This window comes from Pseudaquabacterium terrae (assembly GCF_013266755.1).
Classification (GTDB): Bacteria; Pseudomonadota; Gammaproteobacteria; order Burkholderiales; family Burkholderiaceae_C; genus Pseudaquabacterium; species Pseudaquabacterium terrae.
In genome coordinates, this window is the sequence record NZ_JABRWJ010000010.1 from 222,498 (window position 1) to 271,396 (window position 48,899).

The window sequence follows — 48,899 nt, forward strand, 5'->3', positions numbered from 1 at the left end:
TCCTCGATGCGGCGCGTGCCGCGCGCGGCCATCACCTCGGCGTCGTCGTTGCGGTAGCTGCGCGCCAGCCCGGGCGGGTGAACATCGAGGTCGGTCTTGCCGAACATCTCGGCCGGGTCGGCGAAGCCCTTGGCGGCCGCGAAGGCCCGGTTCACGGCGGTGAACCGACCCTCGGTGTCCTTCATCCACGCCAGGTCCGGCAGGTTGTCGAGGATGGCGGCCATGCGGGCATCGGCGTTGCGCAACTCCAGCGCCTGCCTGGCCAGCCGCTCGCGCATCGCGTTCAGCGCATCGACCAGCTGGTCCAGCTCGTCGCCCTCGCTGCGCGCGCGCCGCAGCCGCAGCGGCACCGTGTCGCCTTCCAGGCTGACGCTGCGCGCCGAGGCGGCCATGTCGCGCAGGTGGCTCGTCGCCAGCTTGTGGACGATGAAGAGGATGAAGAACGCGACCAGAAAGGTCTTGGCGCCGTTGCTGAGCAGGATGACGAGGGCCTGCGCGGCCAGGTCCCGATAGATCTCGTCCAGCGTGGCCTCGATGCGCAGCACGCCGATCGGCTGGGGCTTGGCGCCGCAGCAGGCGAGCGGAATCTCCTTGACCACCCCGTTGGCCTGGCGCTGGCCGCGGAAGAGGGTGAACGGGCGGCCGGAGGCGCCCGTGTCGCGCACCTCGGCCCCGCTGATCGAGGGCAGGCGCACGATGCCGTCCAGTTGTTCCTCGATCTGCCGCGTGTCCACCGCCCACAGGCTCTCGGCCAGGCTGCGCGCGCTGGCCTGCTCGATCTCGGCGAAGCGCCCGTCCAGTCGCGCACGCTCGTTGCGGTAGCTCAGACTGAGCTGAAACACGGTGAGCAGCAGCGTCACCACGGTGCTGAACAACACCACGCGCAGCAGCAGCGCGACGGCGATGCCGCCGCGTGGGGTGCGCGACACCGCCGCCCACCAGCCGGTGGAGGGCGGCCGCGGACGGTCGGCCGGTGCCGCGTCCATCGCCGCAGCCGTGTTCTTGGACGGCTTCATGCACCGGAATGTAGCTCGGAAGCGCTGCCGCCGACACGACGGCGCGAGCGGCGCATCAAATGCGCCGGCCGGTCCGCAGTCATGCCTGGCGGTCCAGCCAGCACCGACCTGCACATCGTCACCGGCAACCAGCCCTACCTCAGCTACCCGCGGGTGATGGGGCACGAGTTGTCCGGCGTGGTCGAGCAGGCCGATGCCGGCAGCGGCCGGGTGGCCGGCGATGCGGTGTATGTCATGCCCTACCTGTCCTTCGCGCAGCGCGAGGTCGGCGTCAGCGCGACCGTGGGCTTAAGCGAGTGCGACGACGCCCAGCTGGCGCGCCTGACCGACGGCGAGTTCTTCGATGCGGTGTTCGACGCCACCGGCAATGCGCAGGCCATGGAGCGCGGGTTCCGCTTCGTCGCTCACGCCGGGTGTTATGTGCTGATCTCGATCGTGCAAGGCGACATCCGCTTCTCCGACCCCGAGTTCCACAAGCGCGAGGCCACGCTGCTGTCCAGCCGCAACGCCACCGCGGAAGTTTCGAGGCCGTGGCCGCGGCGATGCGCGCCGGCCAGGTGCCCGACCGCGCGCTGCCCACGCACCGCCTGGCGCTGAACGAATTGCCCGCACAATTCGAGCGCCTGCTCGACCCGGCCGAGGGCGTGATCAAGGCCCTGGTGGAGTGCTGACGTGCTGGTGGAGGTTGCCATGAGTCCCGAGCCCCCGATCCTCCAGTTCGGCACCGGCCGCTTCCTGCAGGCCCATGTCGACTTGTTCGTGTCGCAGGCCAGCGAGCGGGGCGAGGCGCTGGGGGGCATCACCGTCGTGCAGTCCAGCGGCCAGCCGGCCGCCGTGGCGCGCATGCAGGCGCTGGCGCGTGCCGAGGGCTACCCGGTGATCGTGCGCGGGCTCGCGGGCGGCGCGCCGCTGGAACGCCACGAGACCGGCCACGCCGTGCGCGAGGCGCTGGATGCGCGCGTGCACTGGCACGCAGTGCGTGAGCGGATGCGCGGCCCGGTGCGGGTGCTCGTCTCCAACACGGCCGACCAGGGCTGGCAGCTCGAGGCCGCCGACGGCCCGCATCTGCTGCCGGATGCCGCGCCGGCGCCGGCTGCCTTTCCGGCCAAGCTGCTGGTGCTGCTGCACGACCGCTGGCACGCCCGGCCCGACGCCGAGCTGACGCTGCTGCCCTGCGAGCTGGTGTCGCGCAACGGCAATCAACTTCGCGCGATCGTCGTCACGCTGGCGCGCGAATGGGGCTGCGCGCCCGCCTTCATCGACTGGCTGCAGCGGCAGCCGGTGTGGGCCAACTCGCTGGTGGACCGCATCGTCTCGCAGGCGCTGGAGCCGGTGGGTGCGGTGGCCGAGCCCTACGCGCTGTGGGCCATCGAGCAGCAGCCGCGGCTGGTGCTGCCGTGCCGCCACCCCGCCATCGTGCTCACCGACGATCTGGACCGCTTCGAGCGGCGCAAGCTCTTCCTGCTGAACCTGGGCCACACCTTGCTGGCCGATGCGTGGATGAAGCAGGCCCACCCGGCCGACATGACGGTGCTGCAGGCGATGCAGACGCCGGCGCTGCGCGACGCGTTGGAGGCCGCCTGGCGCGAGGAGGTGCTGCCGGTGTTGGATGCGCTGGGCGACGGGCCCGGCGCGCGCGCCTACCTCGTCGAACTGCGCGACCGCCTGCTGAATCCTTTCCTCGCCCACCGCCTGGCCGACATCGCGCAGAACCACGCGCAGAAGAAGGCGCGCCGCATCGAGCCCTGCATCGCGCTGGCGCGCACGCGGGTGCCCGCGCTGGCCCAGCCCCGGCTGCGCGCGGCGATGGCCGCCACTTGAATACGGGAGTCCCCCACGATGCAACGCATGGGCATGGTCATCGGCATCGAGCCGGACCGCATCGCCGAGTACAAGCGGCTGCATGCCGACGTCTGGCCAGCGGTGATGGCGCGACTGGCCGCGTCCCCGCGAGTTCCACCTGACGCTGGCCGAGGTCACCGGCAACGCGGTGCTGGTGCGGCTCGTCGCCGAGTTGTTCGACGAGCGGCACAGCCCGATCTCGGCCAAGATCAGCTCGCGCTTCGAAAGCACGCGGACCTGGAAGGCCGCGCTCGCCGAACACGAGGCGGTGCTGGCGGCCATCGAGGCCCGCGACCCGATCGCCGCGCAGGCGGCGATGCGCGCGCATCTGCGCGCTTCCACGCTGCGCTGGGTGGGCGCGTGAGGCTCGGGCGGCGGGCCGCCAGCGCGGGCTGGCAATCGCGGTTCGGCAGCAGCTCGCACGCGGGCCACGAAGTCGCCGTGCGTGGGCATTTCATCCACCGTGCCGGCGATGGCCGCGTGAGGAACGATCAGGCGGCCGACCGCATCCATGAGAGTGCGACTTGCTGGTTGATCCAGCGCCATCCGATTGATGCCCTTGAGCAACTGCTGGTGTCCCGCCGCTTCCGATCCCCTGGCCGAAGTGCAGCGGCGCCTGGGCGCCGATGACGCCGAGACGCAGCGCGCGGCGAAGAAGGCGGGCACCTACCTGGGCGTGCTGCTGCAGAACCTGGCCGCGGCCTATGACCCGGGCTGCATCGTGCTGGGCGGCGCGGCAATCGAGCTGGGCGAGGCCTTCGTGCAGCCGGCGTTGCGCACGCTGAACGACTACGCCGCGTCGGACGGCCTCACGCCGCCGCCGGTGCGCATCTCGCGAGCGACGCCAGCGCGCAACCCAAAGTGTCAGATGTCGAGCACGAGCTGCGCGGACTTCGCGCGCGAAACGCAGATCATGATCTTGTCCCCGGCCTTGCGCTCCTTGTCGCTGAGGAACGCGTCACGATGGTCGGGCGTGCCGGCAATGACGCCGGTCAGGCAGGTGCCGCAGACGCCCTCGCGGCACGAGGTGACGACGTCGATGCCGTGCGCGCACAGCGCGTCGGCGATGCTGTCGTCGGCGGCCACCGCAATCGTGCGCTTCGAGCGCTCCAGCTTGACCTCGAACGCGCGGTTCGGCGCCGCCTCGGCGGCCGGGTCAGCGCCGAAGTATTCGACGTGAATCGCCTCGGACGGCCAGATGCCGGCGATGACGTCGTCGATGACCGCCGTAAAGCGGCGCGGGCCGCACATGTAGAGGTGGTGGCCCGGAGGGTGTTGCCACAGCAGCCGCCGCAGCAGCTCGCGCAGCCGCCCGCCGACGGCGTGGTGGAAGCTCACGCCGCCGGCGTACGGCGGCGCAGAAAGCACTTGGTGGAACGCGGTCTCGGCGATCGAGCGCGTGAAGTAATGCAGCTCGTACGAGGCGCCGCGAGCCTGCAGCTCCTGCACCATCGCGAACAGCGGCGTGATCCCGATTCCGGCGGCGATCAGCACGTGGTGGCGCGCGCCGTCGACGAGCGCGAAGTGGTTGCGCGGGCCGCCGATGACGAGCGTGTCGCCGACCCTCACGCGCTGGTGCATCGCGCGCGAGCCGCCGCGCGAGTCGGGCTCGTTCTTGACCGCAATGTGGTACGCGTCGCGTGCGCCGGGCGCGCCGCACAGCGAGTAGGGGCGCACGGTCTCGTCGTCGAGCCGCATGTCGATGTGCGCGCCGGCGCTCCAGGCGGGCAGCGCAGAGCCGTCGGCGCTCACGAGCTCGAACGACTTGATGTCGACAGTCTCGTCGACGATGCGCCGCACGCGCACCTTCAGCGCCGGGGCGAGCGTATGCACCGGGCGGCGGCTGCGCAGCCAACTGCGGATGCCGTTCCAGGCGAGCACGATCACTCGGGCAGGTGCGGCAGCACGAACGACAGCGTCGCGAGGTGTTCGTCGCGATTCGTCTTCGCAGGATTCGCGGGCGGCGTGGCGAACGTTGCAACGACGACGTTGAGGCCCTGGTTGCGCACCTTGATCGTGGCGGTGCCGTCGGCGCCGGTCTTCACCGGTTCGGAGTCGGGGTCGGTGACGTAGTCGGGCTGCACGCTGGCGCCCTGCACGGGCTTGCCTTCATACAGCACCCGGACCGTGAGTGCCTGGCCCATCTGCTCAGGCAGTTGCTTCACGAGCGGCACGATCTGCAGCTTGTGGGCGTGCAGCACGGGCGGCGCCACATTCAGCCGGCGCAGGTGGACCGTGTACTTGACGGTGTGCTCGCTGATCGTCGCATCGGGCACCTCGTCCTTGCCCTTGTTGTGCCACTTGCCGTCGGGCGTCTTGCACCACAGGCCGTTGTCGAGGATGGCGGCGACGATTGCCGGCTGGTTGTCGGTGTTCAGCACGAGCAGCGGCCCGTTGGGAGCGAGCTGCGTCGGCACCTCCTTGCCGTTCTCGTCGTAAGCCGCGACGGTCTTCACCTTGGGCAGGCGCTTCACTGCGTCGAGGTCCTCCGCGCCGACACCGTAGATCAGTGCGAGCTGGTTCGAGCGCTGTGCGAACCAGATGCCATGGGCCTGTGCCACGGTCGCGGCGCCCAGGCCCGCAATCACGCTCGCCACGAGGGCAAGCTTGCCGAGAGTCTTCATTGCTTCTCCTATCGTCTGGTGGTTGGAACAAGAAAAACGATCAATCCGGCGCAATTGCAGAGGAAGGATCTTGTGCGTCTTCGCGAGGCGACTCTAGATGCCGTGTCGCGGAGCTTCTTGGATGGAATTGCTGGGCTTTGCGCGCTACTCGCATTCGAGATTTCGTGCCGATCCACGCCATCACAACGCAATGCTGTGCGTTTGCCGGGACGGCAATCGATTTGAAGTTGCTGCTCTCGACTCCTACTCTTGTCCCGTCAGGAAACTGAAAGCAACGCCGCTAAAGGAATCGAAAGTGACCAACCATCCGTGCATCGCCTGGGCCATCACGTACATCGACGAGCATCTCGACGAACGCCTGTCGCTCAATGAGCTGGCCGCCAAGGCCGGACTCAGCGTCTGGCGCTTCTGCGCGGTGTTCCGGCAACATGCGGGCGACTCGCCGCGCCGCTACATCTGGGGGCTGCGTCTGCAGAAGGTGAAGTCGCTGCTCGCCAGCGGCGAGTCGCCGGCGTCTGCAGCGCTGCTGGCCGGCTTCTACGACCAGAGTCATCTGTGCAGGTATTTCAAGAACACCTGCGGCATGACGCCGGGCCAGTACATCAGCCGCCAGCGCAGTGCACAGGCCGCCGCGGACTGCAGCCGTGAACGGGAGGTCGCATGAAGCTCGCCTACCAATGGCACGGCCGCTTCGGCTGGGTGCTCGCGCCGCTGCTCGCGATTCAGGCCTTGGGCGGCGCCGCCCTGTTGTGGATGCAGCCGCTGCCGGCGCCGCAGGAGAGCCCGCCCGCGGTTCAGGCCTGGGCCCAGGCGGTGGACCAGGGCCTGGCCGAATTGGCGCGCCGGTATCCGACGGCCAAGTTCGAGTACGTGAATCTGCCGGGCAAAGCGGATGCGCCTGTGAGCGTGCGCCTGCTCGCCTCGGAATCCAACGAGAGTGGCTGGGCCGAAGTCGATGCATTGCATGGCACGGCCGGCGCACTGCAGCCGGACAGCAGCCAGGCGAGGACGCTTCTGTACGGCCTGCATGAACGCCTGCTGCTCGCTGACGTCGGACCGTGGCTGCTGCGCGCGATCGCGCTGACCGCATTGGTGCTTGTCGCGATGGGGCTGCGGGTCTGGTGGCGGGTGCGGCACCTGCCGGCGCGCACGCCGTGGCGGCGCCTGCATCGCCTGGTCGGACCGGTGGTCGTCTTGCCGCTGGCGATGATGCTGGTCACCGGCTTCGTGCTGCGCTCACCGGACTGGGCGCGCGCGGCATTGTCGGCCTGGCCGGGCCAGGCGGCCGCCGCACCCAGCGTCGCTGCGCCGGCTGCCAGCGGGCCGCAGGCGGCGACGCTGGGCCAGGCCCTTGCCGCTGCCGCGACAGCGCTGCCGCAGGCGCGCCCCATTCGCATCTACCCGCCCCGCAACGGTGTGGTGCGCGTTCGGATGCGCGGCGACGAGTGGCATCCCATCGGTCTGAACAACGTGTTCGTGAGCGCAGCCGACGCCTCGGTGCTGCGCATCGTGCGCGCCGCCGAGCAGCCGCTGAGCGTGCGCTATCTCAACGTCGTCTACCCGCTGCACATCGGCTCGCTGCCCGGCAGCCCGGGCTTGGGGGCCACGCTCGCGGCGCGCGTGCTGTGGACGCTGCTCGCGCTGGCACTCGCGGGGCTGGCCTTGACGGGCGCGGTGCAGCGCTTGCGGACGAAATGAAAACCCCGACAACCTTTTGGAGACAAATCGAATGCCATCGAAATTGACCGCATTGAAAGCGATCGTGCCTGCCGTCCTCGCGACTTCGTTCGCCGGAACCGCTTTCGCTCAGTCCAACGTGACCCTGTTCGGTGCCGTGGACCTGGCCGTGGCACATGGTTCCGGCAGCGTTTCGAACCAGACTCAACTGGCCAATGGCTACCTTGCCGCCTCCCGGCTCGCCTTCAAGGGCTTCGAGGACCTTGGTGACGGCCTCAAGGCCGGATTCTGGCTGGAAAGCGGCTTCAACGCCGACACCGGCAGCGGCCAGATCACCAACTCCAATAACCAGTCCTCCGGTATTGGAGGCAATGGGGGTCTGACGTTCAACCGCCGTTCGCATGTCAGCCTGGGAGGCAACTGGGGTGAGATTCGCCTCGGCCGCGACTTCGTGCCGCAGTACCTGAATATCGCCGACTTCGATCCATTCGACCTCAGCGGCAGCGGAGGCAGCCAGGTGTTGAATTCCGCGATCACCGGCCCGACCCTGGTCCGCGCCTCCAACAGCGTGTCGTATCTCTACGGTCATGGATTCAATGCCGCCGCGATCGGATATGGGCCCGGGGGATTCAATGGCTCCGGCATCCAATTCCACGCCATGGTTTACCTGGGTGAAAATCCCAGTGGTACCGCCACCGCCAAGGATGGCACCGGCCATGGCATCCGCGCCGTCTACTCGACCGGCAAGTTCACGGTCTCCGGCGCAACCAGCCGGACTCGCTACGCAGCGGGCGAGGTCCGGCAGAGCAATGCGGGCGCGAGCTACAACTTCGGTGGGGCCCACGTCATGGGCATGGTCGAATGGGACCGGAAAGGCGCGATCAGCGCCAAGGGCTGGCTGGCGGGCGCGCTGGTCCCCGCCGGCGTCGGCACCATCCGGGTTGCGTACTCGCGTTACGGCACTGATGCGGCAGGCAGCCCGACGGCCAGGAAGTGGAGTGTTGGTTATGTCCATCCGTTGTCGAAGCGCACGGCCTTGTATACGGCCGCCGCTCACGTGAGCAACGAGGGCGCGTCTGCCTCAGCCCTGAACGGCGCCGTGACGGCCCCGGGCCAGTCATCCAACGGATTCGACTTCGGGGTCAAGCACAGCTTCTAGCGCTGCGCGCGCGGTGCTCAGTCCGCGCCGAAGGCGAGGCTCAAGCCGATCGTCCAGTTCGAGGGCGCCGGTCCCGCCAGACGGTGGGACCGGCTCATGTCCACGCTCCAGTGTTCCGCCGCCAGCCAGCGTACGCCGGCGCGCGTGAAGTGCGTCGCCTGCTCTCGGTAGCGCTCCGCGGTCAGCCACCAGTCCTGCGTCGGCATCCATTCGGCCGCAATGCCGCCGCGCTTCTCGCCTTCGCCGCCGTTAAAAAAATCGCGCCCCGCATTGGCATGAAAGGCAAGCTTGTCGCGTGGCCGCCAGGTGGCGAGCGCCAGCGCGCTCACGCCCTGGTACCGCGGCCGCAGGTGCGCCTGCCAGACCGGTTGTGCCACCACGCCGACGCTCAGGCTCTGCGTTACTGCATGAGCCCACTTCACCTCCAGGCCCCACGCCGTCGCCGAAGCGCCCTGGTCGCGCGTGTATTCCGCCGCGGCACCGAGCTGCACGGGACCGAGCCGGCACGCGCCGCCGACGTGCAGCAGGCGGACACCGCCCTGGGCGCGGCTCGCCCAGTTCTCCTGTTCGCAGGCGCCCGCCGGCAGAATGTCAGCGTCGTCGACCGAATGGTGGCCGCCCGCGCCATGCGCCAGCAGCGGGGCGGCCAGCAGGCCGGCCAGGAGTGTTGTGAGATTCATGGGCTCCTCAAGAATTGAAATTCAGCGATCGCAGGAGGCCATCACCGGGAACGCGTAGTCGCGTCCCATCAGCGCGCGGGCAAACAGGTAGTCGTTGCGGCTGCGCTCATCGAGTGCATCCAGGTCGACACGACCTGCTGAATCGCAAGGAAACGCCAGCGACTTGCGGTCGTTGCGCCGGTGAACAAAACGCAGTTCGACTCTCGCCGGCCGGTGGGCTGAAGGGGGGAAGATGCGGTCCGTCATTGCATTTCTCCGACTGCCTGTGTTGCAAGAAGGATAGGTGAGCAGCCGCAGCGCTTCTTGCCGTTGTGTGCTGTCCGGCGGCATATCCTGCGAAATCCCACGGCCCTCGCGGCACGCCGTGACTGCGGCGGGATCGTCCGCACGATGTGCCGCTGGCGGGCCGAACAACGGCACGGAGGGCCTGCCGCAGGCCATCGTTGCGGCACATCGTGCAGGCATCCGAGGCCGAGAATCTGCTGGATGAACATTGCCTCGACCCGACACCGCATCGTGATCGTCGGCGGCGGCGCCGGCGGTCTGGAGCTCGCCACGCGCCTGGGCGATCGTATCGGCCACGCAGTCGACATCACGCTGATCGACCGCAATCGCACGCATGTGTGGAAGCCCAAACTGCACGAGATCGCTGCCGGCAGCATGGACTTCGCGGTCCATGAGGTGGACTACCTGGCGCACGCGCACGGGCACCGGTTCCGATACCGCATCGGCGAGATGACGGGGCTGGACCGTGAGGGTCGGCGCGTTCTCGTCGCTCCATCACACGACGCGGAGGGCCGCGAGATCACGCCGCAGCGCGAGTTCGGCTATGACACGCTCGTCATTGCGGTCGGCAGCCGCAGCAACGATTTCGGCACGCCCGGCGTGACGGAGCATGCGATGAAGCTGGAGTCGCAGGTCGACGCGCGACGTTTCCATGCCCGCATGGTCGATGCCTGCATCCGTGCCCATGCGCAAGCAGCGCCGCTGCGCCCCGAGCAGCTGAAGATGGTCATCATCGGTGCCGGCGCCACCGGCGTGGAGCTGGGCGCCGAATTGCACAGAACGATGCGGGAGGTTCTGGCCTATGGCCTCGATCGCGTCGATCCGGACAAGGACCTGCGGGTGTCGTTGATCGAAGCGTCGGACCGCGTGCTGCCGGCGTTGCCGCCGCGACTGTCCTGCGTCACGCAGGCGCTGTTGACCCAATTGGGCGTCAAGGTGAATACCAGCGTGCGCGTGGCCGAGGTGCTGCGTGACGGCGTGCGGCTGGTGGATGGTCGAGTGCTGCCGGCCGAGCTCGTTGTATGGGCCGCCGGCGTCAAGGCGCCGGATTTCCTCCAGCACCTGGGGCTGGAAACGAACGGCGTCCATCAGCTGGTCGTGCGCCCGACGCTGCAGACCACGCGCGACGACAACATCTTTGCGTTCGGTGACTGCGCGGCATGCCCGTGGCGCGACGGCACGGTCCCGCCTCGAGCGCAGGCCGCGCATCAGCAGGCGCTGCATCTGTACAAGCAGATTCGCAGGCGACTTGTCGGCAAGCCGCTGCAGGAGTACCGCTACCGCGACTTTGGATCGTTGGTGTCGCTGGGCAAGTTCGGGACGGTCGGCAACATGATCGGCGGCCTCGTTGGCCGCAACTTCATGGTGGAAGGCGCATTCGCCCGCCTGATGTACCTGTCGCCCTACAAGAAGCACGAGCTGACACTGCACGGCACCGCCAAGGTGGCGCTGGAAACGCTGTCCCGCGGCATCGCGCGGCGCACCCGTCCGCTCGTCAAGCTGCATTGACGCCAGGTGACTCGTTGGCGCGGGGTCGGCCGCCACAAGAAGCGCAAATGAGCTCGCGCCGTTCGCGGTCGGCAGCACTGACATCGCGCTCGCCTGCCGGCTTTTGGCTGATCAAGCCGATCATGGACGGCATCGACAGGGCCGATCCCGTCAGGAACAGGGCCAGGATGGCCCCTGGCACCGACAGCACCAGGGCGCTCAGGATCGTGCCGGGCTGCGCGAAGTCCTTGAGCAGCAGCACCAGGACCATGTAGATGCACAGCACGCCGGTCAGCATCGCGACGCCGAAGCCGACGGCCAGTTCACCGAACTCCTCGGCGTCACGCGCCGCGTTCGGTCCCGGCGCGCGATGACGATGTAGTCGACCAGCAGGCCATGGGCTGGACCGCGCAGTGGCCATTCTCGACGCCTGCCGCAAGCGAGCCCGGCCGATCCTCATGACCACGATCGCCATGGGCGCCGGCATGACGCCCGTCGCGCTGGGCTGGTCCGGCGATCCTGCCTTCCGCGCGCCGATGGCCATCGTCGTGATCGGCGGCCTGGTCACTTCGACGGTGCTGAGCCTGCTGGTCGTTCCGGTGGTGTACAGCTATGTGGACGATGGCGTTCAGTGGCTCAGACGGCTCGTTGCGCGCCGTCAAACGGCGGCCGGCCAGTCGTCCTCGGGCTTGCCTTGGGAGTACTGACATGCCCTGCGTCGCCCTTCCGCTCTTCCTGCCTCGCGTTCCCAATTGCTGGAGGATGTGCTGTGGCGTCGTGTCGACTCGCGCTGCGTGCAATGCCCGTTAGCGACCTTCACTGGCGCATCACGGTCCGTATCGGGCCGTGCGACGCACAGGCAGACCACGGCCGTGCCCTTGACGGGGTCGGGAACGCCGATGGTGGCCGCGTCCTCCAGCAGCCCCGTGCCCATCAGCAGCGCCTCGATTTCGGCGGGCCCGGTGCGCCGAGCTCCACGGCGACGACCGCGACCTGAACCGCGTGCGCTGCCAGAGGCCATCGTAAGGCGCGTCGAGCAACTCTTCGAGCCTTCAGGCCTTGCGCGGCAGCACGGTCAGCACACGCACGATGAAGGCATGCAGCTCTGTCATGTAGGTCTGCAAGAATTTCTTCGTGCCTTCGTCGGTGACCTCGCCGTCGGGGGTGATGAGCTCGGGCTTGAACTGGATGTACGCCTCGACCTGGTTCATCAGCGGTGAATTGCAGAAGCACAGCACGCCGCGCAGGCTCTGCTGCGCCACGGCGGTGCCGATGGCACCCGGCGAAGTACCGATCACGGCCGAAGGCTTCTGCGCGAAGGAGTTCTTGCCCCAGGGCCGGCTCGCCCAGTCGATGGCATTCTTCAATCCACCGGGGATCGAGCGGTTGAATTCGGGCGTCACGAAGAGGACCGCGTCGACGTCGGCAATGGCCTGCTTGAACGCGCGGGCCACCGGGGGGTAGTCGGAGTCGTAGTCCTGGCTGTACAGCGGCAGGTCCTTGATCGCGATCTCGCTCAAATCCAGTTCGGGCGGCGCCAGCTTCACGAGCGCCTTGGCAAGCAGACGGTTGATTGACGTCGAGGACAGGCTCCCGACGAAATATCCGACCTTGTAAGTGGCCATGCGCGGCTCCTGGGCAGTGTGAAGGGGCACCGGTTGTACGCCCGCGCCGGCCAGTCCACAAGGCTCGCCGCGGTCAACGAAGACGATGGATGCGCAGTTGGCTCGGCTTCGCCGGCCGCTGGACGATCAGGTCCTGGGTGTGCAAGGCCCGGATCGGCAGGCCGACCAGGGCTTCGAGCGCCGCAAGGTCCAGGCCATCGACCTTGTCGATCAGCTGCAGGCCCTGCGGCGTGCAGGCCAGCGTGGCGAGGTCGGTGTAGATGCGCTTCACGCAGGCAACGCCGGTGAGCGGGTAAGTGCAGGCCTGCACGATCTTGCTGGCGCCCTGTTTCGTGAGCAGGTCCATCATGACCCACGTCTGCTTGGCGCCGATCGCCAGGTCCATCGCGCCGCCCACGGCCGGGATGGCGCCGGGCTCGCCGGTGCTCCAGTTGGCCAGGTCGCCGGTGGCCGAGACCTGGAAGGCGCCCAGCACGCAGATGTCGAGGTGCCCGCCGCGCATCATCGCGAAGCTGTCGGCATGGTGGAAGTAGGCGCCGCCGGGCAGCAGGGTCACCGGCTGCTTGCCGGCGTTGATGAGGTCGTAGTCCTCGTCGCCATCGGCCGGCGCCGGCCCCATGCCGAGGATGCCGTTCTCGCTGTGCAGCACGACCTCCATGCCCGCCGGCAGGTGGTTCGCCACGGTGGTGGGCATGCCGATGCCCAGGTTGACGACTGCGCCGTCGAAGATGTCCTGCGCAACGCGGCGCGCCAGCTCATCCTTGCTGCGACGTTGATAGCTTGTCATGGTGTCTCCTCAGGCCGCGTTCTTGAAGCCGCCGGCCGCCGTGGCCACGCGTTCGACCCGCACGATGCGGCTGACGTGGAGGCCCGGCGTGACGATGCTCTCGGGATCGAGCGCACCCAGTTCGACGACCTCGTGCACCGTGGCCACGGTGCGCTTCGCGGCGGTGGCCATCACGGGTCCGAAGTTGCGCGCGGCCTTGCGGTAGACCAGGTTGCCCCAGCGGTCGCCGCGCTCGGCCTTCACCAGCGCGAGGTCGCCGTGGATCGGGTACTCGAGCACGTAGCCTTTGCCGTTGATGACGCGTGTTTCCTTGGCGCTGCCGTCGGGGTTCTTCGCGAGATCGGTGCCGTAGCCGGTGGGCGTGAAGAAGGCACCGACACCCGCACCGGCCGCACGCAGGCGCTCGGCCAGGTTGCCTTGCGGCACCAGTTCCAGCTCGATGCGCCCACTGCGGTAGAGCGCATCGAAGACATGCGAGTCGGCCTGGCGCGGAAAGCTGCAGACGATCTTGCGCACGCGCCCGGCCTTCAGCAGCGCGGCCAGCCCGCTGTCGCCGTTGCCGGCGTTGTTGTTGACCACCGTGAGCTCGCGCGCGCCCTGTTCGATGAGACCGTCGATCAGTTCATTCGGGATGCCGGCGGTGCCGAAGCCGCCGATGAGCACGGTGGCGCCGTCGGGCGTGCCGGCCAGGGCTTCGGCCACCGAGTTTGCGAGCTTGTTGATCATGTCAGCCCCGCCCGGCCGTCGCCTGAACCCGAGCCAGGCGCGCGGCAGGCGAAGCCTCGCCGGCGGTCGCCGCAGGCTGCGTCACGAAGTCGAAGCGCGAACGCACGAAAGGCGCGCTGATGCCCAGCGATTCGTAGCCCGCCGGCGCCACACCGCGCTCCAGTTCGACGATGAGGCCGTCGCGCGTGGCGAAGGCGAAGTCGTCGTCGATGTAGGTGTCGCCCGGGATGTTCACCTGCGTCGTCAGCGTGCGCTGGCCCGGTGCCGCGACCAGGAAGTGCACGTGCGCCGGGCGGTGGCCGTGGCGGCCCAGGGCCTCGAACAGCTCGGACGTGGGGCTGTTCGGCGGAATGGAATAGCCCGGCGGCAGCGCGGTGCGGAAGCGGTAGTGGCCCTTGGCGTCGGTCTCGATGCGGCGGCGCAACTCATAAGGCTTCAGGCCGGGGAAGAAGTGCGAATAGCCGCCCTGCGAATTGGCGTGCCATACGTCGATCAGCGCGTGCGCCACGGGCTGGCCGGCCAGCGTGCGCACCTGGCCCTCCATCACGAAGACTTCGCCGGCGGAGTTGCCCTCGTCCAACCGGGCTTCCACCTTCGACAGCGGCGCACCGGCCACGTACAGCGGCCCCTCGATGGCGCGCGGCGTGCCGCCGCTGCGGCCCGCGCGTTCATCGGCTTCGTCAGCGCGGATGTCGAGCAGGCGGTCGAAGCCGAGGCCTGCGGTGATGAGCCCCACCTGGCCGCTCGTGCCCAGGCGCGACAGCCAGTCGGCGGCTTTCCAGAACTCGTCGGCGCTGACGTCCAGTTCGTCGATGGTCTTGAAGAGGTCGCCGACGACACGTGCCACCAGGGCACGAACACGGGCGTTGCCCGGTGCAACGTTCACGCTCGTGACGAGCTCGAGCAATTGCTTCTGATTCAGTTCGGACATGGCAGGGCTCCGGCAAGGGGCAGGGTGGGTTGACGACACGCAGGCAGGTCAGTCGAGCTTGATGTCGCGCGCGGCGATCAGCTGGCTCCAGCGCGTGGTCTCGCTTGCCAGGTGCTGGGCCAGGCCTTGCGGGGTGGAGCCGATGGCTTCCGCACCGATCTGCTCGAAGCGCGCCACCACCTCGGGCTGCTTCATCGCCGCCAACAGCGCGGCATTCATCTTCGCGATGACCGCCGGGGGCGTGCCGGTCGGCACGAACACCGCGAACCAGGGCGACACGTCGTAGCCCGCCACGCCGGCCTCGGCGACCGTGGGCACGCCAGGCAGCGTGCTCGAGCGCTTGGGCGTAGTCACCGCGATGGCGCGCAGCTTGCCGGAGGCGATGTGCGGTCGTGCCGAGGTGATGCTGTCGAACATGAAGTCCACCTGTCCGCCCAGCAGGTCGGCCACGGCCGGGCCGCTGCCTTTGTAGGGAACGTGCAGCAGGTCGGTCTTGGTGAGCGCCGTGAACATCTCGCCGGCCAGGTGGATGGAGGTGCCGTTGCCGGCCGAGGCGTACGTGTACTTGCCCGGCGACTGGCGCGCCGCGGCCACTATTTCGGCCACTGTCTTTGCCTGTTGGCGACTGGTGTTGACCACCAGCACGTTCGGCACCACGGCGAGCAGGCTGACAGGGGCGAAGTCCTTGACCGGGTCGTAGCCCAGCTTGCCGTACAGGGCCTTGTTGGTGGCCATGCCGATGGACGTGATCATCATCGTGTAGCCATCGGCCGGGGCGCGGGCCACCATCTCGGCGCCGATGTTGCCGCCGGCACCGGCCTTGTTCTCGATGACGAAGGTCTGGCCCAGGGCCTTGCCGGCCTTGTCGCCGAGGATGCGCGCGATGACGTCCATCGCGCCGCCCGGCGGGAAGGGCACGACCCAGCGCACGGGCCTGTTGGGCCAGTCGGTGGCCTGGGCGTGAGTGGGGAGCGCGCTGCCCATGAGCAGCGCGCCGGTCAGCGCGGCGGCCAGTGTGGCCGATGTGGTGTGCTTCATCGTGTCTTTCGTGATGGTGGGGGTCAGGCGATGGCCGAAGGGTGCTGCGCGAGCGGCGTGACCTGCAGCGTCATGCAGGGGAACAGCGGCAGCTGCGACAGCAACTCGTGCAGTTCGTCATTGCCGGCGACATCGAAGACGCTGTAGTTGGCGTACTCGCCCACCACGCGCCACAGGTGACGCCAGCGGCCGTCGTGCTGCAGCGCCTGCGCGTAGGCCTTCTCGCGCGCCTTGATCTCGGCGGCCCGTTCGGCCGGCATCTCGTGCGGGATGTGGACGTCCATGCGAACTAGGAACAGCATGTGATGGCTCCTCAGGCCAGGGTGGCGCGCTGGCCGAGATCGACGTGCACGGCCTTCAGGCCGCTGCGCGCACGGTCGAAGCGATTCAGTTGCGCGAGCTCGACGGTGAGGCCGAAGCCCGGGCCGTCGGGCAATTGCAGTTCGAAGTCGCGGATGGCCATGCGCTCGGTGACCAGGTCGTCCACCAGCAGCTGCGGGCCGAACAGCTCGCAGCCGTGGTGCAACGGGCCCAGGGTGGAGAACACGTGCGCCGAGGCGGCACTGCCGATCGACGTCTCCAGCATGGTGCCGCCATACCACGCAATGTCAGCGGCCTCGGCAACGGCTGCCACGTCGCGGGTGCGCAGCAGGCCGCCGTGCTTGGCCACCTTCAGCGAGAAGACCTGCGCAGCCTGGACGCGGGCCAGCGACATGGCGTCCTGGGGCGTGCAGACGGACTCGTCGGCCATCAGGCTGGCGCGGCCACCCAGCTCGGCGGTCAGCGTCTTCAGGGCCTCGACGTTCCACCTGGCCACCGGTTGCTCGATCAACGTGACGCCAGCGTCGATCAGCGCGGGCAGGTGCCGGCGTGCAGTGCTGCCGTCCCAGGCCTGGTTGACGTCGACGGTGAGCGTGGCGCGGCCGGCGAGGCCGCGCGCGATCCGGGCCACGTGGGCCACGTCCTGCTCAGGGGTGCGGGCGCCGATCTTGATCTTGAAGATGCGGTGGCGCTTCTGTTCCAGGCGCAACTGCGCCTCTTCCAGGTCGCGCGACACGTCGCCGCTGGCCAGGGTCCAGGCCAGGGGCAGGCTCGCGTGGCGCTTGCCGCCCAGCAACTGCCACGCTGGCAGGTGCAGGCTGCGCGCGACGGCATCGATGACCGCCATCTCGACCGCGCTCTTGGCGAAAGCGTTGCCGCGGCAGGCCAGGTCCATGCGCGCCAGCGCGGCGCCGAAGTGCGCGCCGTCCTGGCCGAGCAGTGCGGGCGCGAGGTGGGCCGTGATGGCGTGGTGGATGCTCTCGGGCGATTCCTCGTTCCAGGACGGGCCGCCGATGGTGGCCGCTTCGCCGAACCCGGTGGCGCCGTTGCGCAGCCACAGCTGCACGATCACCGGGCTCTGCCGGCTGATGGCACCGAAGGCGAGCTTGTGCGGCCGGATCGTCGGGATGTCGAGGATGCGGGCTTCGATGCGTTCGATGAGGAGACGGTCCGTCATGGGGGCTGCCGATGGGTACAAGATGACCTCAGGTTAAGCCGCACGCTCCCAACAATCCAATGATTTGGATTCCATGGAATGTTCGACATCGTCGAACGATCGACTTAGCATGCAGGCATGGAGATCCGGCAGCTTCGCTACTTCCTCGACATCGCCCGCACCGAGCACCTGACGCAATCGGCGCAGAACCTCTTCGTCACGCAAAGCACGCTGTCGCACGGGCTGCGGCAGCTGGAAGACGATCTCGGCCTGGCGCTCTTCGAGCGCCTCGGCCGCGGGCTCAAGCTGTCGCAGGCGGGTGCGGAGTTCCGCATCTACGCCACGCGGGCGCTGAAGGAGATCGAGGCCGGGCGCATGGCGCTGGCGGACTTGAGCGGCCTGCAGGCGGGCTCGGTGACGGTGGGCGCGATCCCGACCTTCCTGAACACGGTGGTGCCGGTCGCGACGGCGGCCTTCAGCCAGGCCCATCCGAAGATCACGGTGGAGGTGCGTGAACTGCGCGCTGCGCCGCTGGAGGATCAGCTGCTGGGCGGTGAGCTCGACCTGGGCATCGCATTCCATCCCACGGCCCATGCCGAGCTCGAGACCGAGCCGCTGTTCGACGAACGTTTGCTGCTGGTGGTCGGGCCGGCGCACCCGTGGGCCGCGCGCCGGCAGGTGGCGATGAAGGCCCTGGCCGGGCTGCCGCTGGCGCTGCTGCCGCGCAGCTTCACGACGCGCAAGCTCATCGAAGAAGGCTTGCGCCTGGCGGGCGTGCAGCCGGCGGTGCGGGTCGAGGTGGCGTCGGTGGAGGCACTGATCGCCGTTTGCCGCCACGGCGACCTGGCCAGCATCGTGCCGGAGCGCGCAGCGCGGCTGGCACCCGACGTGACGGCGATGACGCTCACCGCGCCCATGATCGTGCGACACGCCGGCCTGCTGTGGCGGCGCGGCGCGTCGCGCAGCACGGCGGCGCGCGAGTTTGCCGATCGCCTGCGCCGCGCGGCGGGGCGTTGAGCAGCGGGTGCCGGCGGCCTGGCCGCCGCGTCAGCGCACGGCGGGCAGGCTGTCCCAGAACCTGCTGAGCAGCTGCGCGAAGGCCTCGGGCTGCTCCACCGCGCTGAGGTGCGCGGCGTCGAGGCTCTGCAGTCGGGCGCGCGGAATACTGTCGGCGATCGCCCGCGACAGCGCCGGCGGCGTGGCGTCGTCGCGATCGCCCGCGATCACCAGCGTCGGGCAGCCGATGGTGGCGTTGCCCGCTTCCAGATCGATGCCGGCCACTGCCGCGCATGCCGCCGCATAAGGCGCCGGGGCCGTGGCCACCAGCACCGCCCGCAATGCCGCCACGCGTGCCTGTCCGCCCCTGCTGTCGGCGCGGAACTCGGGCGTGAACCAGCGCTGCAGGGCGCCGTCGGCAATGGCTTCCATGCCCTGCGCCTGCACCGTGGCGATTCGCATCCGCCACAACGCGAGCGCGGCCTCGTCGTAGTGGCTGGCCGAGTTGGCGATGACCAGGCTGCGCACCAGCGCCGGATGGCGAGCGCCGAGGGCCTGGGCCGTCATGCCGCCCATCGACAGGCCCACGAAGTGCGCCGCCCCGCCGCCGTGCGCGCGGATCAGCTCGGCGGCATCGTCGGCCAGGTCGGCCACCGTGAACGCGTCTGACCCGGCGGGCGACCGTCCGTGGCCTCGGTGGTCGTAGCGCAGCACCGTGAAGTGCGGCTGCAGCTGCGCGGCCACGCCGTCCCACATCGTCAGGTCACAGCCCAGCGCATGGCTCAACACCACCAGCGGGCCCTGGCCCTGCGTCACGAAATGCAGTTGCGGCATGGCGGGTCGTCCAGGTCGAGATGGGGAAGGGGCGGCATTGTGCGCGCCCCGGGGCTGGCGCGGCCCGGAGGTTCAACGGGCGCCTGCGCGCGCAGCCAGGGCGGCATCCACCGACAGCCGACCCGCACCGCTGATCAGCAGCGACACCGAAGCGGCGAGCAGCGCCAGGCCGAATTCGTAGCCGTTGTTGGCCATGAACAGGCCCTTGTCGATGTGCACCGAGAAGATCGCCACGAGCATCGCGAAGGCCAGCGCTGCGGCAGCGGGCCGCACCAGCACGCCGAGCAGCAGTGCCAGGCCGCCGAAGAACTCGGCACTGCCGGCCAGCAAGGCCATCACGTAGCCCGGCGTCAAGCCCAGCGACGCCATGAACTGGCCCGTGCCTTCCAGGCCGTAGCCGCCGAAGGCGCCGAAGAGCTTCTGCGCACCGTGCGCCACGAAGATGATGCCGATCGGCAGGCGCACGGCCAGCGGGCCCCAGCCGGCGTCACTGGCCAGCAGTCGTTGGAAGGTGCGGGAAAGGGGGGTGGTGCTCATGGTGTGTTCGTCCAAGGTGGTGAATCGATGCCAGAACTTTAGATGTTGCGGCGATCGAGATAAACATGCTTGAATGAGATCAACCATCCCGGAATTCAAGACAATGGACCGGTTTGAAGAAATGCGGGTCTTCGCGGCCGTGGTCGACGCAGGCAGCTTCGTCGGCGCGTCGGCTGCGCTCGAGATGTCCAAGGCGGCGGTGTCCCGCCACGTCGCCGAGCTGGAGTCGCGTTTGCGTGTGCGGCTGCTTCATCGCACCACGCGCAAGCTCTCGCTGACCCCGGAGGGCGAGGTCTTTCATGCGCGTTGCCGCGAACTGCTGGGCGGCGTCGAGGAAGCCGAGGCGGAGATCACCTCGCGCAGCGACGAGGCCAACGGGCTGCTGCGCATCAACGTGCCTTTCTCCTTCGGCCTGCTGCACCTGGCGCCGCTGTGGGTGGAGTTCATGGCTCGGCACCCGAGGGTTGCGCTCGACGTGACGCTCGCCGACCGCGTGGTCGATATCGTCGAGGAAGGGTTCGACCTGGCGGTGCGCATCGCGCGCCTGCCCAACTCGTCGCTGGTCAGCCGGCAGCTCACGTCGACACGGCTGGTGCTGTGTGCATCACCGGGCTACCTGCGCGCGCACGGCCAGCCCGACCACCCGTCCGATCTGGCCCGCCACGACGTGTTGGCCTACAGCCTGTTCTCGATGGGAGACCAGTGGGAGTTCACGGGGCCCGGGGGCGTCGCCTCGGTGAAAGTGACCCCGCGCCTGCGCACGAACAGCGGCGACACCTGCCGCGTCGCCGCGCTGCACGACCAGGGCATCGTGCTGCAACCCAGCTTCCTGGTCGGGCCGGACCTGTTGGCCGGCACGCTGGTGGAGCTGATGCCGGCCTGGCGTTCGATCGACCTGGGCGTCTACGCGGTCTACCCGTCGCGCAAGTTCGTCGCGCCCAAGGTCCGGCTGATGATCGAGTTCCTGGTGCACGCCTTCAAGGAGCGTGCGTGGCCCGCGTGAGCGTCTTGGGCACGCCGAGTTTCAGGATCTGGCAGGAGAAGGCGGCATCACTGCGCGCGGCCGCCGTGGCCACGGACTGGCGCCTGCCTGCCTGGCAGGCAGGCAGGCGGGTCGGGCAGTGACGATGCCGACGTTTCCTGACCGGTCAGGCCCGGACTCCCAGGTCAGGACTCTGTCGACAACATCGGCCGTCGCTGGAGCACCTTCGATGCGCTCGATTCACCGCGCGAGCGTGTCTTGGGGACGACGAGCAGATCCGTGTCTGCTTCCGCCAGCAGGCGTTGCGCCGTGCTCCCCAGCAAGAAGTCTCCGAGCAATGACCGACCGGACTTGCCGACGACGATCAGATCGGCAGCACCCTCGCGACTCTTCTGCAGCGTCACCGCGGCAGGCAGGCCTTCGGCCACCGTCGTGAGCGTCCTGCGCGTCGGCAGGCTGGCCGCCAGGTTCATCAGGCGATGCAGACTGACCCCTTTCGCCCGGTGAATGACGGACTGCAGCAACTGGTCCGAAGAGTCGGCCATGCGCAGTCGGCGCGCCATCGGAACGGACAACGCGTGCAGCAGGTGCAAGGATGCCTGCGGCGCGACGCGGGCCGCCCATCCGACGGCAGGAACGGTGGCATCCGCCAGGTCGACGGGCACCAGTGCGCGTCTGTAAGGGGCGCACTGCAGCGACGACGGTCGTTTCACGACCAGCACCGGCCGGCGCGACAGGCGCACCAGGCGCTCGGTCGTGGTCCCGAACAGCAGCGAGCGCAGCGAGCAGCCGGCCCCACCCCCGAGCACGACCAGATCGGCGTCGTCTGCGGCACGCAGGATCTGCTCGACGGCATCGGCCTCGCGTGTGACGGCGATCCAACGCATTTCGTGTCCGGCGCGCAGTTCGCGCGTCAGCCGATTCAGCGTGCGGCGGACACGCCGCTCGGCGAGATGCGCGTCGTAGGGTGAGCGAGCGCCGATGCATGACTTGTCGGGCGCAGCGGTCAGAACGGTCAGGCGGGCCGCGTTCTCGGCGGCAAGAAGAACCGCACGCTGAAGTGCGGGCACGGCGGCTTCGCTCAGGTCGGTGACGTGAAGAATGGAGCTCAGGTTGGTCATGGTGCCCTCCGCTACAGCACGAAATCGCCGCTGGCTTCGGGCTGGAAAAGGATGGCCGATACGCGCGCCCGCACCTCCTGTCCTGAAGGCGTCTGCCACGCCGCCAGAGAACCCACGCGCAATCCCAGCAGCGCTGAACCCACGGGCGACAGCACGGAGACGAACCCTTCGGCAGGCTCGGCGTCTTCGGGGTAGCACAGCGTCAGCACCTGGGGTTGGCTCGTGGTGGACGCGACCAGTCGCACGCGCGAATACATCGTCACCACGTCCGGCGGGACCGCGCGCGCTGGCACCAGGTCGGCGTTGTCCATCGCGGTGCGCAGTGCGGCGCTCGTCGCCTGGCCGGCGGGCGTTCCCGCAAGCAGTCGCTTCAGGCGAGCATGGTCGAGGTCCGTGAGCGTGCGCTCGGTGAGCAGCATTGTGTCCATCGTGCAGTCCTTTCGGTCGCGAGAGCGACCATCGATCAGCGCGGGCAGTAGGCCCGGCGATCGAAGGTGTGCGCGAGAAGGGACAGTCGAATCGCCGGGCTCAGGAAAGTGCGGTCTGCAGCCCGAAGGGCTCGCCGACCGCCACACCAGACCGGACGCGCGCGATCCCCGCTAGCGTGGGACGTGCGCACCCCAACGCAATGCGCGGAGCGGCAAGGCGATGGTTGGGGCGAAGGTGGAAGGACACATGCGCATCGTAGCGGTTGCGCACCGGACGCTGAAGAGACGCGTCCAGTAGCCATGCACGCATTGCCGACTCTCGCGGCGCTGATCACCAGCCACGTGTGCAGCGCCAGCGTGCCTTCAGAGCCGGTGAAGTGGATGACCGAGGCCAGCGCGACGATCCAGGCCGCAAGCGTCGATGCCAGTGCAGGCGCATGCATGCGGCCATCACTCGATCACCTCGCCACGCAGCAGAAACTTGGCCATGGCCATCGATCCGACAAAGCCGAACAGCCATCAGCAGGGCGCCTTCGAAGTACATCCGGCTGTCGTAGCGAATCGCCAGCACCAGCATCATGAGCATGCCGACCACGAAGACAAAGTCGGACGCGAGCACGCGGTCCTGGGCGCGCGAACTCGGCATCGTCGGTGTCGACGTCGAAGACGTGCAGCAGCAGCGCCGAGCGGTCCGGCGCGAGCTCCGCCCAGACCGTGCCCGGAACCCAGGGAGAGCACGACCTCCATCAGGGCTCCTCCCCATCGGAGCTTGGGACAATGTGCTTTTCGCAAGCGCAGGTGACCGCATGGATGCCATCCTCGCCGAGTCCACGGTGACATGCCCTCGATGCGGCCACGCCAAGTGCGAGACCATGCCGCTCGACGCCTGCCAGTTCTTCTACGAATGCGCCGGGTGCAAGACGCTGCTGGCGCCGCTACCTGGCGACTGCTGCGTCTTCTGCTCCTACGGCTCGGTGAAGTGTCCGCCGGTGCAGGCAAGGAAGCCGTGCTGCGAGTGACCGGGCCGCCGGCAACGCGACGCGGCATGGCAGGAAAAGAGGTCATCTCGACATTGCTGCCACAACGGCAGGCGACGAAACTCGGAACATCAAAGGCCGCTTGACCCTTCCACGACAGGAAGGTCCAAGTGTTCCCCCAGTCCTCTTCGCCGGAGAATCACGTGGCCTACCCCATGAACATTGGTGAAGCTGCCCATGCCGCGGGCGTGACGGCCAAGATGATCCGCCATTACGAAAGCCTCGGATTGATCGCCGAGGCCAGCCGTACCGATGCCGGCTATCGCCAGTACACGGCTCGCGACGTGACGGTGCTGCGATTCATCCGCCAGTCGCGCTCGCTCGGCTTCGCGATCAGGCAGATCGAGCAGTTGCTCGGCCTGTGGGCTGACACCCAGCGCGAAAGCCGCGACGTGAAGGCGCTGGCGCGCGAGCACATCGCCGACCTCGACCGCAAGATGGCCGAGATGGCGCAGATGAAGGCCGCGCTCGAAACAATGGCATCGGCCTGCCACGGCGACCAGCGCGCCGACTGCCCGATCCTGCGCACGCTGTCGAGCGACGCGGCAGCGGCAATGCCCATACCGAAGCGGGCTGAGAAGCAGCCGCGTGCCGACAGAACGCGGCGCAACGATGCAACGCCGCCCACCCACGGCGGCCTGATGGCCTGGATGCACGGCCTGGGCTCCCCAGGCGCCATCGGCCACGCCTGAGCGCGAGGCGCGAACGGAGCCGGCGCTGCTCGAGCGTCTGGCCGCAACGCGCAGCACCGCGACGTGGCGCGCGCGACTCATGGACGCGCGCGACAGCCGCGAGCTCGCGCTGGCGCCGATCGGCGTCAGCGACAACGAGGCGAGCCCGGACACCCGCACGCTCAGCCTGCGCGCCAGGCTCGACGACCCCGGCTTGCTGATGCCCGGTCAGGTTGTGCGCGCTCGGCTGAGCACCGGCGCCGCGCCGCTCGCGCTGCTGGTGCAGGATCAGGCCGTCGGCACCGACCAGGGCCGCCGCTATGTGCTCGTCGTCAACGACCGGCAGGCCGTCGAGTACCGATCCGTCACGGTCGGTGCGATGCACCAGGACCTGCGCATCGTTCGGCCCAAGAGCGGCTTCTGATCCGGTTCACTGCGAGGGCACACTCCCGGTGCGCCGATGCGTGCCCTACGCCGTCACTGCGGCACTTCAGACGGCGCAGCAACAAGCCCCAGTCCCCGCCGCTACTTGATCTCGTCTGCGTGGTCGTGCGCGCCAAGCGCCAATGACGCCTGCTGCGCCGGCAATGCCGTTCGCAGCAATCTGCCACCAGGAGCCGGCGGCCACCGCGTTCACCATCCACAGTGCATTGACGGCGACCATTGCCCAGCGCAGAGCGGCGTCTCGCATGTAGAACATCGCATAGGAGGCCATGAGAGAACCGAGCACGGGGAACATCGTGCCGAAGCCGCTCCATGTCGCCACCGCGATGAGCAAGGTTGCGGCTGCAAAGGCCGCAAACGCGATGGCCTTCGTTCGCGCGGGGTGGTCACGCAGCACTGACGCACTCACTTGGCGGCCGACACTCAGCGCACTCAGGGCTGCCGCGGTATGCGCACCGATCAAGAGGTTGTTCAGCGCCCAGGTGGCCGACGCCCAACCGGTCGTCTTGACCAAGGCCCGATCGCTCGAGCGAACCAACGCGCTCAGGTTCAAGGACAGGGCGACGAGGCCGGTGACATCGACGAAGTAATGGGACAGCATGGCGATTCGCGAGGTGTGGTCAGTGCCCCGGTGCATCGCTCGCCGGGAAAGCGCGGCCGCCCAGCGCGACCGGTTCCCAGCTTCAAGCTTCCCCCGACGGCAAGGTCAAGCGGCATCGCGCCTGGACCTCGGCGCAGCTTTCGAAGGCTGGCTTCGAGCCGCGCTCAGTGCGTCGATGTCGACAGGGTCGCCGGCGTCCGGCGCTCTGCGCCACGAGATTGCACCGCCCACATGCGCCAAGCGGCCCCACTGCAGGACACCAGGACTCCCCACAGGGGTCGCCTTGATTGGCGACCACGCATCGCCGAAACTCTCTCGGTCCAAGATCAAAGCACTCGATGCACCATGCAGATCGCGCTCCCCGCAACGCAGGGCAACGCCCCCGGCAGCGTCGGCGAGGACTTGCGTCAGCACGATCCGATCCCGCCGCGTTTCGTGGTGCCGGAGGCCGAGGACCTGGACTACTTCCTTCGCCGGCCGCGCAGGCCGGCACAAGGGATCTTCAAGTCGTTGATGCCTCAGGACGCGGCGCAGCTGACAGGGTGCCATTGCCAATGAACGTTATCGACAACGCCAAGCTCGCCGGTTCGTACTCGGTCGAGCCCATGCCGGATTCCGAGATAGTCGCGGCCCTGCGCGAAGCCATCGCGGCCAATCAGTTCCACGTGGTCGTCCAGCCGCAGGTGTCGATCGACACCGGCGAGATCGCGGGAGCTGAAGCCTTGTTGCGCTGGGAGCATCCGGCCCTCGGTTCGGTGGATCCGAAGACTTTCATCCCGCTGGCCGAACAGGCAGGGTTGATCGGCACGATTGGCGACTGGGTGTTGCGCCGGGCCTGCCTGCTGGCCCGCAAGTGGCAGCGCCAAGGTCTTCCCGCGGTGCGCTTGTCGGTCAACATCTCAGGCGGGCAACTGAGGACGCCCGACTTTGCAGTTCGACTCGAGCGCCTGGTCGCTGACACCGGCCTCGAGCCGTGCCGGCTCGGCATCGAGCTCTGCGAAACCGCGTTGACGCGAGACACCGACCACGCGGCCGCACAGTTGCACCGGCTGCGCGAACAGGGACTCCAGATCGCGCTCGACAACTTCGGCACCGGTTATGCGAGCCTCACCCACTTGCGCAGCCTGCCGCTGGATGTGGTCAAGATCGACCGATCGCTGATGACGGCGACCACGGACGGCGCGCAGGCGCTGCCCATCGTCCGCGCCATCGTCGCGATGACGCACAGCCTGGGCATGAAGGTGCTGGCCCAGGGCGTCACCAATGAAGCTCAGCTCGAGGTGCTGGCGGCCAGCCGGTGCGACCTGTTTCAGGGCTACCACTTCAGCCCGCCGGTCGCGCCGGAGGCCTTCGAGGCGATGCTGCGCACTGGCCACCAACTGCCGGTTTCGGTGCGGCGCCGAGCAGCACGCAACGTTCTTGTCGTCGATGACGATCCGCTGGTCGCGCACAGCCTGGGCGAGAAGCTCACGCGTCACTTCGCCGAAGAAGTGAATGTGGAGGTCTGCGATCACCCCCTCGATGCGGTGAGCTGCCTGCGGTCACGGCCGTTCGACATCGTCGTCAGCGACCTGTGCATGCCGGTGCTCGATGGCATCGGATTGCTGATCAAGGCGCGCGAGTTGCAGCCGAACGCCGTCCGAATGATGCTGCTGGGCCCCACGGACCTGGTGCGCTTGCTGGACAACGAGCGCCAGGTCGACGTGTTCCGGTACCTGTCGAAGCCCTGGTCGTCGAAGCAGTTCCAGGCGCACTTCAAGGACGCGCTGTTGCAGGTCGAGCAGGTTCAAGCGTTGGGCGCTGCTTCGACCACGGACGCACCGCAGGAGGCCCCCGCCGAGTGGGAGCTGCCGAGCCAGCTGATGACGATGCCGGGCGATCTCTGGGCGACCAGCACAGCTTGAGGTTCCCATCAGGGAAAGCTCGAGTCAGTGGGCGACGGGCTCGCGCAGCCACTTCGGATCGGCGGCGACGGGCCCGCTCAGGGTGCGCAGGAAAGCGATCAACTGGGTGGCCTCCCGGTCGTTCAGGTTCAGCGGCTTCAGCTCGCTGTGGCCCTTGGGCGCCGCGGGCGCGCGGTTGTAGTGCTCGACAACCTGGTCGAGCGAGTCCAGCTGCCCGGCGTGCATGTAGGGCGCCCGCTCGGCGACATTGCGCAGCGACGGCGGCCGGTACTGCCGCAGCTGGTTCGGGCTGTCGGTGACGAGGAATCGCAGCTCGCCGCACTGCTCGGGCCTGGCGTCGCTGTACGGACCGAGGCAGTTGAACTCGTCGCCGAGCACCTGCTTCACGCCGGCCGAACGACCCGTGTCCGAGGTCAGGCCCTTGGCGAACGGCACGCCGGTGTTGTGGAAGTCGTTGTTCGTGAACAGCGGGCCGTTGTGGCACTGAAGGCAGTTCGCCTTGCCGAGGAACAGGCGCAGCCCGGCCACTTCGTCGGGGGTCAGCGTCGCCTTCATCTGCTGCACATCGTTGCGGATGGCGGCCTCGACGTAGCTGTCGAAGCGTGACGCACCCGGCATGATCTGCCGCTCGTACGCGGCAATGGCCTTGCCGAGGTTGGAGAACACGCGGGACACCGCATCGCGCGCGGCCGGCGTCATGCGCTCCCATGCCGCGCGGGCCGCCGGGTCCTGAACCGGACCGGCGTGGGCCGGCACCGAGGCCAGGTCGGGCAGCGGACCGAAGAGCGCCTCGTACTCGGTGCGATGGTGCCGGGCCGCCAGGTGCGCGAGCTGCGCGCGGTTGCCGCCATGCTCGACGGCGCTCTCCAACGGCCCGAGCGCCTGCGACCACTGGCTGTCCTTGCGCCCATCCCAGAACTGCCAGGGGCTGTGTGCGGTGCCGATGATGGTCATGGTGCGGCGATCGGTGGTGCCGAGCCCCTTGGTCGCCAGCGGCGTGCCGTCCTGGAACTGCTTGCCCGGCGCGTGGCAGCTGGCGCACGAGACCTTGCCATTGCCGCTGAGGCGCGTATCGAAGAACAGTCGCTGGCCGAACTCGGCGGCACGCGGGTCGTCAGCGACGCGGTTCGATGGATCCGGCGGCAGCGGCTTCAGGCTGCCGATCCACAGGCCGCGCAGCGCCGACAACTCCGACTCGCTCCAGAAGGCGCGCGGGGCGGCGAAGGCGGAGAGCGTCAGAACGCAAGCCATGAGCGCGCCGACGAGCGCACAAGTCCTTCGGTTCATGGTGCTAGTGCTGCAGCATCAGGTTGAACTTGGCGACGTCGCTGCGCTCGCCGCTGGTGACGGCGAACTCCATCACCCACCAGCCACCCATCTGGAACTTGATGCCTTCGACGAGGTAGTCGCCGTTGCCCAGGTTGCGCGTCACCCGCGGGCGGGTGGGCAGGCCATGCATGTGCTGCGGCATGTCGCCGTCGACCTTCACCGTGGCGTCGGTCACCGGGCGCCCGTCGGGGCGCTCGACGTGCAGTGTCCAGCTGTGCAGGCGGTTGATCGGGATCGGCGTGGTATCGCTCTTGTAGGAGACGCGATAGGCGCCCTGTTCAGACGCGCGTGCCGCCGCGTAGTCCAGGTTCTTCGGCATGAAGGCGCTGCAGGCGCCCAGCGCGCCGAGCATCGCGAGGCTGCCCGCAAGCCGGATGAGCGCTCGCCGGCCAGGCTTTTCCGTGGTCGCGGTCGGTGCACTGCGGTCGCCGCAGAGGCAGCCCTGGTCGGCCGCATCGCATCCGCAGCGGACGGCGCAGTTGCAGCCCCGGGGCAGGGCAAGGGATGAGTCGTGTTGCATGGAGAGCTCCGGTTGGGATGACCGGAACTGTCGACCTTGCCCCGGTGGGAAGGTCAAGCGGCCCGGCCGCGTTTGGCAGAAAAAGCGGCCAGGACGACATTGCAGCCATGCTCGCCAGCGCCGATCCTTCATCCATCGAGACACCGAGATGCCACCATGAACGACCCGCTCCACATCGGCTTCCTGCTCTTCCCGCGCGTCACGCAGCTCGACCTGACCGGTCCGGCGCAGGTGCTCAGCCGGGTGCCGAACGCCGCGGTGCACCTGCTCTGGAAGACGAAGGAGCCGGTGGTGACCGACGTCGGGTTCGAGATCAACCCGACCACCCGCTTTGCCGACTGCCCGCCGCTCACCGTGCTGTGCGTGCCCGGCGGCTTCGGCATCGACGACCTGCTCACCGACAAGGTGACGCTCGGATTCCTGCGCCAGCAGGGGGAGACGGCGCGCTACGTCACGTCGGTGTGCAACGGTTCGCTGGTGCTCGGCGCGGCCGGGCTGTTGAACGGGTACCGGTCGGCCTGCCACTGGATGTGGCGCAAGTACCTGCCGCGTTTCGGCGCCGAGCCGGTGGCCGAGCGCGTCGTCCGCGACCGCAACCGGATCTCCGGCGGCGGTGTCACGGCCGGCATCGACTTCGGCCTGGCGCTCGCCGCCGAACTGGCGGGCGAGGAAGTCGCCAAGACGCTCCAGCTCGCCTTCGAATACGACCCGCATCCGCCGTTCGACTGCGGGTCACCCGAGAAGGCGGGGCCAGACCGTGTGCGCCGGCTCACGGACCTGCAGCAGGAACGCATCGCCCACGTCGAAGCGCAGATTGCCAAGGCGGCGCTCGCGCAGATCTCATCGAAGGAGTGAAGTCATGCTCAAGAGAACGCTGCTCGGCCTGCTGTCGTTGCTGGCCCTGCTGGCGATCGCCGTGTTGGCGAACACCTATCGAAAGACTGGCCGGCAGGTCGACGTCCCGCCGGTCGCCCACGCGAAGGTGGACGCAACCCGTGCCGCCGAGCGGCTGGCCGGTGCGGTGCGGTTTCGCACCATCACCTACGACAACAAGCCGGACGCGTCGGCAGCCGAGTTCCAGAAGCTGCACGCCTACATCGAAGAATCGTTCCCGCTGATCCACCGCACGCTCGAGCGCGAGATCGTCGGCGGCCACAGCCTGCTCTACACCTGGAAAGGCAGCGACCCGAGCGCCAAGGCGATCATGCTGATGGCGCACCAGGACGTCGTGCCGATCGCCGAGGGCACCGAGAAGGCCTGGTCCGTGGACCCCTTCGCCGGCACGATCAAGGATGGTTTCGTCTGGGGCCGCGGCTCCTGGGACGACAAGGGCAACTTGTTCTCGATGCTCGAAGCTGTCGAGTCGCTGATCGCGCAGGGCTTCAAGCCGCGCCAGACGGTCTACATCGTCTCCGGCCACGACGAGGAAGGCGGCGGCGAGCGCGGCGCGAAGAAGATCGCCGAGCTGCTCGCCGCGCGCAAGGTGCGGCTGGACTTCGTGATGGACGAGGGCACGCTGATCACCGAAGGCGTGATGAAGGGCCTGGACAAGCCGGTGGCCCTGATCGGCGTTGCGGAGAAGGGCATCATGACCTTGTCGCTGCACACCTACGACGAGCCAGGGCACTCCTCGATGCCGCCGCGAGAGACCGCGATCGGCATGTTGAGCGCCGCGCTGGCGCGGCTGGAGGCGAACCAGATGCCCTCCGGCATCGACGGGGTGGCAGCCGAGATGTTCGACACGCTGGCGCCGGAGATGAGCGGCGCCGGCCGACTGCTGCTGTCCAACCTCTGGCTGTTCAAGCCGCTGGTCAAGCGCGAGCTCGAGAAGAGCAAGGGCTCCAACGCGTTCACACGCACGACGACCGCGCTGACGGTGTTCCACTCGGGCAACAAGGTGAACGTCGTTCCGGCGCAGGCCGAGGCCTTCGTCAACTTCCGCATGCTGCCGGGCGACACGCAGGAAGAGGTCATTCGGCACGCGCACGACGCGATCGCCAATCGGGCCGTGAAGATCGAGCGCTTCGGATTCGCGGCCGAGGCCTCGCCGGTCTCTCCCACCGGCTCCGAGGCCTATCGCCTGATGAACACGACGGTTCGCGAGATCTTTCCCGGCACGGTCGTCGCGCCCGGCCTGATGGTGGCGGCAACCGACTCGCGGCACATGCTGCCGATCGCCGATCACGTGTACCGCTTTTCGCCGGTGCGGGTGAAGGAGACGGACCTGTCGCGCTTCCACGGCACCGACGAGCGGCTGTCGATCGAGAACTACGCGGAGATGATCGCGTTCTATCACCGGCTCATCAGCTCGGCGTCCGGGGCGCCGCTTCACTGAGCGGGCGAGGCGTGCCGCAGCAGCGACGACGGCGGCACGCCGAGCAGGCGGACGAAGCTGCGCCGCATGCGCTCGACGTCGCCGAAGCCGCAGTCCACCGCCACCCGCTGCACCGAGGAAGCGCCGCTGTCCAGCGCCGCGCGTGCCGCCTCGACCCGCAGCCGTTCCACCGCCTTGGCCGGCGTGACGCCGGTCTCGGACTGGAATGCCCGTGCAAAGTGCCGCGGGCTCATGCAGGCCTTGGCGGCAAGATCGTCGACGCTGTGGCGTTCGGTGAGGTTGCGCCGCACATGGTCCAGCAGCGTGACGAAGCGACCGTGCGCTCGCTGCATCGACAGCAGCGCCGAGAACTGCGACTGGCCGCCGGGTCGGCGGTAGTACACGACCAGCTCCTGGGCCACGGCACGCGCCAGCTCGTCGCCGTGATCCTCGGCGATCATCGCCAAGGCCAGGTCGATGCCGGCCGTGATGCCGGCGCTCGTCCAGACGCGTCCTTCCTTGACGAAGATGCGATCGGCTTCGAGGCGCACCTCGGGAAACAGCCGCTCGAACTGTTCCGTGCGGCACCAGTGCGTTGTCGCGCAGCGGCCGTCGAGCAGGCCGGTCGAGGCGAGCATCAGGCTGCCCGAGCAGACGCTGGCCACACGGGCCTGCCGGTCCGCGCAACGGCGGAGGAACCCTTGCATCCGGGCGTCGCCCAGGAACTCATCGATGCCGTCGCCGCCCGAGACCAGCACCGTGTCGACATCGCTGCTGCGTGGCAGCGGGTCGGCGAGCCAGGACACGCCGGAGGAGCTGCGCACGGCGCCAGGCTCTGACGCAACGATGCGCACCGCGTAATGGCCGGCGACCTCGAACGCTGCGATCGGCCCGGCCGCGTCCAGCAGCTGGAAGCCCGGGAACACGAGGACTGCAACGCGGTGCGGCATGGCAGGAAAGGAGGTCGATGGGGCAGGGCGGACAACGATAAGGCCGTGCGCTGCGGCGGGTCAATCGCCCAGGCGGCAAGTGCTTGACATTGCCATTGTGGGAAGGTCGACAGTAGAGCTACCGGGCAGCCAACCGGACCCGGTTCAGTCCCCGCACAACCGCCGAACTTTCGGAGACGCCACCATGAGCCAGACTGCAGAGCTGCACGACGCGCACGACCACCGTCACGCTGGGCACCAGCATCACGACGAGCCGCACACCACCATCAGCTTGAACCGCACTGCCTTCTGGGCAACGCTGCACTGCCTCACCGGTTGTGCCGTGGGGGAAGTCCTGGGCATGTTCATCGGCACCGCGCTCGGCTTCTCGAACATGGCCACGATCGGCCTGGCGGTGGTGCTCGCATTCGGCTTCGGTTACGCGTTCACGATGCTGCCGCTGCTTCGCGCCGGCCTGGGACTGCGACGGGCTGCCCGGCTTGCCTTGCTCGCCGACACGGCTTCCATCGCGGTGATGGAGATGGTCGACAACCTCGTGATGCTGGCGGTGCCAGGCGCGATGGATGCGCCGGTGTCCTCGCCGCTGTTCTGGGCCGCCCTGGCGTTTGCGCTGCTCGTCGCCGCTGGCGCCGCGTTTCCGCTGAATCGCTGGCTGATCGCGCGCGGCAAAGGCCATGCGGCAGTGCACGATCACCACCACCACCACCACCACCAGATCCCTGACGCCTGAGAGAAATGCATGAACATGAACGGACCATCACCCCGGATCCGCGCCTTCGACGGCGCCGTCTCTGAAGCCGTGGGGCTTCTTGGCGCGGACGATCCGGCGGCGGCGCTCGCGGCGCTGCGACGCGCGCACGTCCTGGGACAGCGGGACTTCGGGCGCCATCTGCACGTGCATTGGCTCATGCTTCGCGTCGCCTGGAAGCTGGGTGATGCGCGGGAGGTGGTCGGTCAGCTGTGGAGGCTCTTGCTCGTGCCACTGGGGCACCTCAGCGGCCGATTGCCGGAGGGCAATCCCGGAACAGCGGATGTCAGCGCGTTTGCGCCACGCGCGGTCCCCGCTGAGCTGGCGGCCTTGCTGGGCAAGGACACCGGCAACGCAGGCTGACTATCGTCGAACGGATTGAACCGGGACGGGCGTGTATCCCGCCTCCTTGATCGCATCGCTCAGCTCCTGGGCGTCCGCCTCGGTCGGCTGGATCTGGACCAGGTGCCTTGCCAGGTCGATCGCCACGGCGGCGCCCTTGTCGGCCGCCTTCACGGCCTGGGTGATCGTGCTGGCGCAGTGGCCGCAGGTCATGTCGTTGACTTCGAAGGCAAGCATTGGGTCTCCAGGGATGGTTCGTCGAGGACCAAACTCTGGACCTTGCTACCGTTGGAAAGTCAACGGCCTGGTCCAATACCCACAATCCTGTTGCGGCAGCTAATGGTGTGTGCTTGACCTTGCCAGTGTGGGAACCTTGACGATGCGGTCACGATCGAGCACTACAGATGTCGAGGATCCATGAACGCTCCCGCCCTTGCCAATCCGTTGGGTATCCGCCTGCAGGTAACGGGCATGACGTGTGCCTCCTGCGTGATGCGGGTCGAGAAGACGCTCCAAGCCGTGCCAGGCGTTCAGTCGGCGAGCGTGAACCTGGCGACGGAGGAGGCGTCCGTCAGCGCGGATCCGGGCGTCAGCGCCGATGCGTTGGCCGCGGCGATCCGCAAGGCGGGCTACGACGTGGCCACCAACGAATGGTCGCTTCGGATCGACGGCATGACCTGCGCTTCGTGCGTCGCGCGGGTCGAAAAGGCGCTGCTGAAGGTGCCGGGCGTTGCCTCGGCGTCCGTCAACCTCGCTACCGAGAAGGCGACCGTCCGGGCCCTGTCGACTGTGCCGGTCGCGGCACTCAAGGTGGCGGTCGAGAAGGCGGGCTATGTCGCCAAGGAGCTCCAGGAGGCCCAGGCCGAGCGAACGCCGCCGCTGCCTTCATGGTGGCCTGTGGCGGTGAGCGCTGCGCTGACGCTTCCCCTGGTTGCGCCGATGCTGCTGCAAGTGTTTGGCGTCGACTGGACGCTTCCGGCCTGGGTCCAGCTCGCGCTGGCCACACCCGTGCAGTTCTGGCTCGGCGCGCGCTTCTACCGCGCGGGCTGGAAGGCCCTGCGTGCCAAGACCGGCAACATGGACCTGCTGGTCGCACTGGGCACGTCCGCCGCCTTCGGACTGTCGGTGTACCTGATGTTCCGGCACGCGGCCCACGGCATGGCGCACCTGTACTTCGAGGCCTCGGCCGCTGTCGTCACGCTGGTGCTGCTGGGCAAGTGGCTCGAGGGTCGGGCGAAGCGCCAGACGGCCGATGCCATCCGGGCGCTCAACGCGCTGCGCCCGTCGACCGCCCGCGTTCGCCGCAGCGGTGCAGAGTTCGATGTGCCGGTGGAGCAGGTGGTGGTCGGCGACCTGGTGATCGTGCGTCCCGGTGACCGTGTCGCGGTCGACGGCGAGATCGTCGAGGGCCGCAGCCACGTCGACGAGTCGCTGATCACCGGTGAGAGCCTGCCGGTCGCGAAGTCCGCCGGCGACAAGGTGACCGGCGGCTCGATCAACGCCGAGGGCGCGCTGGTCGTGACGACGCTCGCGATCGGCGCCGAAACGACGCTGGCGCGCATCATCCGCATGGTCGAATCCGCACAGGCGGCGAAGGCGCCGATCCAGCGCATCGTCGACCGCGTCAGCGCGGTGTTCGTGCCGGTGGTGCTCGGGATCGCATTGCTCACCTTCCTGGCCTGGGTCGGCATCACGGGCGACTGGGAACAGGCGCTGATCAACGCCGTGGCGGTGCTGGTGATCGCCTGCCCGTGCGCGCTGGGCCTGGCGACGCCGACCGCCATCATGGCGGGCACCGGTGTCGCCGCACGCCGCGGCATCCTGATCAAGGATGCCGAGGCGCTGGAGATCGCTCACGCCGTGACGGTAGTGGCTTTCGACAAGACCGGCACGCTGACCGAAGGCAAGCCGGCGCTGGCTGCGGTCGAGCCGGCTGGTGGCGTCGAGCCGCAGGACGTCATCCGGCTCGCTGCCGCGCTGCAGAGCAGCAGCTCGCATCCCCTCGCCGTTGCCGTGACGAATCGGGCTCGTGCCGACAGGCTGGCGGTGCCCGACGTGACGGAGGCGAAGGCGCTGCCCGGCCGGGGCGTCGAAGGGGTCGTGCTGGGGCAGGCGTTGGCGCTCGGCAGCACGAGACTGCTGCGCGAGATGGACGTCGACGCCGGTACGCTGGCTGCCGCGGCGCAGCGCCTGGAGCGCGAGGGCAAAACCATCTCCTGGCTGATCCGCACCGACGGTCCGTCGAAGCAGTTGCTCGGGCTGCTGGCGTTCGGCGATACGGTCAAGGCATCGGCTGCGCCGGCGATCGCGCGCCTGCACGAGCTGGGCATCCGCACCGTGATGCTCACCGGCGACAACCGCGGCAGCGCAGCCGCGGTGGCCGCCGCGCTCGGCATCGATGAGGTGCATGCCGAAGTGCTGCCGGGCGACAAGGCGAACGCGGTGCAACGCCTGCGCGCCGGGGGTGACGTGGTCGCCTTCGTCGGCGATGGCCTGAACGACGGTCCGGCGCTCGCCGCGGCGTCGGTCGGCTTCGCGATGGCCGGCGGCGCCGACGTCGCGACCGAAACCGCCGGCATCACGCTGATGCGCGGTGATCCGCGGCTCGTGGCCGATTCGCTGGACATCTCGCGCCGCACCGTCGCGAAGATCAAGCAGAACCTCTGGTGGGCCTTCGGCTACAACCTGCTCGGCGTACCGCTGGCGGCGCTCGGCCTGCTGAACCCGGTGATCGCCGGCGCTGCGATGGCCTTCAGCAGCGTCAGCGTGGTGCTCAACGCACTGACCTTGCGCCACTGGCACGGCGCGGCCGAGACGCCCACCGGCCCAGGTGCCGAAGTCCAACCCCGCGCAGCAACCTGATGAGGACCCCATGAGCAGCACCATGAACATCGGCGAGGCCTCCAAGGCCTCCGGCGTCTCGGCGAAGATGATCCGCCACTACGAGAGCGTCGGCCTGTTCCCGGAAGCCGCGCGCACCGACTCGGGCTACCGGCAGTACACCGACAGGGAAGTCAACACGCTGCGGTTCATCCGCCAGTCGCGCGACCTCGGCTTTTCGATCGAGCAGATCCGCGAGCTGTTGGGGCTCTGGCAGAACCGCAAGCGCCCGAGCCGTCAGGTCAAGGCGCTGGCCCAGGCGCACATCGAGGAGCTCGACGCCAAGCTCAAGGAGCTGCAGTCGATGAAGGCGACCTTGGAGCACCTCGTGCACTGCTGCCATGGCGACGACCGGCCCGACTGCCCGATCATCGAGACGCTGTCGCAGGATGGCAGCGTTGAACCGGCAGCGCGTGCGAACGGGTCGCGCTCACGAGGCGGGTTGCGCCCCGGACGGGCGCAATGACCGTGCGGTAAGCTATGACGATGTCCCCGGTGCTCCGGACCTTCCTGATGTGGTTGTTGATGTTGGCGATCCCCGTCCAGGGGTTCGCTGCGTCGGCCATGCTGCATTGCGGGCCGAACCACCAGCGGCAGCAGCAGGCGGCGGCGGTGCACGCCGAGCACGCCGCGGTCGGCGATCACGCCGCGGTCGGCGATCACGCCGCGCACCATGTGCAGCAGGGCCACCACGCGGGGCACGGCGCCAGTGCTGATGCCGATCGTTCGGCCGACGGCGACGGCGCGGCTGCGTCGATGAGCAGCGCCAAGTGCAGTGCCTGCGCCTACTGCTGCTACGCGACGGCGCTCCCCAGCGCGTCGCCATCCTTCGGTGTCATCACGCCGGACACGGCGATCGATCCCACCGTCGCCACCGGGTTCGCGGTCATCGTGCCCGACGGACTCGAACGTCCCCCGCGATCCTCGCCCGCCTGATGCGGCGGGCCGCGTGCGCTCGAGCGAGCGCGCCGGCCACTTCAGCCTGATCTTCCGTCCCGCCGCCGTGTCGCGGCCCACGGAATCATCGGCGCCTTCACGCGAGAGAACTGACGATGTCTTCCATCCGGTCAAGCAGGCGATGGCCTGCCCATGTGCTGATCGGGTCGCTGCTGGGGCTGCTGGCGCATGCCGCCGGCGCCGCGCGCCCGGACCCGCTCGATCCGCAGGCCCTCGTGCCGCGCCTGACCCACGAATCGGCCTTCAAGCAGTACCGCGGCCAGCACGACGAGAAGCTGCGGTCGTGGAAGGAGGCCAATGACGAGGTCGGCCGCATCGGCGGCTGGCGTGCCTATGCGCGCGAGGCCCAGCAGCCCGACAAAGTGGCGGCGCCGGCTTCGGCCGCGAGCGGCCCCACGACGGTCAACCCTCCGGCCAGCCAGCCCGCACCGCGCGGCGGCGGGCACCAGCATCACTAGAGGGGCGGGCAGATGAACACGGTATCCAAGAATGACCCGCCTCGTCTTGCCTGGCCGCGCACTTTGACCGCCATGCTGCTCGGCCTCGTCCTCATCGGCTGCGCTTCGCTGAACCCGGAGAAGGGGTTTGCACCCGTGCAGGCGTTGGGCAAGGACAAGCTCGACAAGGACCTGCGCTGGAGCCGCACCGACGAGGACCGGCAGCAGGTCGATCGGCGCGTCGCCGAGCTGCTCGAGCAAGCGCTGGGCGCCGATGCCGCGGTGCAGGTCGCGCTGCTCAACAACCGGGGCTTGCAGGCGGCCTTCGAGCAGCTGGGCATCGGTGACGCCGAGCGAGTACAGGCCAGCCAGCTGCCGAACCCGGGCTTCAGCTTCGGACGGCTGCGCCGCGGCGACGAAGTCGAGCTCGAACGCGGCCTTCACGTCAACGTCGCGCGCCTGCTGTCCTTGCCGCTTCTCAAACGTGCCGAGGAACGCCGGCTCGAACAGACGCAGGCCGACGTCGCGGCCCAGGTGGTCGCGCTGGCCGGCCAGACGCGGCGAGCCTGGATCGACGCCGTGGCCGCCGAGCAGGCGCTGCGCTACACGCAGCAGGTGCAGCAGACCGCGGACGCGAGCGCTGAGCTGGCGCGCCGCATGGCACAGGTCGGCAACTTCAACAAGCTGCAGCAGCTGCGCGAGCAGAGCTTCTCCGCCGATGCCGCACAGAACCTGGCGCGCGCGCAGCGTGCGCGGCTGGCCGCGCGCGAGCGGCTGACGCGGCTGCTGGGTCTGTGGGGCACGCAGGCTCAATTCACGTTGCCCGAGCGGCTGCCCGATTTGCCGAACGATCCGCGGGACCTGCCGGACCTGGAGCGCACGGCGATGAGCCAGCGGCTGGACGTGCTGGCCGCCAAGCGCATGGCCGAGCAGACGGCCAGCAACCTCGGGCTCACGCGGACGACGCGGTTCATCAACGTGCTCGAGCTCGGCCTCGTTCGCAACAGCTCGAACGAGGCGCCGGCGCAGCGCGGCTACGAGATCAGCCTCGAGCTGCCGCTGTTCGACTGGGGCGGAGCACGCGTCGAACGTGCCGAGGCGGTGTATCGCCAGGCGCTGCACCGCGCGGCCGACACGGCCATCAACGCACGCTCCGAAGTGCGCGAGGCCTACGGCGCCTACCGCAGCGCCTGGGACATCGCGAAGCACCAGCGCGACGAGGTCCTGCCGCTGCGCCAGCGCATCGCCGAAGAGAACCTGCTGCGCTACAACGGCATGCTGATCGGCGTCTTCGAGCTGCTGGCCGATGCGCGATCGCAGATCGCCGCGGTCAACACGTCCATCGATGCACTGCGCGAGTTCTGGCTCGCGCAGGCCGACCTCGACATCGCGCTGCTCGGCAAACCGAGCCTTGCGCCGACCGCCGCTGCCGCGATGACGGCTGAAGCCGGCGGCGGCGCCGCGCACTGAACACAGGAACGAGACATGGTTTCCCGACGCAATTTCCTGGGGCGCGCCGGCGCCACCACCGTGGCCATCGGTGCCGCGGCCGTCAGCAAGGTGGCGATGGCCGCGCTGCCCGAGCCGGTGATCCAGACCACGCCCGACACGATGCCACCGCTGCAGCCAGCCACGGGCCGGCCCTACAACCCGGTCGTGACCTTGAACGGCTGGACGCTGCCCTGGCGCATGAACAACGGCGTCAAGGAGTTCCACCTCGTCGCCGAGCCCGTCGTGCGCGAGATGACACCCGGCTTCAAGGCGCACCTGTGGGGCTACAACGGCCAGAGTCCCGGCCCGACGATCGAGGTCGTCGAAGGCGACCGCGTGCGCATCTTCGTCACCAACAAGCTGCCCGAGGTGACCAGCATCCACTGGCACGGCCAGCGCCTGCCCAACGGCATGGATGGTGTGACCGGCCTGACGCAGCCGGCGATCGAGCCAGGCAAGACCTTCGTCTACGAGTTCGTCGCGCGGCGCCCCGGCACCTTCATGTACCACCCGCATGCCGACGAGATGGTGCAGATGGCGATGGGCATGATGGGCTTCTGGATCACCCATCCGAAAGCGAAGCATCCGCTGATCGACGAGGTCGACCGCGACTTCGTCTTCCTGCTCAACGCCTACGACATCGATCCCGGCAGCTACACGCCGAAGATCATGACGATGCTGGACTTCAACCTGTGGAGCTGGAACAGCCGCATCTTCCCGGGCATCGATCCGCTGGTCGTGCGCAAGAACGACAAGGTGCGCATTCGCATCGGCAACCTGACGATGACCAACCACCCGATGCATCTGCACGGGCACGAGTTCCTCGTCACCGGCACCGACGGCGGGCCGACACCGAAGGGCACGCGGCAGTACGAGGTGACCTCTGACGTCGCCGTCGGGCAGATGCGCCAGATCGAGTTCCTGGCGGACGAGGAGGGCGATTGGGCATTCCACTGCCACAAGAGCCACCACACGATGAACGCGATGGGCCACGACGTGCCGACGATGATCGGCGTCGACCACCGCGGGCTCGCGCGCCAGATCACGAAGCTGATGCCCGATTACATGGTGATGGGCGAACGCGGCATGCACGACATGACCGAGATGGAGATGCCGCTGCCCGACAACACCGCGGCGATGATGACCGGCACCGGACCCTTCGGCGCGGTCGGCATGGGCGGCATGTTCAGCGTCGTGAAGGTGCGCAAAGACCAGAAGGCGGGCGACTACAAGGATCCCGGCTGGTTCAAGCATCCCGCCGGCACCGTGGCCTACGAGTGGACCGGCGCGCTGACCGAGCCGGCTCGCTTCAAGGCCGAAGGCAGCGGCTCGATGCCAGCGCTTGCGCGACCCACGACCCCGACCGAGGTGCGCGTGCGCAAGCCCTCGGGCCACTCTGGCCACTGACCCCCACAAGGAGATCATCCGATGAAGACCAACATGCGCCGCACGACGCGGACCTGCCTCACTGCCGGCCTCACGACGCTGGTGCTCGTGGCGTCGACCGCCGCGTCGGCTCAGGGCCATGCGAACGCCTACGCCGGCGAGCAGAACCGAAGCATCAAGTCGCTGTCGGAGCGTGACATCGCCGCCCTCATCGACGGCCAGGGTGCGGGGCTGGCGAAGGCGGCAGAGCTGAACGGGTACCCGGGTCCCGCCCACACGCTCGAGCTGCGCGCGCAACTCGCATTGAGCTCCGAGCAGGCCGCGGCGACCGAGCGGCTGATGAGCGAACACAAGCAGCGCGCCCGAGACCTCGGCGCGAGGCTCGTCGAGGCCGAGCGTCGGCTCGACGTCTTGTTCGCCGACCGCCGCGCAAGTGCGGAAAGTGTCGAGGACGCTGCGCGCGACGTCGGCCAGCTGCAGGCCCGGCTGCGCGCCGAGCACCTCAAGACCCACCTTGCCCAGACCGCCCTGCTCAGCGGCGAGCAGGTTCGTACCTACAACCAGCTGCGTGGCTACGCTGCTGCGGTGCCCGAACCCACCCCATCCGGCAGCGACGCGTCGCACAGCCACCACCGCTGACGCCCAAAGGAGATGTCATGCAACACAGCAAGAGAAGCTTGATGTTCGCCGCTGCGGCGAGCCTGCTCGGGACCACGACCGGCGCCGGCGCGCACGGCGACGAGAAGCACCCGAAGAAGGCCGGCCCGGTCAGGAAGGAACAGAAGGACTGGGGCATCGCCGGCGACGCCAAGGCGGCGAAGCGCACGATCGACGTTCGCATGCTCGACACCATGCGGTTCACGCCCGACCGCATCGAGGTGCGCCAGGGCGAGACCGTGCGCTTCAACGTGCACAACGCCGGCAAGATGCTGCACGAGTTCGTGATCGGCACGAAGAAGGAGAACGAGGCGCACGCCGCGCTGATGGTGAAGTTTCCGACCATGGAGCATGAAGAGCCGTACATGGCCCACGTGCCGCCGGGCAAGTCCGCCCAGCTGGTCTGGAACTTCAACCGCGCGGGCGAATTCGAATTCGCGTGCCTGATCGCCGGCCACTACCAGGCCGGCATGGTCGGAAAACTCATCGTCGCCGCCTGAGCGTGGCGCCCTCCCAGGAGTACCCCATGAATCGAATCGCTTTCAAGCTCACCGCGCTCGCCGCGCTCGCGGCCCTGTCGTTCGGCGCGTTCGCGGCCTCCCACCTCACCGACGCTGAAGTCCGCAAGGTCGACAAGGACGCCGGCAAGCTCACGCTCAAGCACGGTGAGATCAAGGACCTCGACATGCCCGCCATGACGATGGTGTTCCAGGTCAGGGACAAGGCCGTGCTGGACAAGCTGCAGCCCGGCGACAAGGTCAAGTTCAAGGCCATCAACGAAGGCGGCAAGTTCACCGTCACCGAGATCGAGAAGAGCAAGTGACCAAGACCTCCACCTGGCGCCGCAATGCCGGCGTCCTGCTGATCCTCGGCAGCGCTTCGGGCACCGCACTCGCCGAGATCATCGACATCGGCTGGGACGCCAACGGGCGCTTCGAACGCACGACGACCGTCGCGCCGGGGAAGTTCGCGGAGGTCTGCGGGCCGCTGCGCAAGGGCAAGGCGATCGAGTGGGCGTTCGATGCCGATGCGGCGCTCGACTTCAACATCCACTACCACCAGGGCAAGAAGGTCGTTTTCCCGGCCAAGCAGGATGCGGTGGTGAAGCGCAACGGCAAGCTGGCCGTCAAGCGGGACCAGGACTACTGCTGGATGTGGACCAACAAGTCCAGCAGCGATGTGGCGCTGCGGCTGACCTTGAAGCAGTAGCGGCGAAAGGCGTCGAGGCGGTCCACGACGAACCGGACTGCGATGGCAAGCGCGTTCCGTTGTCGCAAGTCAAGCCTGCCGCCCTAGAATTCGTCCAACATCATGAGCATGACCCGCTCGCTGAATCGATCGATCGCTCGCCTTCTGGCCTGCGTGCTGCTGCTGGCCCAGCTGGCCGTCTCGGCGTACGCGTGTCCGAACCTGGCGACGATGTCAGCTCGTGTTGCGATGACCGATGTGGGCGGGGTCGCTGACGACGCCGGCATCCAGTCCGGTTCGTCGGCCATGCCGGGGTGCATGGGCATGGGCGCCCTCGATCAGGAGTCAGCGAACCTTTGCGCCGAGCACTGCAAGCTTGGCCAGCAAAGTCATGAGGTGCCGGCGGTGTCGGTGCCGCTGCCGCTGCTGACCGCGTTGTACGCAGTGCCGCTCACGCCGATCGAAGGTCCACCGTCGCGTCCCGCCGCGGCACGCATCGATGCACTGGTCGCCGCGTCACCGCCGCTGGCCGTGCTGCTCTGCGTCTACCGAATCTGATCCTCCAGCCGACGCTGCGCTGAAGACCCGAAGGGTCGACCCGGCGCAGCAGTCGTGCCCGGCCCTCACACGCTTGCGATTCGTCGCTGCGCCGGCCGGGACCAGGAATCCGTCGCGGACGGTTCCGAGTGTCTGGAGACGCCATGTTCACGATTTCATTCCCGTCCTGCCGGCCTGCCGGGCGCACGCTGGCGCGCTGGGCTCTTGTGTCGACCATCGCGGTCGCGGGGGCCGCGGCTGCACAAGGCACGGCGACGCTGACGCTCGATCGCGCCTTGCAGCTCGCCCAGCAGCGCTCGCGCCAACTCGTCGCCCAGGACGCCGCCGCGGGTGCCGCGCGCGAGATGGCGGTCGCCGCGGGCCAACGGCCCGATCCGAGCTTGAAGGCCGGCATCAATAACCTGCCCGTCGACGGCTCCGACCGCTTCAGCCTGTCGCGCGACTTCATGACGATGCGCTCGGTCGGCGTGATGCAGGAGCTCACGCGCGCCGACAAGCGCAGCGCGCGCGCCGGCCGCTTCGAGCGCGAGGCCGAGGTGGCCGAGGCCATGCGCGCGGCGGCGCTCGCCGCGCTGCGCCGGGACACGGCCAAGGCCTGGCTCGAGCGGCATTTCCAGGAGCGCGTGCTCGAGCTGCTGCAGACGCAGCGCGGCGAGGCGGCGCTGCAGGTCGAAGCGGCCGAGGCAGCGTGGCGCGGCGGGCGGGGCGCACAGGCCGAGATCTTCGCCGCGCGGGCGGCCGCCGCGCAGATCGACGAGCGCGTGAAGCAGGCCGAGCAGCAGGTGGCCGTCGCGAAGACCCGGCTCGCACGCTGGGTAGGAGACGACGCCCGGCAGCCGCTTGCGCCGCCGCCCGCGCTGGAGCTTGCAGACGCCGATGCGGCGACCGTCGACGCGCGGGTGGCGCATCACCCGGAGCTCGCTGTGATCGCGCGGCAGGAGGGCGTTGCGCGCGCCGAGGCCGATGTCGCCGAGCGCAACCGAAGTCCCGATTGGAGCGTCGAGCTGATGTTCAGCCAGCGCGGCTCGGCGTACTCGAACATGGTGTCGGTGAACGTCTCGGTCCCGCTGCAGTGGGACCGCAGGAACCGGCAAGACCGAGAACTGGCCGCGAAGCTGGCGCTCGTCGACCAGGTGCGCGCGCAGCGCGAGGAAGCCGAGCGCGAGCATGCAGCCGAAGTACGCGGCTGGCTGCAGGCGTGGCGCGGCCAGCGCGACCGGCTCGTGCACTACGACAACACGCTGCTGCCGCTCGCTGCGCAGCGCACGCAGGCTGCGGTGGCCGCCTACCGCGGCGGTGGCGGAGCGCTGGGCGCCGTGCTCGAAGCGCGGCGCATGGAGGTCGACCTGCGCATCGAACGCCTGCGCCTGGAGATGGACGCGGCAGCCTTGTGGGCACAACTCGAATACCTCGTGCCGAGCGAAGCCCGCACTGCCGTGGCGAAGGAGCAATGACATGAAGAGACTGACACTGCTCGCCATCGCCGTCGGCGCGGCCGCGATCCTCGGTGGCGCCGGGCACGCCCTCTACATCGCCGGCATGCAGCGCGGCATCAGCGCCGCGCCCGGCGCATCGGTGCCCGACACCGCGGCGTCTCAGGCCGCGGGCGGTACCGAGCCCGTCCCGCAGAGCATCACGCAGGGCGAAGCGGCGACCCGCCGCCACATCGCATCGGGCATCAAGGCCGGCGACATCGATCCGTCGACCGGCAAGCGGGTGCTCTACTACCACGACCCGATGGTGCCGGGGAACAAGTTCGACAAGCCGGCGAAGTCGCCGTTCATGGACATGATGCTGGTGCCGGTCTATGCCGACAGCGAGGGCGACGGCAGCCGGGTGACCGTGAGCCCGCGCATCCAGCAGAACCTGGGCGTGCGCACCGCGGCGGTGGTGGAGGGCGCGCTGTCGCCGCAGGTGTCCGCCGTCGGCAGCATCGTGTGGAACGAGCGCGAGCAGCTGTTGGTGCCGGCGCGCGCCGGTGGTTTCATCGAAAAGCTGCATGTCCGCGCGGCGCTCGACCGGGTTGTGAAGGGGCAGCCGCTCGCCGACCTCTTCGTGCCCGATTGGCTCGCGGTGCAGGAAGAGTTCCTGTCGCTGCGGCGCATGCAGGGCAGCGATCTCGCGCCGCTGGTCGACGGGGCGCGCCAGCGCATGCGGCAGGCCGGCATGAACGACGCGCAGATCGCGCTGGTCGAGCGCAGCGGGCGCGCGCAGCCGCGCTGGACGCTGAGCGCGCCGATCGCCGGCGTGGTCAGCGAGCTGATGGCGCGTGAGGGCATGACGGTGATGGCGGGCGCCACGCTGTTCCGCATCAACGGCACCGGCACCGTCTGGGCGCAGGCCGAGGTGCCCGAGAGTCAGGCCGCGCTGCTGCGACCGGGCGCGAAGGTGCGGGCCACGAGTCCATCGCTGCCCGGCACCACGCTGGAGGGCAAGGTGCAGGCGCTGCTGCCCGATGTCAGTGCGGCGACGCGTACTTTGAAGGCCAGGGTGGAGCTGGCGAACGTTGGCGGACGGCTCGTGCCCGGCATGTTCGTGCAGATGCAGTTCATGGACACGCGCGCCGGCACGGTGCTGCTGGTGCCGACCGAAGCGGTGATCCAGACCGGTCGTCGCACGGTCGTGATGCTGGCCGAGGCCAACGGCCGCTTCCGTCCCGCCGAGATCCAGATCGGCATCGAGAACGGCGGCCTGACCGAGGTCAAGAGCGGCCTGCAGGCGGGCCAGCGCGTGGTGGTGTCCTCGCAGTTCCTGATCGACTCCGAGGCCAGCCTGAAGGGCGTCGAGGCGCGCCTGAACAGCGAGCCTGCACCGACCGCCACGGGGAGCTCGCGATGATCGCCGCGCTGATCCGCTGGTCGATCGGCAACCGGTTCCTGGTGCTGCTGGCCACGCTGATGATCAGCGGCTGGGGCCTCTACGCGGTGTCGAAGACGCCGCTCGATGCGCTGCCCGACCTGTCGGACGTGCAGGTGATCATCCGCACGACCTTTCCCGGCCAGGCGCCGCGCATCGTCGAGAACCAGGTCACCTACCCGCTGACGACGACGATGCTGTCGGTGCCGGGCGCAAAGACGGTGCGCGGCTACTCGTTCTTCGGCGATTCGTTCGTCTACGTGCTGTTCGAGGACGGCACCGACCTGTACTGGGCGCGCTCACGCGTGCTGGAGTACCTGAACCAGGTGCAGTCGCGCCTGCCGCCGGCCGCGAAGGCCTCGATCGGACCGGATGCCACCGGCGTCGGCTGGATCTACCAGTACGCGCTGGTCGATCGCAGCGGGACGCAGGACGCCGGCCAGCTGCGTGCGCTGCAGGACTGGTTCCTGAAGTACGAGCTGAAGAGCGTGCCGAATGTCGCCGAGGTCGCTTCGGTCGGCGGCATGGTGCGCCAGTACCAGATCGTGCTCGATCCGGACAAACTGGCGGCCTACGGCATCAGCCACGGACGCATTGCCGAGGCCATCGGCAAGGCCAACCAGGAGGCCGGCGGCTCGGTGCTCGAGCTGGGCGAGGCCGAGTACATGGTGCGCGCTTCGGGCTACCTGCAGTCGCTCGACGACTTCCGCAAGATCCCGCTCGCGAGCAGCGAGGCCGGCGTCTCGGTGCGCTTGGGCGACGTCGCACGCATCCAGGTCGGTCCGGAGATGCGCCGCGGCATCGGCGAGCTCGACGGCGAGGGCGAGGCCGCCGGCGGCGTGATCGTGATGCGCTCGGGCAAGAACGCGCTCGAGACGATTGCGGCGGTCAAGGCGAAGCTGAAGTCGCTGCAGGCCAGCCTGCCCAAGGGCGTCGAGATCGTGCCGGTCTACGACCGCTCGGGCTTGATCGAACGCGCGGTGGAGAACCTGGGTTTCAAGCTGCTGGAGGAATTCATCGTCGTCGCGCTGGTGTGCTTCGTCTTCCTGTTCCACCTGCGCTCGGCCTTCGTCGCCATCGTCTCGCTGCCGCTCGGTATTCTGGCCGCGTTCATCGTGATGCACTACCAGGGCGTCAACGCGAACATCATGTCGCTCGGTGGCATTGCGATCGCCATCGGTGCGATGGTCGATGCAGCGGTGGTGATGATCGAGAACGCGCACAAGCATCTCGAACGCTGGAGTCACGAGCATCCGGACGAGCGGCTCGAAGGCGAGGCGCGCTGGCAGGTGATCGGCGCGTCGGCGGCCGAGGTCGGTCCAGCGCTCTTCTTCTCGCTGCTGATCATCACGCTGAGCTTCATTCCGGTGTTCACGCTGGAGGCGCAGGAGGGACGCCTGTTCTCCCCGCTGGCCTTCACGAAGACCTATGCGATGGCGGCGGCGGCGGGCCTGTCCGTCACGCTGATCCCGGTGCTCATGGGCTACTTGATCCGCGGCCGCATCCCGGATGAGAAGACCAACCCGTTGAGCCGCGTGCTGATCGCGCTGTACCGGCCGCTGCTGAACGCGGTGCTGCGCGCGCCGAAGCTGACGCTCGCGGTCGCCGCCGTGGTGCTGGTCGCGAGCCTGTGGCCGCTGCAGCACGTCGGCGGCGAGTTCATGCCGCGCCTGGACGAAGGCGATCTGCTGTACATGCCCTCGGCATTGCCGGGACTGTCGGCGGGCAAGGCGGCCGAGTTGCTGCAGCAGACCGATCGGCTGATCAAGACCGTGCCCGAGGTCGCCAGCGTCTACGGCAAGGCCGGCCGCGCCGAGACGGCCACCGACCCGGCGCCCATGGAGATGTTCGAGACAACCATTCAGTTCAAGCCGCGCGAGCAGTGGCGGCCCGGCATGACGCAGGATCAGCTGATCGAAGAGCTCGATCGCATCGTCAAGGTGCCGGGCCTGGCCAACATCTGGGTGCCGCCGATCCGCAACCGCATCGACATGCTGGCCACCGGCATCAAGAGCCCGGTGGGCGTCAAGGTAGCAGGCACGGACCTGGCGGTCATCGATCGCCTGACCGGCGAGATCGAGCGGGCGCTGAAGGACGTGCCCGGTGTCAGCAGTGCGTTGGCGGAGCGGCTGACCGGCGGGCGCTATGTCGACGTGCTGATCAACCGCGACGCCGCCGCGCGCTTCGGCATGAACATCGCCGACGTGCAATCGGTCGTCGCATCGGCCATCGGCGGCGACAACCTGAGCGGTCCGGGCAGCGAAGTGATCGAAGGCCTGCAGCGCTTCCCGATCAACGTGCGCTACCCGCGCGAGGTCCGCGACTCGCTCGAGAAACTGCGCCTGCTGCCCATCGTCAGCGAACGTGGCGCACGGCTCGTGTTGTCCGACGTCGCCACGCTGCGCATCAGCGACGGCCCGCCGATGCTGCGCAGCGAGAACGCACGGCTGTCGGGCTGGGTCTACGTCGACATTCGCGGGCGCGATCTGCGCTCGGCAGTGCAGGACATGCAGCGTGTGGTGGGCGAGAAGGTCAAGCTGCCGCCGGGCTACTCGATCGCCTGGTCCGGGCAGTTCGAATTCCTGGAACGCGCGATCGCCAAGCTGAAGGTCGTCGTCCCCTTCACGCTGCTGATCATCTTCGTGCTGCTGTACCTGACCTTCAAGCGCTTCGACGAGGCGCTGATGATCATGGCCACGCTGCCCTTCGCGCTCGTCGGCGGCATCTGGCTGCTCTGGCTGCTGGACTACAACCTGTCGGTGGCCGGTGCGGTGGGATTCATTGCGCTCGCCGGGGTCGCGGCCGAGTTCGGCGTGATCATGCTGCTGTACCTGAAGAACGCGTGGAACGAGCGGCTGGCCCACGGGCAGGTGAGCGAGCAGGATCTGCTCGACGCAATCCGCGACGGCGCGGTGCTGCGCGTGCGGCCGAAGGCGATGACCGTCGCCGTGATCCTGGCCGGCCTGTTCCCGATCATGTGGGGCTCGGGCACCGGCTCCGAGGTGATGCAGCGCATCGCCGCGCCGATGGTGGGCGGCATGATCTCAGCGCCGCTGCTGTCGATGTTCGTGATTCCGGCGGCTTATCTGCTGCTTCGGCGCAGGCAACCGAAACCCGGCATGGGATGACCCGCGCCCCGGACTACCGCGCCTTGATTTTCCTGACTCCTGCTCGACCCAGGCCTTCAGCTGTTCATGGCTGACGTCGCAGCCGCCGTGTGCCGTTCACAAAGAAGCCGGGCGTCTTGTCCGGGCCTAGCCCGAAGTTCCTCCCATCCACGTAGTCATCATGCGGGCGCAAGTCCGCGTGATTGCTGAACATTGGCGCCCTTGAGGCGCTTTTGTTTTCTCGATTTTGTAGTCACTAAATTGGCTTG

General features: G+C 68.5%; 53 protein-coding genes and 5 pseudogenes (1 of these 58 only partly in view). 34 read left to right on the forward strand and 24 right to left on the reverse strand.

Features of this window, described 5'->3' with window-relative positions:
- On the reverse strand, positions 1–1,016 hold the start of the coding sequence (locus HLB44_RS29560) for an ATP-binding protein (protein WP_173131742.1). It extends 1,297 nt beyond the left edge of the window; 1,016 of the gene's 2,313 nt are visible here — the first part of the coding sequence; it begins with the start codon at positions 1,014–1,016; the stop codon falls past the left edge of the window.
- 54 nt (positions 1,017–1,070) lie between these two features.
- Between HLB44_RS29560 and HLB44_RS29565 the strand changes: the two are divergent.
- From HLB44_RS29565 to HLB44_RS36845, 4 genes and pseudogenes are all read left to right on the forward strand, one after another.
- Positions 1,071–1,687: pseudogene (locus HLB44_RS29565) on the forward strand (zinc-binding dehydrogenase).
- Between the two features lie 19 nt (positions 1,688–1,706).
- On the forward strand, positions 1,707–2,837 hold the full coding sequence (locus tag HLB44_RS29570) for a mannitol dehydrogenase family protein (protein ID WP_173131744.1): 1,131 nt from the start codon (positions 1,707–1,709) through the stop codon (positions 2,835–2,837).
- Between the two features lie 33 nt (positions 2,838–2,870).
- Positions 2,871–2,948 (forward strand): annotated as a pseudogene (locus tag HLB44_RS38005) (L-rhamnose mutarotase); the annotation flags it as partial.
- A gap of 28 nt (positions 2,949–2,976) precedes the next feature.
- Positions 2,977–3,222 (forward strand): FCD domain-containing protein, encoded by a 246-nt coding sequence (locus HLB44_RS36845; protein WP_217283851.1) that lies wholly within the window; start codon positions 2,977–2,979, stop codon positions 3,220–3,222.
- 500 nt (positions 3,223–3,722) lie between these two features.
- On the opposite strand, the gene HLB44_RS29580 is transcribed toward HLB44_RS36845, so the two are convergent.
- Complete coding sequence (locus HLB44_RS29580; protein ID WP_173131748.1) at positions 3,723–4,745, reverse strand: 2Fe-2S iron-sulfur cluster-binding protein; 1,023 nt, start codon at positions 4,743–4,745, stop codon at positions 3,723–3,725.
- Positions 4,742–5,482, reverse strand: coding sequence for a DUF4198 domain-containing protein (locus HLB44_RS29585; protein WP_173131750.1), 741 nt, complete (start codon positions 5,480–5,482; stop codon positions 4,742–4,744). The genes HLB44_RS29580 and HLB44_RS29585 overlap by 4 nt, the downstream gene beginning before the upstream one ends.
- 121 nt (positions 5,483–5,603) lie before the next feature.
- Here HLB44_RS29585 and HLB44_RS29590 point away from each other — a divergent pair, with 121 nt between their 5' ends.
- Genes HLB44_RS29590 through HLB44_RS29600 form a run of 3 tightly spaced genes read left to right on the forward strand, consistent with a single transcriptional unit; the run spans position 5,604 to position 8,318 of the window.
- Positions 5,604–6,146: a helix-turn-helix domain-containing protein gene (locus HLB44_RS29590; protein WP_246312534.1), complete on the forward strand. Its 543-nt coding sequence runs from the start codon at positions 5,604–5,606 to the stop codon at positions 6,144–6,146.
- On the forward strand, positions 6,143–7,180 hold the full coding sequence (locus HLB44_RS29595; RefSeq protein WP_173131752.1) for a PepSY-associated TM helix domain-containing protein: 1,038 nt from the start codon (positions 6,143–6,145) through the stop codon (positions 7,178–7,180). Before HLB44_RS29590 ends, HLB44_RS29595 begins: the two co-directional genes overlap by 4 nt.
- Before the next feature lie 31 nt (positions 7,181–7,211).
- Positions 7,212–8,318, forward strand: coding sequence for a porin (locus HLB44_RS29600; RefSeq protein ID WP_173131755.1), 1,107 nt, complete (start codon positions 7,212–7,214; stop codon positions 8,316–8,318).
- A gap of 17 nt (positions 8,319–8,335) precedes the next feature.
- Here HLB44_RS29600 and HLB44_RS29605 read toward each other — a convergent pair whose 3' ends face one another.
- Together HLB44_RS29605 and HLB44_RS29610 are read right to left on the reverse strand one after the other, a co-directional pair.
- Entirely contained in the window at positions 8,336–8,998 is a 663-nt protein-coding gene (locus HLB44_RS29605) for a hypothetical protein (protein WP_173131759.1), read from the reverse strand.
- Positions 8,999–9,019: 21 nt separating this feature from the next.
- Complete coding sequence (locus HLB44_RS29610; protein ID WP_173131762.1) at positions 9,020–9,244, reverse strand: hypothetical protein; 225 nt, start codon at positions 9,242–9,244, stop codon at positions 9,020–9,022.
- A gap of 240 nt (positions 9,245–9,484) precedes the next feature.
- On the opposite strand from HLB44_RS29610, the gene HLB44_RS29615 reads away from it, so the two are divergent.
- On the forward strand, positions 9,485–10,792 hold the full coding sequence (locus HLB44_RS29615; RefSeq protein ID WP_173131765.1) for an NAD(P)/FAD-dependent oxidoreductase: 1,308 nt from the start codon (positions 9,485–9,487) through the stop codon (positions 10,790–10,792).
- 109 nt (positions 10,793–10,901) lie between these two features.
- Here HLB44_RS29615 and HLB44_RS29620 read toward each other — a convergent pair.
- Positions 10,902–11,114 (reverse strand): annotated as a pseudogene (locus HLB44_RS29620) (efflux RND transporter permease subunit); the annotation flags it as partial.
- Positions 11,115–11,169: 55 nt separating this feature from the next.
- On the opposite strand from HLB44_RS29620, the pseudogene HLB44_RS29625 reads away from it, so the two are divergent.
- A pseudogene (locus HLB44_RS29625) lies at positions 11,170–11,478 on the forward strand (efflux RND transporter permease subunit); the annotation flags it as partial.
- Here HLB44_RS29625 and HLB44_RS38010 read toward each other — a convergent pair.
- From HLB44_RS38010 to HLB44_RS29665, 8 genes are all read right to left on the reverse strand, one after another.
- Positions 11,430–11,792: an AMP-binding enzyme gene (locus HLB44_RS38010; RefSeq protein WP_281375242.1), complete on the reverse strand. Its 363-nt coding sequence runs from the start codon at positions 11,790–11,792 to the stop codon at positions 11,430–11,432. The pseudogene HLB44_RS29625 and the gene HLB44_RS38010 overlap by 49 nt on opposite strands.
- A 31-nt stretch (positions 11,793–11,823) precedes the next feature.
- Positions 11,824–12,396 carry an NADPH-dependent FMN reductase gene (locus HLB44_RS29635; protein WP_173131768.1) on the reverse strand — a complete coding sequence of 191 codons (573 nt, stop codon included), beginning with the start codon at positions 12,394–12,396 and terminating at the stop codon, positions 11,824–11,826.
- A 73-nt stretch (positions 12,397–12,469) separates the two neighbouring features.
- Positions 12,470–13,183, reverse strand: a complete 714-nt coding sequence (locus HLB44_RS29640) for a 3-oxoacid CoA-transferase subunit B (protein ID WP_173131771.1) — start codon at positions 13,181–13,183, stop codon at positions 12,470–12,472.
- 9 nt (positions 13,184–13,192) lie between these two features.
- The gene (locus HLB44_RS29645) at positions 13,193–13,909 is read right to left on the reverse strand and encodes a 3-oxoacid CoA-transferase subunit A (RefSeq protein ID WP_173131774.1); all 717 of its coding nucleotides are present in this window, start codon (positions 13,907–13,909) and stop codon (positions 13,193–13,195) included.
- A gap of 1 nt (position 13,910) precedes the next feature.
- A complete protein-coding gene (locus HLB44_RS29650; RefSeq protein WP_173131777.1) occupies positions 13,911–14,840 on the reverse strand; it encodes a dioxygenase family protein in 930 nt (309 codons plus the stop codon).
- Between the two features lie 48 nt (positions 14,841–14,888).
- Positions 14,889–15,878: a tripartite tricarboxylate transporter substrate binding protein gene (locus HLB44_RS29655; RefSeq protein ID WP_173131780.1), complete on the reverse strand. Its 990-nt coding sequence runs from the start codon at positions 15,876–15,878 to the stop codon at positions 14,889–14,891.
- Positions 15,879–15,901: 23 nt separating this feature from the next.
- The gene (gene catC, locus HLB44_RS29660) at positions 15,902–16,180 is read right to left on the reverse strand and encodes a muconolactone Delta-isomerase (RefSeq protein ID WP_173131783.1); all 279 of its coding nucleotides are present in this window, start codon (positions 16,178–16,180) and stop codon (positions 15,902–15,904) included.
- Positions 16,181–16,191: 11 nt separating this feature from the next.
- On the reverse strand, positions 16,192–17,376 hold the full coding sequence (locus tag HLB44_RS29665) for a muconate/chloromuconate family cycloisomerase (protein WP_173131787.1): 1,185 nt from the start codon (positions 17,374–17,376) through the stop codon (positions 16,192–16,194).
- A 117-nt stretch (positions 17,377–17,493) separates the two neighbouring features.
- On the opposite strand from HLB44_RS29665, the gene HLB44_RS29670 reads away from it, so the two are divergent.
- Positions 17,494–18,372 carry a LysR substrate-binding domain-containing protein gene (locus tag HLB44_RS29670; RefSeq protein WP_173131791.1) on the forward strand — a complete coding sequence of 293 codons (879 nt, stop codon included), beginning with the start codon at positions 17,494–17,496 and terminating at the stop codon, positions 18,370–18,372.
- Positions 18,373–18,402: 30 nt separating this feature from the next.
- Here the strand turns inward: HLB44_RS29670 and pcaD are convergent, their stop codons facing one another.
- Positions 18,403–19,185 carry a 3-oxoadipate enol-lactonase gene (pcaD, locus tag HLB44_RS29675; protein WP_173131795.1) on the reverse strand — a complete coding sequence of 261 codons (783 nt, stop codon included), beginning with the start codon at positions 19,183–19,185 and terminating at the stop codon, positions 18,403–18,405.
- A gap of 72 nt (positions 19,186–19,257) precedes the next feature.
- Complete coding sequence (locus HLB44_RS29680; protein WP_173131800.1) at positions 19,258–19,722, reverse strand: DoxX family protein; 465 nt, start codon at positions 19,720–19,722, stop codon at positions 19,258–19,260.
- A gap of 103 nt (positions 19,723–19,825) precedes the next feature.
- Here HLB44_RS29680 and HLB44_RS29685 point away from each other — a divergent pair, with 103 nt between their 5' ends.
- Complete coding sequence (locus tag HLB44_RS29685) at positions 19,826–20,725, forward strand: LysR family transcriptional regulator (RefSeq protein WP_173131804.1); 900 nt, start codon at positions 19,826–19,828, stop codon at positions 20,723–20,725.
- Positions 20,726–20,889: 164 nt separating this feature from the next.
- Here HLB44_RS29685 and HLB44_RS29690 read toward each other — a convergent pair whose 3' ends face one another.
- The 3 genes and pseudogenes from HLB44_RS29690 to HLB44_RS37510 form a co-directional block, all read right to left on the reverse strand.
- The gene (locus HLB44_RS29690; RefSeq protein WP_173131808.1) at positions 20,890–21,825 is read right to left on the reverse strand and encodes a universal stress protein; all 936 of its coding nucleotides are present in this window, start codon (positions 21,823–21,825) and stop codon (positions 20,890–20,892) included.
- A gap of 11 nt (positions 21,826–21,836) precedes the next feature.
- The gene (gene rnk, locus HLB44_RS29695) at positions 21,837–22,253 is read right to left on the reverse strand and encodes a nucleoside diphosphate kinase regulator (RefSeq protein ID WP_173131812.1); all 417 of its coding nucleotides are present in this window, start codon (positions 22,251–22,253) and stop codon (positions 21,837–21,839) included.
- A 450-nt stretch (positions 22,254–22,703) separates the two neighbouring features.
- A pseudogene (locus HLB44_RS37510) lies at positions 22,704–22,884 on the reverse strand (monovalent cation/H+ antiporter complex subunit F); the annotation flags it as partial.
- Between the two features lie 175 nt (positions 22,885–23,059).
- Here HLB44_RS37510 and HLB44_RS29705 point away from each other — a divergent pair.
- The 3 genes from HLB44_RS29705 to HLB44_RS29715 all read left to right on the forward strand — a co-directional run bounded on the left by HLB44_RS29705 (position 23,060) and on the right by HLB44_RS29715 (position 24,385).
- The gene (locus HLB44_RS29705) at positions 23,060–23,272 is read left to right on the forward strand and encodes a GDCCVxC domain-containing (seleno)protein (protein ID WP_173131815.1); all 213 of its coding nucleotides are present in this window, start codon (positions 23,060–23,062) and stop codon (positions 23,270–23,272) included.
- A gap of 128 nt (positions 23,273–23,400) precedes the next feature.
- Positions 23,401–23,982, forward strand: coding sequence for a Cu(I)-responsive transcriptional regulator (gene cueR / locus HLB44_RS29710; RefSeq protein WP_343051627.1), 582 nt, complete (start codon positions 23,401–23,403; stop codon positions 23,980–23,982).
- A 79-nt stretch (positions 23,983–24,061) separates the two neighbouring features.
- Positions 24,062–24,385, forward strand: a complete 324-nt coding sequence (locus HLB44_RS29715; RefSeq protein ID WP_173131817.1) for a permuted SH3 domain-containing protein — start codon at positions 24,062–24,064, stop codon at positions 24,383–24,385.
- A 66-nt stretch (positions 24,386–24,451) separates the two neighbouring features.
- Here the strand turns inward: HLB44_RS29715 and HLB44_RS29720 are convergent, their stop codons facing one another.
- Positions 24,452–25,006 (reverse strand): YgjV family protein, encoded by a 555-nt coding sequence (locus HLB44_RS29720; protein WP_173131820.1) that lies wholly within the window; start codon positions 25,004–25,006, stop codon positions 24,452–24,454.
- Positions 25,007–25,351: 345 nt separating this feature from the next.
- Between HLB44_RS29720 and HLB44_RS29725 the strand changes: the two genes are divergently transcribed.
- Both HLB44_RS29725 and HLB44_RS29730 read left to right on the forward strand, forming a co-directional pair.
- Positions 25,352–25,564, forward strand: a complete 213-nt coding sequence (locus HLB44_RS29725) for a hypothetical protein (protein WP_173131823.1) — start codon at positions 25,352–25,354, stop codon at positions 25,562–25,564.
- Complete coding sequence (locus HLB44_RS29730; protein ID WP_173131826.1) at positions 25,561–26,910, forward strand: EAL domain-containing protein; 1,350 nt, start codon at positions 25,561–25,563, stop codon at positions 26,908–26,910. Before HLB44_RS29725 ends, HLB44_RS29730 begins: the two co-directional genes overlap by 4 nt.
- Positions 26,911–26,934: 24 nt before the next feature.
- Here the strand turns inward: HLB44_RS29730 and HLB44_RS29735 are convergent, their stop codons facing one another.
- Complete coding sequence (locus HLB44_RS29735; RefSeq protein ID WP_246312536.1) at positions 26,935–28,161, reverse strand: cytochrome-c peroxidase; 1,227 nt, start codon at positions 28,159–28,161, stop codon at positions 26,935–26,937.
- A 40-nt stretch (positions 28,162–28,201) separates the two neighbouring features.
- Entirely contained in the window at positions 28,202–28,591 is a 390-nt protein-coding gene (locus HLB44_RS29740; RefSeq protein ID WP_173131832.1) for a FixH family protein, read from the reverse strand.
- A gap of 324 nt (positions 28,592–28,915) precedes the next feature.
- Here HLB44_RS29740 and HLB44_RS29745 point away from each other — a divergent pair, with 324 nt between their 5' ends.
- Both HLB44_RS29745 and HLB44_RS29750 read left to right on the forward strand, forming a co-directional pair.
- Entirely contained in the window at positions 28,916–29,614 is a 699-nt protein-coding gene (locus HLB44_RS29745; protein ID WP_173131835.1) for a DJ-1/PfpI family protein, read from the forward strand.
- Between the two features lie 4 nt (positions 29,615–29,618).
- Positions 29,619–31,094: a M20 family peptidase gene (locus HLB44_RS29750; RefSeq protein WP_173131838.1), complete on the forward strand. Its 1,476-nt coding sequence runs from the start codon at positions 29,619–29,621 to the stop codon at positions 31,092–31,094.
- Here HLB44_RS29750 and HLB44_RS29755 read toward each other — a convergent pair.
- The gene (locus HLB44_RS29755) at positions 31,088–32,023 is read right to left on the reverse strand and encodes a GlxA family transcriptional regulator (RefSeq protein WP_173131841.1); all 936 of its coding nucleotides are present in this window, start codon (positions 32,021–32,023) and stop codon (positions 31,088–31,090) included. The genes HLB44_RS29750 and HLB44_RS29755 overlap by 7 nt on opposite strands.
- 184 nt (positions 32,024–32,207) lie before the next feature.
- On the opposite strand from HLB44_RS29755, the gene HLB44_RS29760 reads away from it, so the two are divergent.
- Both HLB44_RS29760 and HLB44_RS29765 read left to right on the forward strand, forming a co-directional pair.
- Entirely contained in the window at positions 32,208–32,753 is a 546-nt protein-coding gene (locus HLB44_RS29760) for a DUF4396 domain-containing protein (protein ID WP_173131844.1), read from the forward strand.
- A 9-nt stretch (positions 32,754–32,762) separates the two neighbouring features.
- The gene (locus HLB44_RS29765; protein WP_246312537.1) at positions 32,763–33,134 is read left to right on the forward strand and encodes a DUF3703 domain-containing protein; all 372 of its coding nucleotides are present in this window, start codon (positions 32,763–32,765) and stop codon (positions 33,132–33,134) included.
- On the opposite strand, the gene HLB44_RS29770 is transcribed toward HLB44_RS29765, so the two are convergent.
- Positions 33,135–33,350, reverse strand: a complete 216-nt coding sequence (locus HLB44_RS29770; protein ID WP_173131847.1) for a heavy-metal-associated domain-containing protein — start codon at positions 33,348–33,350, stop codon at positions 33,135–33,137.
- A gap of 180 nt (positions 33,351–33,530) precedes the next feature.
- Between HLB44_RS29770 and HLB44_RS29775 the strand changes: the two genes are divergently transcribed.
- The 14 genes from HLB44_RS29775 (at position 33,531) to HLB44_RS29840 (ending at position 48,651) form a co-directional block, all read left to right on the forward strand.
- Positions 33,531–35,975, forward strand: coding sequence for a heavy metal translocating P-type ATPase (locus tag HLB44_RS29775; protein WP_173131850.1), 2,445 nt, complete (start codon positions 33,531–33,533; stop codon positions 35,973–35,975).
- Between the two features lie 22 nt (positions 35,976–35,997).
- Positions 35,998–36,459, forward strand: a complete 462-nt coding sequence (gene cueR / locus HLB44_RS29780) for a Cu(I)-responsive transcriptional regulator (protein WP_173131940.1) — start codon at positions 35,998–36,000, stop codon at positions 36,457–36,459.
- Between the two features lie 20 nt (positions 36,460–36,479).
- The gene (locus tag HLB44_RS29785; protein WP_173131853.1) at positions 36,480–36,929 is read left to right on the forward strand and encodes a hypothetical protein; all 450 of its coding nucleotides are present in this window, start codon (positions 36,480–36,482) and stop codon (positions 36,927–36,929) included.
- 116 nt (positions 36,930–37,045) lie between these two features.
- Entirely contained in the window at positions 37,046–37,408 is a 363-nt protein-coding gene (locus tag HLB44_RS29790) for a hypothetical protein (protein ID WP_173131855.1), read from the forward strand.
- A 72-nt stretch (positions 37,409–37,480) separates the two neighbouring features.
- Positions 37,481–38,857: a TolC family protein gene (locus HLB44_RS29795; protein ID WP_246312538.1), complete on the forward strand. Its 1,377-nt coding sequence runs from the start codon at positions 37,481–37,483 to the stop codon at positions 38,855–38,857.
- 15 nt (positions 38,858–38,872) lie between these two features.
- Positions 38,873–40,285: a multicopper oxidase family protein gene (locus HLB44_RS29800; RefSeq protein ID WP_173131861.1), complete on the forward strand. Its 1,413-nt coding sequence runs from the start codon at positions 38,873–38,875 to the stop codon at positions 40,283–40,285.
- 21 nt (positions 40,286–40,306) lie between these two features.
- Positions 40,307–40,903: a hypothetical protein gene (locus HLB44_RS29805; protein ID WP_173131864.1), complete on the forward strand. Its 597-nt coding sequence runs from the start codon at positions 40,307–40,309 to the stop codon at positions 40,901–40,903.
- 41 nt (positions 40,904–40,944) lie between these two features.
- Entirely contained in the window at positions 40,945–41,421 is a 477-nt protein-coding gene (locus tag HLB44_RS29810; protein WP_425500877.1) for a cupredoxin domain-containing protein, read from the forward strand.
- A 26-nt stretch (positions 41,422–41,447) separates the two neighbouring features.
- The gene (locus HLB44_RS29815) at positions 41,448–41,744 is read left to right on the forward strand and encodes a copper-binding protein (RefSeq protein ID WP_173131870.1); all 297 of its coding nucleotides are present in this window, start codon (positions 41,448–41,450) and stop codon (positions 41,742–41,744) included.
- The gene (locus HLB44_RS29820) at positions 41,741–42,130 is read left to right on the forward strand and encodes a hypothetical protein (RefSeq protein WP_173131873.1); all 390 of its coding nucleotides are present in this window, start codon (positions 41,741–41,743) and stop codon (positions 42,128–42,130) included. The genes HLB44_RS29815 and HLB44_RS29820 overlap by 4 nt, the downstream gene beginning before the upstream one ends.
- A gap of 102 nt (positions 42,131–42,232) precedes the next feature.
- Positions 42,233–42,667, forward strand: a complete 435-nt coding sequence (locus HLB44_RS29825; RefSeq protein WP_173131876.1) for a hypothetical protein — start codon at positions 42,233–42,235, stop codon at positions 42,665–42,667.
- 143 nt (positions 42,668–42,810) lie between these two features.
- A complete protein-coding gene (locus HLB44_RS29830) occupies positions 42,811–44,121 on the forward strand; it encodes a TolC family protein (protein ID WP_173131879.1) in 1,311 nt (436 codons plus the stop codon).
- A 1-nt stretch (position 44,122) separates the two neighbouring features.
- Positions 44,123–45,505: an efflux RND transporter periplasmic adaptor subunit gene (locus HLB44_RS29835; RefSeq protein WP_173131882.1), complete on the forward strand. Its 1,383-nt coding sequence runs from the start codon at positions 44,123–44,125 to the stop codon at positions 45,503–45,505.
- Positions 45,502–48,651, forward strand: coding sequence for an efflux RND transporter permease subunit (locus HLB44_RS29840; protein WP_173131885.1), 3,150 nt, complete (start codon positions 45,502–45,504; stop codon positions 48,649–48,651). Before HLB44_RS29835 ends, HLB44_RS29840 begins: the two co-directional genes overlap by 4 nt.
- Positions 48,652–48,899: the final 248 nt, after the last annotated feature.

What these genes read in the sequence shown, in the direction of transcription:
- HLB44_RS29570 (WP_173131744.1), top strand. Translation starts at nt 1,707, where the DNA reads ATGAGTCCCGAGCCCCCGATCCTCCAGTTCGGCACCGGCCGCTTCCTG.
- HLB44_RS29585 (WP_173131750.1), bottom strand. Translation starts at nt 5,482, where the DNA reads ATGAAGACTCTCGGCAAGCTTGCCCTCGTGGCGAGCGTGATTGCGGGC.
- HLB44_RS29590 (WP_246312534.1), top strand. Translation starts at nt 5,604, where the DNA reads ATGGAATTGCTGGGCTTTGCGCGCTACTCGCATTCGAGATTTCGTGCC.
- HLB44_RS29595 (WP_173131752.1), top strand. Translation starts at nt 6,143, where the DNA reads ATGAAGCTCGCCTACCAATGGCACGGCCGCTTCGGCTGGGTGCTCGCG.
- HLB44_RS29600 (WP_173131755.1), top strand. Translation starts at nt 7,212, where the DNA reads ATGCCATCGAAATTGACCGCATTGAAAGCGATCGTGCCTGCCGTCCTC.
- HLB44_RS29605 (WP_173131759.1), bottom strand. Translation starts at nt 8,998, where the DNA reads ATGAATCTCACAACACTCCTGGCCGGCCTGCTGGCCGCCCCGCTGCTG.
- HLB44_RS29610 (WP_173131762.1), bottom strand. Translation starts at nt 9,244, where the DNA reads ATGACGGACCGCATCTTCCCCCCTTCAGCCCACCGGCCGGCGAGAGTC.
- HLB44_RS29615 (WP_173131765.1), top strand. Translation starts at nt 9,485, where the DNA reads ATGAACATTGCCTCGACCCGACACCGCATCGTGATCGTCGGCGGCGGC.
- HLB44_RS38010 (WP_281375242.1), bottom strand. Translation starts at nt 11,792, where the DNA reads ATGGCCTCTGGCAGCGCACGCGGTTCAGGTCGCGGTCGTCGCCGTGGA.
- HLB44_RS29635 (WP_173131768.1), bottom strand. Translation starts at nt 12,396, where the DNA reads ATGGCCACTTACAAGGTCGGATATTTCGTCGGGAGCCTGTCCTCGACG.
- HLB44_RS29640 (WP_173131771.1), bottom strand. Translation starts at nt 13,183, where the DNA reads ATGACAAGCTATCAACGTCGCAGCAAGGATGAGCTGGCGCGCCGCGTT.
- HLB44_RS29645 (WP_173131774.1), bottom strand. Translation starts at nt 13,909, where the DNA reads ATGATCAACAAGCTCGCAAACTCGGTGGCCGAAGCCCTGGCCGGCACG.
- HLB44_RS29650 (WP_173131777.1), bottom strand. Translation starts at nt 14,840, where the DNA reads ATGTCCGAACTGAATCAGAAGCAATTGCTCGAGCTCGTCACGAGCGTG.
- HLB44_RS29655 (WP_173131780.1), bottom strand. Translation starts at nt 15,878, where the DNA reads ATGAAGCACACCACATCGGCCACACTGGCCGCCGCGCTGACCGGCGCG.
- catC (WP_173131783.1), bottom strand. Translation starts at nt 16,180, where the DNA reads ATGCTGTTCCTAGTTCGCATGGACGTCCACATCCCGCACGAGATGCCG.
- HLB44_RS29665 (WP_173131787.1), bottom strand. Translation starts at nt 17,376, where the DNA reads ATGACGGACCGTCTCCTCATCGAACGCATCGAAGCCCGCATCCTCGAC.
- HLB44_RS29670 (WP_173131791.1), top strand. Translation starts at nt 17,494, where the DNA reads ATGGAGATCCGGCAGCTTCGCTACTTCCTCGACATCGCCCGCACCGAG.
- pcaD (WP_173131795.1), bottom strand. Translation starts at nt 19,185, where the DNA reads ATGCCGCAACTGCATTTCGTGACGCAGGGCCAGGGCCCGCTGGTGGTG.
- HLB44_RS29680 (WP_173131800.1), bottom strand. Translation starts at nt 19,722, where the DNA reads ATGAGCACCACCCCCCTTTCCCGCACCTTCCAACGACTGCTGGCCAGT.
- HLB44_RS29685 (WP_173131804.1), top strand. Translation starts at nt 19,826, where the DNA reads ATGGACCGGTTTGAAGAAATGCGGGTCTTCGCGGCCGTGGTCGACGCA.
- HLB44_RS29690 (WP_173131808.1), bottom strand. Translation starts at nt 21,825, where the DNA reads ATGACCAACCTGAGCTCCATTCTTCACGTCACCGACCTGAGCGAAGCC.
- rnk (WP_173131812.1), bottom strand. Translation starts at nt 22,253, where the DNA reads ATGGACACAATGCTGCTCACCGAGCGCACGCTCACGGACCTCGACCAT.
- HLB44_RS29705 (WP_173131815.1), top strand. Translation starts at nt 23,060, where the DNA reads ATGGATGCCATCCTCGCCGAGTCCACGGTGACATGCCCTCGATGCGGC.
- HLB44_RS29715 (WP_173131817.1), top strand. Translation starts at nt 24,062, where the DNA reads ATGGACGCGCGCGACAGCCGCGAGCTCGCGCTGGCGCCGATCGGCGTC.
- HLB44_RS29720 (WP_173131820.1), bottom strand. Translation starts at nt 25,006, where the DNA reads ATGCTGTCCCATTACTTCGTCGATGTCACCGGCCTCGTCGCCCTGTCC.
- HLB44_RS29725 (WP_173131823.1), top strand. Translation starts at nt 25,352, where the DNA reads ATGCAGATCGCGCTCCCCGCAACGCAGGGCAACGCCCCCGGCAGCGTC.
- HLB44_RS29730 (WP_173131826.1), top strand. Translation starts at nt 25,561, where the DNA reads ATGAACGTTATCGACAACGCCAAGCTCGCCGGTTCGTACTCGGTCGAG.
- HLB44_RS29735 (WP_246312536.1), bottom strand. Translation starts at nt 28,161, where the DNA reads ATGGCTTGCGTTCTGACGCTCTCCGCCTTCGCCGCCCCGCGCGCCTTC.
- HLB44_RS29740 (WP_173131832.1), bottom strand. Translation starts at nt 28,591, where the DNA reads ATGCTCGGCGCGCTGGGCGCCTGCAGCGCCTTCATGCCGAAGAACCTG.
- HLB44_RS29745 (WP_173131835.1), top strand. Translation starts at nt 28,916, where the DNA reads ATGAACGACCCGCTCCACATCGGCTTCCTGCTCTTCCCGCGCGTCACG.
- HLB44_RS29750 (WP_173131838.1), top strand. Translation starts at nt 29,619, where the DNA reads ATGCTCAAGAGAACGCTGCTCGGCCTGCTGTCGTTGCTGGCCCTGCTG.
- HLB44_RS29755 (WP_173131841.1), bottom strand. Translation starts at nt 32,023, where the DNA reads ATGCCGCACCGCGTTGCAGTCCTCGTGTTCCCGGGCTTCCAGCTGCTG.
- HLB44_RS29760 (WP_173131844.1), top strand. Translation starts at nt 32,208, where the DNA reads ATGAGCCAGACTGCAGAGCTGCACGACGCGCACGACCACCGTCACGCT.
- HLB44_RS29765 (WP_246312537.1), top strand. Translation starts at nt 32,763, where the DNA reads ATGAACATGAACGGACCATCACCCCGGATCCGCGCCTTCGACGGCGCC.
- HLB44_RS29770 (WP_173131847.1), bottom strand. Translation starts at nt 33,350, where the DNA reads ATGCTTGCCTTCGAAGTCAACGACATGACCTGCGGCCACTGCGCCAGC.
- HLB44_RS29775 (WP_173131850.1), top strand. Translation starts at nt 33,531, where the DNA reads ATGAACGCTCCCGCCCTTGCCAATCCGTTGGGTATCCGCCTGCAGGTA.
- cueR (WP_173131940.1), top strand. Translation starts at nt 35,998, where the DNA reads ATGAACATCGGCGAGGCCTCCAAGGCCTCCGGCGTCTCGGCGAAGATG.
- HLB44_RS29785 (WP_173131853.1), top strand. Translation starts at nt 36,480, where the DNA reads ATGTCCCCGGTGCTCCGGACCTTCCTGATGTGGTTGTTGATGTTGGCG.
- HLB44_RS29790 (WP_173131855.1), top strand. Translation starts at nt 37,046, where the DNA reads ATGTCTTCCATCCGGTCAAGCAGGCGATGGCCTGCCCATGTGCTGATC.
- HLB44_RS29795 (WP_246312538.1), top strand. Translation starts at nt 37,481, where the DNA reads ATGCTGCTCGGCCTCGTCCTCATCGGCTGCGCTTCGCTGAACCCGGAG.
- HLB44_RS29800 (WP_173131861.1), top strand. Translation starts at nt 38,873, where the DNA reads ATGGTTTCCCGACGCAATTTCCTGGGGCGCGCCGGCGCCACCACCGTG.
- HLB44_RS29805 (WP_173131864.1), top strand. Translation starts at nt 40,307, where the DNA reads ATGAAGACCAACATGCGCCGCACGACGCGGACCTGCCTCACTGCCGGC.
- HLB44_RS29810 (WP_425500877.1), top strand. Translation starts at nt 40,945, where the DNA reads ATGTTCGCCGCTGCGGCGAGCCTGCTCGGGACCACGACCGGCGCCGGC.
- HLB44_RS29815 (WP_173131870.1), top strand. Translation starts at nt 41,448, where the DNA reads ATGAATCGAATCGCTTTCAAGCTCACCGCGCTCGCCGCGCTCGCGGCC.
- HLB44_RS29825 (WP_173131876.1), top strand. Translation starts at nt 42,233, where the DNA reads ATGAGCATGACCCGCTCGCTGAATCGATCGATCGCTCGCCTTCTGGCC.
- HLB44_RS29830 (WP_173131879.1), top strand. Translation starts at nt 42,811, where the DNA reads ATGTTCACGATTTCATTCCCGTCCTGCCGGCCTGCCGGGCGCACGCTG.
- HLB44_RS29835 (WP_173131882.1), top strand. Translation starts at nt 44,123, where the DNA reads ATGAAGAGACTGACACTGCTCGCCATCGCCGTCGGCGCGGCCGCGATC.
- HLB44_RS29840 (WP_173131885.1), top strand. Translation starts at nt 45,502, where the DNA reads ATGATCGCCGCGCTGATCCGCTGGTCGATCGGCAACCGGTTCCTGGTG.